The sequence below is a fragment of the Halogranum gelatinilyticum genome (genome assembly GCF_900103715.1).
In the GTDB taxonomy this organism is placed as follows: Archaea; Halobacteriota; Halobacteria; order Halobacteriales; family Haloferacaceae; genus Halogranum; species Halogranum gelatinilyticum.
This window is the reverse complement of record NZ_FNHL01000005.1, coordinates 114,188-169,513: the sequence shown is the minus strand read 5'-3', so window position 1 is coordinate 169,513 and position 55,326 is coordinate 114,188. Positions and strand designations below refer to the sequence as shown.

At 65.8% G+C, this 55,326-nt stretch carries 58 protein-coding genes and 2 pseudogenes (1 of these 60 running past the window's edge); 34 read left to right on the top strand and 26 right to left on the bottom strand.

The annotated features are described in order from the left end of the window. The 3 genes from BLR57_RS16475 to BLR57_RS16465 form a co-directional block, all read right to left on the bottom strand. Positions 1–859: the 5' portion of a proton-conducting transporter transmembrane domain-containing protein gene (locus tag BLR57_RS16475; protein WP_089699393.1), read on the bottom strand. It extends 629 nt beyond the left edge of the window; 859 of the gene's 1,488 nt are visible here — the first part of the coding sequence; it begins with the start codon at positions 857–859; its stop codon lies off the left edge, out of view. Positions 860–1,276: 417 nt separating this feature from the next. After that, on the bottom strand, positions 1,277–1,759 hold the full coding sequence (locus BLR57_RS16470; RefSeq protein ID WP_089699391.1) for an Lrp/AsnC family transcriptional regulator: 483 nt from the start codon (positions 1,757–1,759) through the stop codon (positions 1,277–1,279). 53 nt (positions 1,760–1,812) lie between these two features. After that, positions 1,813–2,376 carry a PAS domain-containing protein gene (locus BLR57_RS16465; protein WP_089699389.1) on the bottom strand — a complete coding sequence of 188 codons (564 nt, stop codon included), beginning with the start codon at positions 2,374–2,376 and terminating at the stop codon, positions 1,813–1,815. A 131-nt stretch (positions 2,377–2,507) separates the two neighbouring features. On the opposite strand from BLR57_RS16465, the gene BLR57_RS16460 reads away from it, so the two are divergent. From BLR57_RS16460 to BLR57_RS19065, 8 genes and pseudogenes are all read left to right on the top strand, one after another. Further along, a complete protein-coding gene (locus tag BLR57_RS16460; RefSeq protein WP_089699386.1) occupies positions 2,508–2,726 on the top strand; it encodes a hypothetical protein in 219 nt (72 codons plus the stop codon). 122 nt (positions 2,727–2,848) lie between these two features. Then, entirely contained in the window at positions 2,849–3,115 is a 267-nt protein-coding gene (locus BLR57_RS16455) for a DUF2249 domain-containing protein (protein ID WP_089699384.1), read from the top strand. A gap of 179 nt (positions 3,116–3,294) precedes the next feature. Continuing rightward, on the top strand, positions 3,295–3,951 hold the full coding sequence (locus BLR57_RS16450) for a helix-turn-helix domain-containing protein (protein ID WP_089699382.1): 657 nt from the start codon (positions 3,295–3,297) through the stop codon (positions 3,949–3,951). 131 nt (positions 3,952–4,082) lie between these two features. Continuing rightward, on the top strand, positions 4,083–4,457 hold the full coding sequence (locus BLR57_RS16445) for a winged helix-turn-helix domain-containing protein (protein ID WP_089699380.1): 375 nt from the start codon (positions 4,083–4,085) through the stop codon (positions 4,455–4,457). Continuing rightward, positions 4,454–4,732, top strand: coding sequence for a DUF7521 family protein (locus BLR57_RS16440; RefSeq protein ID WP_089699378.1), 279 nt, complete (start codon positions 4,454–4,456; stop codon positions 4,730–4,732). Before BLR57_RS16445 ends, BLR57_RS16440 begins: the two co-directional genes overlap by 4 nt. A gap of 63 nt (positions 4,733–4,795) precedes the next feature. Then, positions 4,796–5,101 (top strand): CGCGG family putative rSAM-modified RiPP protein, encoded by a 306-nt coding sequence (locus BLR57_RS16435; protein WP_089699376.1) that lies wholly within the window; start codon positions 4,796–4,798, stop codon positions 5,099–5,101. A gap of 63 nt (positions 5,102–5,164) precedes the next feature. Then, positions 5,165–6,271, top strand: coding sequence for a TIGR04053 family radical SAM/SPASM domain-containing protein (locus tag BLR57_RS16430; RefSeq protein ID WP_089699373.1), 1,107 nt, complete (start codon positions 5,165–5,167; stop codon positions 6,269–6,271). A gap of 120 nt (positions 6,272–6,391) precedes the next feature. Then, positions 6,392–6,526, top strand: a pseudogene (locus tag BLR57_RS19065) (N-methyl-L-tryptophan oxidase); the annotation flags it as partial. A gap of 12 nt (positions 6,527–6,538) precedes the next feature. Here the strand turns inward: BLR57_RS19065 and BLR57_RS16425 are convergent. The 8 genes from BLR57_RS16425 to BLR57_RS16390 form a co-directional block, all read right to left on the bottom strand. Further along, positions 6,539–7,753: a TIGR04347 family pseudo-SAM/SPASM protein gene (locus tag BLR57_RS16425; RefSeq protein ID WP_089699371.1), complete on the bottom strand. Its 1,215-nt coding sequence runs from the start codon at positions 7,751–7,753 to the stop codon at positions 6,539–6,541. Further along, the gene (locus tag BLR57_RS16420; protein WP_089699369.1) at positions 7,750–8,070 is read right to left on the bottom strand and encodes an Htur_1727 family rSAM-partnered candidate RiPP; all 321 of its coding nucleotides are present in this window, start codon (positions 8,068–8,070) and stop codon (positions 7,750–7,752) included. The genes BLR57_RS16425 and BLR57_RS16420 overlap by 4 nt, the downstream gene beginning before the upstream one ends. Positions 8,071–8,149: 79 nt before the next feature. Next, positions 8,150–9,088 (bottom strand): ABC transporter permease, encoded by a 939-nt coding sequence (locus BLR57_RS16415; protein ID WP_089699367.1) that lies wholly within the window; start codon positions 9,086–9,088, stop codon positions 8,150–8,152. After that, positions 9,085–10,023 carry an ABC transporter ATP-binding protein gene (locus BLR57_RS16410; RefSeq protein ID WP_089699365.1) on the bottom strand — a complete coding sequence of 313 codons (939 nt, stop codon included), beginning with the start codon at positions 10,021–10,023 and terminating at the stop codon, positions 9,085–9,087. The genes BLR57_RS16415 and BLR57_RS16410 overlap by 4 nt, the downstream gene beginning before the upstream one ends. Further along, the gene (gene nosD, locus BLR57_RS16405) at positions 10,010–11,458 is read right to left on the bottom strand and encodes a nitrous oxide reductase family maturation protein NosD (RefSeq protein ID WP_244510067.1); all 1,449 of its coding nucleotides are present in this window, start codon (positions 11,456–11,458) and stop codon (positions 10,010–10,012) included. Before nosD ends, BLR57_RS16410 begins: the two co-directional genes overlap by 14 nt. Positions 11,459–11,460: 2 nt before the next feature. Beyond that, on the bottom strand, positions 11,461–12,213 hold the full coding sequence (locus BLR57_RS16400) for a hypothetical protein (RefSeq protein WP_244510065.1): 753 nt from the start codon (positions 12,211–12,213) through the stop codon (positions 11,461–11,463). Between the two features lie 51 nt (positions 12,214–12,264). Continuing rightward, entirely contained in the window at positions 12,265–14,256 is a 1,992-nt protein-coding gene (gene nosZ, locus BLR57_RS16395; protein ID WP_089699362.1) for a TAT-dependent nitrous-oxide reductase, read from the bottom strand. A 49-nt stretch (positions 14,257–14,305) separates the two neighbouring features. Continuing rightward, a complete protein-coding gene (locus tag BLR57_RS16390; RefSeq protein ID WP_170830676.1) occupies positions 14,306–14,797 on the bottom strand; it encodes a plastocyanin/azurin family copper-binding protein in 492 nt (163 codons plus the stop codon). A 131-nt stretch (positions 14,798–14,928) separates the two neighbouring features. Between BLR57_RS16390 and BLR57_RS16385 the strand changes: the two genes are divergently transcribed. Continuing rightward, complete coding sequence (locus BLR57_RS16385) at positions 14,929–15,495, top strand: DUF7998 family protein (RefSeq protein WP_089699361.1); 567 nt, start codon at positions 14,929–14,931, stop codon at positions 15,493–15,495. 102 nt (positions 15,496–15,597) lie between these two features. Here BLR57_RS16385 and BLR57_RS16380 read toward each other — a convergent pair whose 3' ends face one another. The 4 genes from BLR57_RS16380 to BLR57_RS16365 all read right to left on the bottom strand — a co-directional run bounded on the left by BLR57_RS16380 (position 15,598) and on the right by BLR57_RS16365 (position 18,383). Next, on the bottom strand, positions 15,598–15,903 hold the full coding sequence (locus tag BLR57_RS16380; protein ID WP_089699360.1) for a cupin domain-containing protein: 306 nt from the start codon (positions 15,901–15,903) through the stop codon (positions 15,598–15,600). A 57-nt stretch (positions 15,904–15,960) separates the two neighbouring features. Next, positions 15,961–17,307 (bottom strand): heme-copper oxidase family protein, encoded by a 1,347-nt coding sequence (locus BLR57_RS16375; protein ID WP_089699357.1) that lies wholly within the window; start codon positions 17,305–17,307, stop codon positions 15,961–15,963. A gap of 158 nt (positions 17,308–17,465) precedes the next feature. Continuing rightward, positions 17,466–17,624 (bottom strand): DUF7560 family zinc ribbon protein, encoded by a 159-nt coding sequence (locus BLR57_RS16370; RefSeq protein ID WP_170830675.1) that lies wholly within the window; start codon positions 17,622–17,624, stop codon positions 17,466–17,468. 123 nt (positions 17,625–17,747) lie between these two features. Beyond that, entirely contained in the window at positions 17,748–18,383 is a 636-nt protein-coding gene (locus BLR57_RS16365) for a helix-turn-helix domain-containing protein (RefSeq protein WP_089699354.1), read from the bottom strand. A gap of 342 nt (positions 18,384–18,725) precedes the next feature. Here BLR57_RS16365 and BLR57_RS16360 point away from each other — a divergent pair, with 342 nt between their 5' ends. The 13 genes from BLR57_RS16360 to mobA are packed head-to-tail and all read left to right on the top strand — an operon-like array spanning position 18,726 to position 31,639. After that, positions 18,726–19,310: a hypothetical protein gene (locus tag BLR57_RS16360; RefSeq protein WP_089699352.1), complete on the top strand. Its 585-nt coding sequence runs from the start codon at positions 18,726–18,728 to the stop codon at positions 19,308–19,310. Further along, a complete protein-coding gene (locus BLR57_RS16355; protein WP_089699350.1) occupies positions 19,310–19,966 on the top strand; it encodes a QcrA and Rieske domain-containing protein in 657 nt (218 codons plus the stop codon). The genes BLR57_RS16360 and BLR57_RS16355 overlap by 1 nt, the downstream gene beginning before the upstream one ends. Then, positions 19,966–21,417, top strand: a complete 1,452-nt coding sequence (locus tag BLR57_RS16350) for a cytochrome b (RefSeq protein WP_089699348.1) — start codon at positions 19,966–19,968, stop codon at positions 21,415–21,417. The genes BLR57_RS16355 and BLR57_RS16350 overlap by 1 nt, the downstream gene beginning before the upstream one ends. Next, complete coding sequence (locus BLR57_RS16345; RefSeq protein WP_089699347.1) at positions 21,410–21,619, top strand: DUF8120 family protein; 210 nt, start codon at positions 21,410–21,412, stop codon at positions 21,617–21,619. The genes BLR57_RS16350 and BLR57_RS16345 overlap by 8 nt, the downstream gene beginning before the upstream one ends. Beyond that, the gene (locus BLR57_RS16340) at positions 21,616–24,588 is read left to right on the top strand and encodes a nitrate reductase subunit alpha (protein ID WP_089699345.1); all 2,973 of its coding nucleotides are present in this window, start codon (positions 21,616–21,618) and stop codon (positions 24,586–24,588) included. Before BLR57_RS16345 ends, BLR57_RS16340 begins: the two co-directional genes overlap by 4 nt. Next, positions 24,585–25,649, top strand: coding sequence for a nitrate reductase subunit beta (gene narH / locus BLR57_RS16335; protein WP_089699343.1), 1,065 nt, complete (start codon positions 24,585–24,587; stop codon positions 25,647–25,649). Before BLR57_RS16340 ends, narH begins: the two co-directional genes overlap by 4 nt. Further along, positions 25,642–26,469 (top strand): ethylbenzene dehydrogenase-related protein, encoded by an 828-nt coding sequence (locus tag BLR57_RS16330; RefSeq protein ID WP_089699341.1) that lies wholly within the window; start codon positions 25,642–25,644, stop codon positions 26,467–26,469. The genes narH and BLR57_RS16330 overlap by 8 nt, the downstream gene beginning before the upstream one ends. Positions 26,470–26,480: 11 nt before the next feature. Further along, a complete protein-coding gene (locus tag BLR57_RS16325; protein ID WP_089699339.1) occupies positions 26,481–27,287 on the top strand; it encodes a molecular chaperone TorD family protein in 807 nt (268 codons plus the stop codon). Continuing rightward, positions 27,284–28,189 carry a DUF8068 family protein gene (locus tag BLR57_RS16320; protein WP_089699337.1) on the top strand — a complete coding sequence of 302 codons (906 nt, stop codon included), beginning with the start codon at positions 27,284–27,286 and terminating at the stop codon, positions 28,187–28,189. Before BLR57_RS16325 ends, BLR57_RS16320 begins: the two co-directional genes overlap by 4 nt. Then, positions 28,186–29,034: a HEAT repeat domain-containing protein gene (locus BLR57_RS16315; protein ID WP_089699335.1), complete on the top strand. Its 849-nt coding sequence runs from the start codon at positions 28,186–28,188 to the stop codon at positions 29,032–29,034. The genes BLR57_RS16320 and BLR57_RS16315 overlap by 4 nt, the downstream gene beginning before the upstream one ends. 1 nt (position 29,035) lies before the next feature. Then, positions 29,036–30,418, top strand: a complete 1,383-nt coding sequence (locus BLR57_RS16310; protein ID WP_089699333.1) for a P-loop NTPase — start codon at positions 29,036–29,038, stop codon at positions 30,416–30,418. A gap of 10 nt (positions 30,419–30,428) precedes the next feature. After that, complete coding sequence (locus BLR57_RS16305; RefSeq protein ID WP_089699331.1) at positions 30,429–30,938, top strand: molybdopterin-dependent oxidoreductase; 510 nt, start codon at positions 30,429–30,431, stop codon at positions 30,936–30,938. Beyond that, a complete protein-coding gene (gene mobA / locus BLR57_RS16300; protein ID WP_089699329.1) occupies positions 30,935–31,639 on the top strand; it encodes a molybdenum cofactor guanylyltransferase in 705 nt (234 codons plus the stop codon). Before BLR57_RS16305 ends, mobA begins: the two co-directional genes overlap by 4 nt. On the opposite strand, the gene BLR57_RS16295 is transcribed toward mobA, so the two are convergent. After that, positions 31,621–32,088: a GNAT family N-acetyltransferase gene (locus BLR57_RS16295; protein ID WP_089699327.1), complete on the bottom strand. Its 468-nt coding sequence runs from the start codon at positions 32,086–32,088 to the stop codon at positions 31,621–31,623. The two genes, mobA and BLR57_RS16295, sit on opposite strands and share 19 nt — an antisense overlap. A 69-nt stretch (positions 32,089–32,157) precedes the next feature. Next, positions 32,158–33,357, bottom strand: coding sequence for an MFS transporter (locus BLR57_RS16290; RefSeq protein ID WP_170830674.1), 1,200 nt, complete (start codon positions 33,355–33,357; stop codon positions 32,158–32,160). 178 nt (positions 33,358–33,535) lie between these two features. Between BLR57_RS16290 and BLR57_RS16285 the strand changes: the two genes are divergently transcribed. From BLR57_RS16285 to BLR57_RS16265, 5 genes are all read left to right on the top strand, one after another. Further along, the gene (locus tag BLR57_RS16285; protein ID WP_089699323.1) at positions 33,536–34,741 is read left to right on the top strand and encodes a DUF6498-containing protein; all 1,206 of its coding nucleotides are present in this window, start codon (positions 33,536–33,538) and stop codon (positions 34,739–34,741) included. Positions 34,742–34,877: 136 nt separating this feature from the next. Continuing rightward, positions 34,878–35,858: an aldo/keto reductase gene (locus tag BLR57_RS16280; protein WP_089699321.1), complete on the top strand. Its 981-nt coding sequence runs from the start codon at positions 34,878–34,880 to the stop codon at positions 35,856–35,858. Positions 35,859–35,934: 76 nt separating this feature from the next. Then, the gene (locus BLR57_RS16275) at positions 35,935–37,689 is read left to right on the top strand and encodes an acyl-CoA dehydrogenase family protein (RefSeq protein ID WP_089699319.1); all 1,755 of its coding nucleotides are present in this window, start codon (positions 35,935–35,937) and stop codon (positions 37,687–37,689) included. Between the two features lie 259 nt (positions 37,690–37,948). Next, positions 37,949–39,667, top strand: coding sequence for a sensor histidine kinase (locus tag BLR57_RS16270; protein WP_089699317.1), 1,719 nt, complete (start codon positions 37,949–37,951; stop codon positions 39,665–39,667). Positions 39,668–39,728: 61 nt separating this feature from the next. Next, positions 39,729–40,502 (top strand): SDR family oxidoreductase, encoded by a 774-nt coding sequence (locus BLR57_RS16265; protein ID WP_089699315.1) that lies wholly within the window; start codon positions 39,729–39,731, stop codon positions 40,500–40,502. A 54-nt stretch (positions 40,503–40,556) separates the two neighbouring features. Here the strand turns inward: BLR57_RS16265 and BLR57_RS16260 are convergent, their stop codons facing one another. The 3 genes from BLR57_RS16260 to BLR57_RS16250 form a co-directional block, all read right to left on the bottom strand. Then, on the bottom strand, positions 40,557–41,792 hold the full coding sequence (locus BLR57_RS16260) for an MFS transporter (protein WP_089699313.1): 1,236 nt from the start codon (positions 41,790–41,792) through the stop codon (positions 40,557–40,559). A gap of 87 nt (positions 41,793–41,879) precedes the next feature. Next, complete coding sequence (locus BLR57_RS16255) at positions 41,880–43,085, bottom strand: cation:proton antiporter (protein ID WP_244510063.1); 1,206 nt, start codon at positions 43,083–43,085, stop codon at positions 41,880–41,882. Between the two features lie 63 nt (positions 43,086–43,148). Next, positions 43,149–43,625 (bottom strand): cation:proton antiporter regulatory subunit, encoded by a 477-nt coding sequence (locus tag BLR57_RS16250; RefSeq protein ID WP_089699312.1) that lies wholly within the window; start codon positions 43,623–43,625, stop codon positions 43,149–43,151. Between the two features lie 228 nt (positions 43,626–43,853). Between BLR57_RS16250 and BLR57_RS16245 the strand changes: the two genes are divergently transcribed. From BLR57_RS16245 to BLR57_RS16235, 3 genes are all read left to right on the top strand, one after another. Next, complete coding sequence (locus BLR57_RS16245) at positions 43,854–44,504, top strand: ribonuclease HI family protein (protein WP_089699310.1); 651 nt, start codon at positions 43,854–43,856, stop codon at positions 44,502–44,504. A 399-nt stretch (positions 44,505–44,903) separates the two neighbouring features. Further along, on the top strand, positions 44,904–45,173 hold the full coding sequence (locus BLR57_RS16240; protein ID WP_089699308.1) for a type II toxin-antitoxin system HicB family antitoxin: 270 nt from the start codon (positions 44,904–44,906) through the stop codon (positions 45,171–45,173). Between the two features lie 3 nt (positions 45,174–45,176). Further along, positions 45,177–45,428 (top strand): type II toxin-antitoxin system HicA family toxin, encoded by a 252-nt coding sequence (locus BLR57_RS16235; protein WP_089699306.1) that lies wholly within the window; start codon positions 45,177–45,179, stop codon positions 45,426–45,428. A 483-nt stretch (positions 45,429–45,911) separates the two neighbouring features. Here the strand turns inward: BLR57_RS16235 and BLR57_RS16230 are convergent, their stop codons facing one another. Beyond that, on the bottom strand, positions 45,912–46,715 hold the full coding sequence (locus BLR57_RS16230) for an aldo/keto reductase (protein ID WP_089699304.1): 804 nt from the start codon (positions 46,713–46,715) through the stop codon (positions 45,912–45,914). A gap of 102 nt (positions 46,716–46,817) precedes the next feature. Then, positions 46,818–48,038, bottom strand: coding sequence for a PQQ-dependent sugar dehydrogenase (locus BLR57_RS16225; RefSeq protein WP_089699302.1), 1,221 nt, complete (start codon positions 48,036–48,038; stop codon positions 46,818–46,820). A gap of 191 nt (positions 48,039–48,229) precedes the next feature. Here BLR57_RS16225 and BLR57_RS20050 point away from each other — a divergent pair, with 191 nt between their 5' ends. Then, positions 48,230–48,382: a DUF7563 family protein gene (locus tag BLR57_RS20050; RefSeq protein ID WP_449271669.1), complete on the top strand. Its 153-nt coding sequence runs from the start codon at positions 48,230–48,232 to the stop codon at positions 48,380–48,382. A 76-nt stretch (positions 48,383–48,458) separates the two neighbouring features. On the opposite strand, the gene BLR57_RS16220 is transcribed toward BLR57_RS20050, so the two are convergent. Together BLR57_RS16220 and BLR57_RS16215 are read right to left on the bottom strand one after the other, a co-directional pair. Then, a complete protein-coding gene (locus BLR57_RS16220) occupies positions 48,459–48,893 on the bottom strand; it encodes a hypothetical protein (RefSeq protein ID WP_139173383.1) in 435 nt (144 codons plus the stop codon). Between the two features lie 200 nt (positions 48,894–49,093). Then, entirely contained in the window at positions 49,094–50,134 is a 1,041-nt protein-coding gene (locus BLR57_RS16215; RefSeq protein WP_089699298.1) for a PAS domain-containing sensor histidine kinase, read from the bottom strand. 257 nt (positions 50,135–50,391) lie between these two features. On the opposite strand from BLR57_RS16215, the gene proC reads away from it, so the two are divergent. The 3 genes from proC to BLR57_RS16200 are packed head-to-tail and all read left to right on the top strand — an operon-like array spanning position 50,392 to position 53,336. Next, entirely contained in the window at positions 50,392–51,168 is a 777-nt protein-coding gene (gene proC / locus BLR57_RS16210; RefSeq protein ID WP_089699296.1) for a pyrroline-5-carboxylate reductase, read from the top strand. A gap of 10 nt (positions 51,169–51,178) precedes the next feature. Continuing rightward, entirely contained in the window at positions 51,179–52,012 is an 834-nt protein-coding gene (proB, locus tag BLR57_RS16205) for a glutamate 5-kinase (protein ID WP_394327577.1), read from the top strand. Then, positions 52,005–53,336, top strand: coding sequence for a glutamate-5-semialdehyde dehydrogenase (locus BLR57_RS16200; protein WP_089699292.1), 1,332 nt, complete (start codon positions 52,005–52,007; stop codon positions 53,334–53,336). Before proB ends, BLR57_RS16200 begins: the two co-directional genes overlap by 8 nt. Before the next feature lie 165 nt (positions 53,337–53,501). Here the strand turns inward: BLR57_RS16200 and BLR57_RS16195 are convergent. Then, a pseudogene (locus BLR57_RS16195) lies at positions 53,502–53,885 on the bottom strand (DUF955 domain-containing protein); the annotation flags it as partial. Between the two features lie 81 nt (positions 53,886–53,966). Continuing rightward, positions 53,967–55,247 carry an RNA-guided endonuclease InsQ/TnpB family protein gene (locus BLR57_RS16190; RefSeq protein WP_089699290.1) on the bottom strand — a complete coding sequence of 427 codons (1,281 nt, stop codon included), beginning with the start codon at positions 55,245–55,247 and terminating at the stop codon, positions 53,967–53,969. Positions 55,248–55,326 lie beyond the last annotated feature (79 nt).

The following is a 55,326-nucleotide window of genomic DNA, read 5'->3' as shown; positions in this document are numbered from 1 at the left end:
TCGAGCAGCCGAGTCGGCTCTTCACGTCGACCTGCACCGACTTCAGGAGCTTTCCGAGGAGGGCACTGAGCGCGCCAACGAGGACGATTGCGAGCATGACGGACGTCTCGACGCTGATGACGGGTCCGAAGCGGACGAGGAGAACCCCGCCAGCGTTGACGAACCCGGCGTGCATCAACGCCGAGGCGGGCGTCGGAGCGGTCATCGAGGAGAGCAGCCAGGTGTGGAACGGGACGAGAGCCGACTGGACCATCGCCGCGAGCACGAGCGCCCCAGCGGCGACGAGGACGGCCGTCGAGGCGGTCGGGCCGACGGTCTCGGCGACCCCGGAGACCGTCGTCGCGCCGGTCTGCCACCAGAGTGCCGCCAGCGCGACGCCGACGAGCGCGCTACTCGCGAGGAAGTACCGACGTGCGAGCGACGCCGCCGCACGAGCCTGTTTCCAGCCTTCGACGTGGCCGATGAGACCGGCCATCACGAGACCCATCGCGAGCCAGGCGAGCCCGAACAACAGAAGGCTGTCCGCCGCGACCAGCACCATCACGACCAGCGTGAACGCGAAGGTCCGCGCGAAGAAGCGGTCGATGGTCCGGTTTCCGGCCATATACCGCCGGGAGTAGCTGTGGACGATGCCGCTGAAGAACGTGACTGCGAGCCACATCACGACCGTCAGACCGTCGACAGCGACGAGTCCGGGCAGTTCCCAGCGGCCGCCGCCAGTGAGGTGGACAGCCAGTACCCCGAGGGTCGCGAGACAGAGGAGCCAGACGAGTCGTGTCAGCACCGCGGGCACACGGGAGTCCCGGTCCGTCGGGGTCGGAAGCTGTCCTATCGTCGTCGCCTGCTCTTGGCCTGTCATTGCTTGGTCCGTGTCGACCGGAGAGCACAGTTCGGTCACGCACCGCGGTGCCGAATTCCGCTTTCGGTCGTATCTACCCACATCTACGAACGTTATGCCTATTAAACTCTTCTACAGTCCCAATTTGTTCTGTCCTTCATGATTTTTAGAACAGTTCGTGCGCGGGTCGTGCGACGCTGTACCACACACTACAGAAGGCGGGAATCAGAGCACAGAACGCCCAACGAGGTGTTTCTCGTCCGTGTGCCCGCGAAGAGGTCGGACGGCAGCCGCAGTCACACCCATGGAAACGAAGGGGCGAACGTTCCGGTCGCTGTGCGGTGCGTCGCGAACGAATTGGTCGGGGGTGGGGAGCGCGGCGAGCCGACCACTCACGAACCGTGACCGGAAGAAACTGGGGTCGACCCGCGCCGACTACTACTCGTCGGCGGCGTGTTGTTCGGGGTGGAACCGGCCGAACGGCGTCGTCTCGTGGCTCCGGACGAGGACTTCGTCGGCGACGGTGATGCCCATGTCGACCAGTTCCTGCGCGACGGGCGTGATGTCGCTGTCGGACTCGCCGACGACGGTGACGAGGAGGTTCTGTTCGCCCGTGACGAGCTCTTGGACGGAGACCACGCCGTCGATGTCGAGGATGCCGGAGACGAGACTCCCCCGTTCGGCTATCGGCGCGGTGCAGAAGAGCAACATACGGAGCGGATAGCCGGACTTCGCGTAATCGACGAGCGCGTTGTACCCCTGGATGATGCCGGTAGATTCGAGTCGTCGGATCCGTTTGCGGATGGTGCTGCCGGACGTTCCGGCCCGTTCGGCGATGTCGCCCGAGGACATGTTTCGGGCGTCCTCCTGTAAGGCGTACAGAATCGCCCTGTCGGTGTCGTCGATCTCGAGGTCAGCCATGTGCGTATCTCCGTCGTACCGCTACTTTATCTTTGTACCCGAGAGGGGCGAACTCAGTCGCCGTCGCCGTCGACGGCTTTCTGGATGCCGAGCCAGTTCGTGATCGTCCCCGTCTCGTCGGCCAGCGGGACGAGCGAGACGCGGTTACGGAACGGCGTCCCGTCCTTCCGGTAGTTCGTCAGCTCGACGGTCACCGGCTCCCAGATGGCGAGTGCCTCGCGGAGGTCCTCGACGGCCGCGCGCTCCGTCTCCGGTCCCTGCAATAGCCGTGGGTTCTCCCCGACGAGGTCGGTGAGGGGGTAGCCCGTCATGTCGCGGAACGTCGCGTTGGCGTAGAGGATGGGGTTGTCCTGATACGCCGGTCCTGAGAGCGTCACCCCGAGCGGAGCCTCGTCGAGCGCGCGGACGCGCCAGACGAGCCGTCGGTCCCGCTCATCGAGGTCGACCGCGTCGGTGAGGCTGCCGCCGAACTCGTCGGCGACTCCGGCGAGCGCGTCGTCGACTGACCGGTCCAGCCCGTCGGTCGGCACGTCGTCCAGACGGTCGCGAGCACGGGACCGAAAGGCCGCATCGTCGGGCAACGAGAACAGCTCGGTGAGATCACGTCTGAGGGACATGGAGACTCGTCGGTCTCCGTTCGGGACTGTCGCGGAAACGTCTGTTGTCCGCGGCCGGACAGCCGTGTCAGATGTGTGACGCGTGTCGGACGTGCAAAGACACTATCCGTCCTCGCCGAGAGATTTGGACCATGCGGAACCCCGAGACTCCCCTCAGCGAACTCGAACGGGAGGCGTTCGACCACGTCGAGCGACTGGTGTCGAGCACGGCCGGTGACGTCACCTACGGTGAGGCCGTCTCGGCACTCGAAGCGCGCGAGTTTCGGCTAAACGAAGCGCGCGACGTGCTCGAACAGCTCGAGATGAAGGGCTACATCTACGTCGTCGACGGCGTCGTTCGGGTGACCTGAGTCACGGGAGGTCCCTCGCTATCCCGGACGCCCCTGTCGGACGTACACCGCCCAGCGAACGAGCGGGAAGGGCGAACATCTTCGGGACAAGAACCGCAGTCTCTCCGTCCCTGTTCATAGATATGTCCGAGGTGACAGGCATCGTCGCTGAGACCGCCGCACCGAGCGACAGACCACGCGAGACGTTGGACGTCCGGGAGCTTCCCCCGCCGAAGCCGCTGCAGAACACGTTAGAACGGCTCGCAGAGCTCGACGACGAGACGGTTTTCGTCCAACTGAGCGACCGGAAGCCGCAGCATCTCTATCCGAAACTGTCCGAGCGAGGCTACGAGTACGAGGCCGTCGAAGCGGACGACCTCGTCGTGACCGTCGTGTGGCGCGAGCTGTAGACCACGGCCGGCGTCGACGATGTTTTTTTTTATGGCGGCTGCAGCGAGCCCGCCGGGACCTGACACCCGACCCGTCCGGGAGCCCTCTGTCGCTTCCCGAGCGAGCGCGGGCGTGCCGAGTCCCGAACATGTTCGTCAACACTGGTATCCACGTGGGCCGAATATATTCGCACACACCGATGCCCCAAGCCAATCTCACTATCACGGTTCCGGAGGGAATCTGGATCGGTGACCTCTCGCGTGCACACCCCGACGCGAGCGTCCGTATTCTCGCTGCTCACACCGACGGCGACGGTGGTGTGGGCCTCGCCGAAATCACCGCCCCCGACCTCCCGGCCGTCGTCGCCGACATCGAAACCCACGACTCGGTGACCGAACTCGACCTTCTGGAGCGGTACGACCAGACGGTGCTCGTCCAGTTCGAGACGACGATGCCCTTACTGCTCTTCCCGATGCAGGACTCCGGCGTCCCGCTGACGATGCCGTTCACCATTGAGGAGGGGACTGCCGAGTGGGAGATTACCGCCCCACAACACCGATTGTCGGAACTCGGCGACCAGTTGGAGGAGTTCGGTATCCCCTTCACCGTCAACGAGGTCCACCAGTACGTCGAGCCCGAACAGCTCCTGACCGACCGACAGTTGACGCTCGTACGGACGGCCGTCGAGCAGGGCTATTACGACACCCCCCGGCAGTGTTCGCTCACCGACCTCGCGGACGAACTTGGCCTCGCGAAGTCGACGTGTAGCGAGACGCTCCACCGGGCGGAAGAGACCATCGTCAAGCGGTTCGTCGAGGACTTCGAACAGACACTCGTCGACCACCCCGAAAAATGAACACCTCGACCCGTATCGCGGCCCCCGAGTGCCGACAGCGAGTGGCGAGACGCCGTCACTCGGGACGGACAGGAATCGAGAGGACGCATCTGTGAGCGATGATAACCCACGCAACCACTCCGAGACCAGCCATGGTACGTGACCCGTTCGCTCGAGACGAGCCGGACCTCCAAGTCGTCCTGGACGCGCTCGACGACCCGGACTGTCGGGCCATCATCGAACAGCTCGACGACGCGTTGACGGCGAGCGAACTGGCCGAGCACTGTGACATCCCCAGCTCGACGCTATACAGAAAGCTCGACCTGCTCAGCGACGCCTCCCTGATCGACGAACAGACCGAAATCAGATCCAACGGTCGGCATCGGACCCGGTATGTCCGGAACTTCGATACCGTCAACATCACCTGTGGCGACGACCGCTCGCTCGATGTCACGGTCGAGCGAGCGACACAGTCACTGGACGAGCAGCTCTCGGACCTCTGGACGGAGGTGCGAAAAGAGACATGAATCTGAACGTCGTAACGGCGGTCGTCGTGCTCAAGACCGTCACGCTGGCACTCGGCGGGTCGATCACCTTCTATGCACTGCGGGCGGCACGGCGCACGTCGTCGACGGCGCTCCGAGCGCTCGCACTCGGTTTCGGGACGGTCACGCTGGGGGCGCTCCTGGCCGGAGTCGTCGACCAGTTCGTCGCGGTCGACCCGACGCTGGCCCTGGCCGTCGAGAGCCTGTTCACGACCGTCGGCTTCGCGGTCATCCTGTACTCGCTGTACGCCACGTGAGCGCGCCCGAAGCCGAACACGTTCGGGAGATGACTTTCGGCTATCCGGCGACAAGCACGGGATATGAGCCAGACGACTGACGGCGAGGCGACCCCGGAGACGGACCGGATGCACGACAACTCGTGGTCGGTGAACCTCGAGGAGCCACGGCACGCCGACGACAGGGAACTGGTCGTCGAGGAGGCGGTCGCAGCGGTCGAACACACCGCGGCCGGCCACCACGTCAACGTCGTGACCCACCAAGAACTCGGCCATCCGTCGACGTATCTATATCCTGTTATCCACGCCAACTTCGGCGAGGCAGTCTCGGTCGAGTACGTCGACCAGTGTGGCTGCGGTGGCCACGTCAGTAGAGTCCACGTGGAGTAGCGACGAGACGCGTCGCGAGACTGAGCGCACAGACCGACCACAGAAGACACCGACGAGACACTCATGAACCCACACGAGATCGACACGACCCAACGGCCGTTCGTTCTGGTCTGGGAAGTCACCCAGGCGTGTGAACTGGCGTGTGAACACTGCCGAGCCGACGCACAGCTGAACCGACATCCCGACGAACTCACGACCGAGGAGGGAAAGGCACTCTTGGACGACGCCCGCGAGTTCGGCCCGGGACAACTCGTCGTCCTCTCCGGCGGCGACCCGCTCGCCCGTGACGACGTGACCGAACTGGTCTCGTACGGCACCGACCGCGGGCTGAACATGACGCTCACCCCGAGCGGCGTCGCGTCGCTGACCGGAGAGCGCGTCGAAGCGCTGGCAGATGCGGGCCTCCGGCGGATGGCACTGAGTCTCGACGGAGGGAGTGCCGACGCGCACGACGCGTTCCGTGGCGAGCGTGGGAGTTTCAAACAGACGGTCGCAGCGGCTGGAGAAGCCCGTGCGGCCGGCCTCCCCGTCCAGATAAACACGACCGTCTGTGCGGAGACGGTCGACGAACTGCCGGCGATCCGCGCGCTCGTCGACGAGTTGGACGCCGTGTTGTGGTCGGTGTTCTTCCTCGTCCCGGTGGGCCGCGGGCGGGCACTCGACCCCGTCTCCCCGGAGCGTGCCGAGCGCGTGATGACGTGGCTCACGACGGTCGACGACGAGGCGGACTTCGGCGTCAAGACCACGGAGGCACCGCACTACCGTCGGGTCGCGTTGCAACGGGACGGTGACGGACGTACGGGCGAGAAGCCGCCGGACGGTATCGGTCGCCGACTGGGCATCACCGCCGGCGACGGCTTCGCCTTCGTCAGCCACGTCGGTGAGGTCTACCCCTCGGGCTTCCTCCCCGAACCGACAGGCAACGTCCACCGAGACAGCGTCGTCGACGTCTACCGGGACGCTGAGCTGTTCCAGCGGCTCCGCGACCCCGAGGAACTCTCCGGGAAGTGTGGGGCCTGTCCGTTCAACACCGTCTGTGGGGGAAGTCGGTCGCGGGCGTACGCCTGCACCGGCGACCCACTCGCGAGCGACCCACTCTGTCCGTACGTCCCGGAGGGCTACGACGGCCCGTTGCCGGAGCGGCTAGCTGCACAGGGTGAGACAGCGTAAGGCGAGACGACGGAGGACGGAGCTTCGGATTGGGAGACGTGGCTTGTGGCTTCGGCGTGCGATGACTTGACGTAGGTGGCAGTCCATCGCGCAGCCATGTCAACGACGGAGTGTGACGTCGTCGTCGTCGGGGCGGGCTTCTCCGGCCACGGGTTCAAGTTCGCCAGCGCGGTCGGGGAGGTGCTCGCCGACCTCGCGGTCGAGGGCGAGACGGTACACCCCATCGAGCCGTTCCGGCTCGCCCGGTTCGATTGAGTCGGCACCGGGTCAGTCGGCCGAAGCCGACGGCGTCGTGCCGGCGTCGCCGAGAATCTCGGATTCGTCGAGGTAACACTGCGGGTCGGGTGCGAAGAGGTCGTCCTGGGCCGTCAGTGCCCGGAGCCGTGAAGCCCCGCGACAGACCGACTGGTAGCGGCAGTCCGCACAGCGCCCGGTGAGGTGCTCCTCTCGGTTCCGCAGTGCCGACAACAGCGGGTTCGAGTCGTCCTCCCAGATGGCGCTGAAGGGCCGGTCGCGGACGTTGCCGAGACTGTAGCCCTGCCAGAACTGCGTCAGGTGGACGTTGCCCTGGTAATCGACGTCCGCGACCCGTTCGCCGCTCGGGTCGCCGCCGTTGCGGCGGAGATACTCGAAGATGCGCTCGGCGGCCACCTCGCCGAGGTGTTCGCGGGCGTACTCGACGACGAACGCCGCGTCGGCGTAGTTGCCGACCAGCAGCGTCTCGATCTCCTCGCCACGCTCGTGGTAGTCGCGCGTGAGGTCACAGAGCCGCTCGATGGCCTCCCGTTTCTCGGCCGGCGGGAGGTCCGCGTCGCGGATGCCGGCCCCCCGACCGCCGTAGTCCAGATGGTAGAAGCAGAAGCGGTCGACGCCGACGTCCGAGAGCAGGTCGACGACGCCTTCGAGGTCGGCCGCGTTTCGGTCGGTGATAGTGTAGCGGAGGCCCGTCTTCAGCCCCGCGTCGAGACAGGTCCGGATGCCGTCGAGAGCAGCGTCGAAGGCTCCCTCCTCGCCGCGGAAGGCGTCGTTGCGTTCGCGGAGGCCGTCGACGGAGACGCCCGCGTACTTGAGCCCCGCACGCTGGAGGCGCTCGACCCGCTCCTCGGTGAGCAGCGTCCCGTTCGTCGAGAGGACGGGGCGAATCCCACGGTCTGCGGCGTAGCCGACGAGCTCGGCGAGGTCGTCGCGGACCAGCGGTTCGCCACCGGAGAAGAGCACGACCGGGATTCCGTAGTCTGCGAGGTCGTTGAGCAGTCGCTTGCCCTCCTCGGTGGAGAGTTCGCCCGTCGCCGTCTCGGTGTCGGCGGCCGCATAGCAGTGGTCACAGTAGAGGTTACACTGTTTCGTGAGGTTCCAGACGACGACCGGTTTGCGCTGTTTCCGCTGGGTGATCTGTGGCTTCTTCGACTCGCCACCGGCGTCGTACCGGAGGCCGTCGCTCTCGGCGTCCAACCCACAGAGGAGTTTGCTGATAGAGATCATCGCCGACAGCCTCCGTCGGGTGCGGCGTCGGCGTTCGTCTCGGTGTCGGCACCGCGCTCTGAGCCCCCAGGCTCGCCACCGAGCGTCTCCGTGGAGAACCGACTGACCTCGGTCGCAGGACAGACCCAGATGTCCGTCGCGAACCGACCGAACAGCGTCGAGGCCTGTTCGTGAGCCACCTCGGCGGTCGGTGCGGTGACGCTGCCGACGTGGCGCAAGGGGTCGGACTCGCTCTCGCGGACGAACGTCTCCCACTCCCGTTCGGTCGCGCTACGCGGTCGCTCGTCGAGTTTCGACCGTTGTCCCTCCTCAGCCATATACGACGGTCGGGACGGGATATCCTAAGAACGTCCGGCGATTCCCAGCGAGTGAAAACGGCCCGAAGACGTTCGTCAGTCACCGCGCGCCGGCCCGACCGGCGAGTCGCATCGCCGCCGTCAGCGGAAGAAGGACCCACGCGAGGAGCGCCGTCGCCGCGAGCACCGGCGAGAGCGACGAGGTGGCCAGTGCCGCGCTCACCCCGCCACCGGTGGTCCCGACGCTCGCGAGGACGACGACACGGAAGAGGTCGACCGGGTTCGCGAGGACGAGCGCCGTCAGCACCGCGTCCGGGACGTCGAGGACCGCGACGAGCACCAGCGCCAGCAGGTCGTGGGCGAAGACCGCCCAGACCCACAGGAGGAGGACGCCCCCGAGCGCGTGAGTCTTCTCGCTGGCGAGCGTCGACACGAGGACGCTCACCGCGAGCGCCGCGAGACCGACTCCGAGCGCGGCGAACAGCAACGTCGCGTAGGGGACGAGTGCGGCCCCGCTGGCGAACCGGACGAGCAGCGCGCCGCCGACGCCGAAGCCGACCGCGATGGCCGCGCCGAGCGCGACCGCCCGCCCGAGGAAGACGCCCAAGACGACCCGCGACCGGGTGACCGGGAGCGCAAACAGCATGTCGAGCGTCCCGCGCTCGGCCGGGCCGACGACCGACGCGTAGCCGAACGTCAGCGCGGCCAGCGGGACGAGATACACCGAGAGCTCGCCCAGCGAGACGACAGCCGCACCCACTCGCTCGGCGGCGGTCCCCGTCCCCGCTGCCACGGCCACGACTGCCGAGACCACCGCGAAGAGCAGCGTCAGCCCCAGCGTCCACCGCGACCGCGCGGCGAGGCGGTACTCGCGGTGTGCCAGGGTCAGCGTCGACCCGAGGCTGCCCGAGCCGACGGGCAGCGCCGCGAGCAGTGCGCCCGGAAGGTCACGAAGGGTGCGGAGCACGCCGTCGTCGTCGGTTCCCTGTCCGACAGCCGGCGGGTGGTACGGTCCGTCGGCGTCGGTCTCGTCGGTCATGGAGTCTCACCCCCGGCGGCGGCGCGACGACCGTCGTCGACGCTCTCGCGGAACGCCGCCGTCAGTCCGGGCTGTCGGACCTCGAACCGGTCGACGGCCGTCGCCGCACGGACCGCGTCGAGCACGTCGCCCGCCTCTCCTTGTGGGCAGTCGACGACCAGCGGGTCACCGGCGCGCTCGACGCTCACCTCCGCGTGGTCGGCGAGTGCAGCCCGTGCGTGGTCGCTGTCAGCCACCCGTGCCGTGAGAGTCACACGGTCGCCGACGCGTGCTCGGAGCTCCGAGACCGGCCCTTCGGCGACGGCCCGACCGCCGTCGAGGACCGCCACTCGGTCACAGAGCGTCTCGACCTCTCGGAGGTCGTGGCTCGTCAGGACGACCGTGACGTCGGCCTCGCCGACCCGCCGGACGAGGTCGTGAAAGTCCGCGACGCCCTCCGGGTCGAGTCCGGCGGTCGGTTCGTCGAGGAGGAGGACGTCCGGCTGCGTCAGGAGCGTCGTCGCCAGCGCGAGCCGGCGGCTCATCCCGTTTGAGTAGCCGTCGACCGTCCGGTCTGCGGCGTCGGCCAGTCCGACCGTCGAGAGGACGCGCCGGATGCGGTGCTCGCGGTCGTCGGCCGGGACGTCGCGGAGGCGGGCGTAGTAGCCCAGCACTTCCCGGCCGGTCAACGCCGGTTCGAAACCGGCGTCCTCCGGGACGAAGCCCACGTGTTCTCGGACTGCCACACCGTCGCTCGGCGCGTGGCCCGCCACTTCGATGGCGCCCTCGTCGGGCGTCTCGTGGCCGACGAGCAGTCGGAAGAGCGTCGTCTTGCCGGCCCCGTTGGTGCCGACGAGCCCGAACGTCTCGCCGCGCTCGACCGACAGCGAGACCCCGTCGAGGGCGGTCACTGGACCATACGACTTGTGAACGTGTTCGACCTCAATCGTGTGCATAGTATCGCCTCCACTCGTCGTGCGGCGGGCGAGCCAGCGGGTGTTGGTCGACCACGCCTGGCCCCTCGACGATCGGGACGGTACGCTCGGCCCGTCGGACGAGCGCGAACGCGGGCGAGTCGACGAAGAGTCGCGCACTTGGAGTCGTCGAGACGAGCTGTTCGACGAGCCCCGTCGGCTGGTACCGCGTCTCGCTGACGCCGTCGTCGTCGGTATCGGCGACCGTCGCCCCCGACCAGTAGTTGCCTCGCGCCGTCCCGTTCCACGCGACCTGTTGGCTGATGTCCGCGACGACTGGCTCGTCGTTGTGGATGAAACTGTTCTCCGACACGCGCTCGCGGACGCTCCCTGCCGAGAGGTGGACCCCGACCGTGTTCTCCAAGACGAGGTTGTCGCTCAGAGTATTGTTCAGCGAGTTGTACACGAACAGTCCCTTCTCGTTGCCCACCAGGTCGTTGCCCCGAATCACGCTGTGGTCGATGCTCTTGACCATGACCCCGTGGCCGCTCTCGCCGTCGTTGTCGACGGCCGTGTTGTTCAGAATCGCGAGCCGTTCGGAGAGCATCAACGCGTAGCCGACGTCGTTGTCGACGGCCGTGTTGTTCCGTAACACGCAGTCGTCGGAGTACATGTAGTGGACGCCGTACCGGATGTCCCACATCTCGTTGTCCTCGGCGACGACGCCCGAAGCCCAGGAGTAGTAGACCCCGTCGCGCACGTCGGTGATGCGGTTGCCAGCGACGTAGGCGTCCGTGGCCCGCCACAGCTGGATGCCGTTGCCGCGCTTCGTGAGCGGCGTGACCGACTCGCGGCCGACGACGGTGTTGTTCACCAGCCGGACGTCCGTCGCACCGTCGACCCAGATGCCGAACGTCGTGTTCGACACCCGGCTGTCTTCGACACTGCTCCCGTGACCCGTGATCCAGACGGCGGCGTCGTTCTCGCTTGCCTCCCAGCCCGCGTTCCGGACCCACACCCCGTGGACGGTGACGTCGGCCGCCGCCAACGTGAGGACGGTCCCCTCACCGTCGCCGACGACTGCGGCCCGCGTCGGCGACGCACTCGTGAGGGTGACGTTGGGCGTCTCGACGGTCACCGGGCCGTCGAACCGCCCGTGAAGCCGGACGGTGTCACCAGGGTCGGCCGCGTCAAGCGCGGCCCTGAGGGTCTCGAAGCGGTCACCCCCGACCCGCGCGACGCCGTCGTCGGTGGGCGCCTCGAGGTCGGTGTCGATGCCCGTCTCGACGCCGGGGGCGACCAGCCGGCGGCCGTCTCCACCGGCGTCCGCATCGCCGGCTGTTGCGACACGTGTGACACCGTTCGCGTCCCTGCCCGTCGCTCCCAGTGCCACGCCCGCACTGGCGAGGACGACGAGGCACGCGAGCGCGACGACGGCGTACTCCCGATACTGGCGGACCACACCGAGGCCGCGCACGGTCACTCACCCCCCGAGTGGGCGGAGTCGGCGTCCCGTCGGTGGCCGCGAGCACTTCCGAGTCGCTGGCGGAGCGCTCCGGGAGCCCGTCGAAGTCGGGCGGCGAGGTCGGTGAACCGAAGCGACTCGTGGCGGTAGTAGAACGCCACGACGAGCAGGCCGACCGAGACCATCGCCAGATACGCCCCGAGCCCGAACCGCGAGTAGCTCGTGATGTTCGCGACTTCGTACTTCCCCCACAGCGGCGGGGTGAACCCCGAGACACCCATCACGGGCGCCTCCGGGTCGAGCGAGTGGCCGGCCTGGTAGAGCCGGTACTGGATGTCCGCGAGCAGCACGCCGAAGACGACGACGGTGCCGGCGAACTGCCAGCGGAGTCCCCGACGGAGCCGCGTCTCGTCCGGGGCGAACGCGACGACGAGACTCGACAGCGCGACCCCGAGGAAGGCCACCGGGCCGAGCGACCACTCGGGGACGTCGACCGCCGTCGGCTCGGGGGTGTAGTTCGGCCCCCAGAGCACCGGGTCCGGGTAGTAGAACCCGATGTACTTGTTGAGCCGTGCCATCTCGGCGTAGTCGCCCCCGATGTGTGGATACGCGTAGAGCTGGAGTCGCAACACTGTGTCGGGATACTGGACGGCGTGGACGCTGATGGTCCACATCGGAAACGCGAGTGCGACGAGTAGACACAGCGCCGCGAGTACTGGGAGCGTCCGCCGTGGGTCGCGGAAGTCGTCACGGGATGGTAGGGTCATGGTCTCGGTCTGGTCTCGGAACCGATAGGGTTCAGCCGGCTGGTTGGCGGGCTACTCGCGCGGTTCGACGAGCATCCGCGAACGCATCTCCAGGTGGAGCGCGCTGCAGAAGTACGTGCAGTAGATCCAGTACACGCCGGGCTCGTCGGCCGTGAACGTCACCTCACGGGTGTCCTGCGGGGCGATGGCGAGGTTGACGTCGTGTTCGGGGATGGCGACGCCGTGAATCACGTCGCGGACGTCCTCGATGTTGGTGACGGTGAGCGTCACCTCGTCGCCCTCCTTGACGGTGAACTCGGACATGCCGTACTCCGAGCGTTTGACCGAGGACTTGACGTGGACGCTCTGCTCGCCGGTCCGCTCGACACCGGAGTCTTTCTCGGTGACGAACGGCTTCTCGCCCGCGTAGTCCTCTTTGTCCCACGTCGTCGCGGGGGAGATGGTCTCGGCGTCCGCGAACACACAGTCGTGGGGTTCGGGATACGCCGGATGGTCGGCGACGAGTTCCATCTCCTTCTCGCCCTGGCCGATGTGGATGAGCTGGTCGTTGTCCGGGTGGATGGGGCCGACGGGGAGGAAGCGGTCCTTCGAGAGCTTGTTCAGACTGATGAGCCACTCGCCATCCGGGTCGGTCGTCATCGCCTTCACGGCCTGGATGTGGCCGGGGTTGTAGTGGACGTCGATCTTCTCGATGACGGGGTCGGTCGACCCCTCCTCGGCCTCGACGGCCTTCTCGATGTCCCACTTGACCGCCTGCGAGTCGATGAACAGACTGGTGTAGGCGTGGCCGTTGCCGTCGAACGTGGTGTGGAGCGGGCCGAGGCCAACCTTCGGCCGGCCGACGACGGCGTCCGCCGGGTCCGACACCTCGCCGAGCTTGTCGATGTCGAGGATGGTCACGGTCGGCGAGAGCTTGCCCGCGATCATCGCGTAGTCGCCGTTCGGTTCGACCTCGACACAGTGGGGGCTCTTCGGCGTCGGGACGTACCGTACAATCGGCCGGTCGCCCTTGTTGAGCGTGCTCGACTGCGTCCCGTCGACGATGGGGACGCCGTTGACCTCCTCGTACTTGCCGCGTTCGACCGCCTGCTCGATGGCCGGGATGTCGAACGCCTTCACGTAGTCGCGGTCGTCGTGGCTCATCCCCTCGATTTCGACCGCCTCCTCGGAGTTGTACGCCGAGGAGATGGCCCACCGTCCCTCCTTGCCGGAGTCGATGATGTCGAGGTTGCCGTCGACTTTCACCTGCCACTTCGTCTCCATCGACTCGGGGTCGACGGCGCTGAGCAGCGAGGTGTAGTTCTCCGGGTTGTCGAGGTCGCGGCCGTCGTTCGGTAGCGGCGTCCGGAACTCGCCGTTTCCGAGGATGTACTTCGTGTCGGGACTCAGGACACAGGTACCGTGGACCGCCTGCACGTTCGGCACGTCCGTGATGGCGTCAGTCTCGAAGTACTTGAGGTTCACTCGGGCGATGCGGCCGTTCGCCTTGTCGTTGACGTAGAGATACTCGCCGTCGTACTTGCCGTCCGTCTCCGAGAGGTTCGGGTGGTGGTTGTCACCCCACGTGTAGTCGCCCGCCTCTTCCAGCATCTCGTCGGTCTGGTCGTCGTAGCCGTACCCGCGTGCGCCTTCGGTGTTGAACACGGGGATGCGCGTCAGCTCCCGCATCGAGGGGATGCCGAGGACGCGAATCTCTCCGGAGTGGCCACCGGACCAGAAGCCGTAGTACTCGTCGTGCTCGCCGGGCGGAACACGGTGTTCGGGCACGTCGTCGCTGCCCGTGTTGGCTGCGTTGCTCCCGTCACCGCCCGTCGGCAGGCTGCCCGCACAGCCGGCCAGCCCCGTCATCGCACCGGCGACCGCACCGGCCTTGAGGAAGTCCCGACGGTCGAGTTGGAGGCCGGCGAGTTCGAGCGACAGGTCGTCGTCCGTCCGCGGCGTCGTCTCCTCGACGTCCGCGAGGACGTCCTCCAGTTGGTTCTCGTACTCTTCGACGACTCGTTCCGGGTCGGTACTGTCGGCACTCGACGTAGAGTCTGACATTGGTTGGGTCGAATCGACAGCTGGTTCGAAAGCGGTGCATCAGCGCCGCCTACTCGACGGTGATCGAGGCGGCCATCCCGACGCTCTCGTGGGGCGAGCAGTAGTACTCGTACGTGCCCGTCGTCTCGAACGTGTGGGTGTACGTGTAGCCCTCGTCGAACGTCTCCGAGGAGCCACCCTTCGTGCCGCTCCAGTCGGAGCCGCTCGGTTTCTTCTCGATGACGATGTTGTGCATGTCGGACTTCCAGACCCACTTGACCGTGGCACCTTTCGAGACCGTCGGGCTCTCCGGGGTGTACTTGAACTCGCCGCCCGGACCGACTTCGATGGTCAGGTCGGCGTCGCCGCCGGAGCCACTCGACCCGCCGGCGTCCGACCCGGAGTCGGACCCGCCCGCGGTCGTTCCGTCGTCGCCACCGGCGTCGGTGGTCCCACCGCCGGAACCGGAGCCGGAGCTTCCTGCACAGCCGGCGAGCGCGATCCCGACGCCGCCGACTGCGAGTCCTCGCAGCACGTCCCGTCTGGTCTGCGTGTCGGTCATCGTTCGTTGACCTCGTTTCGGTGTTGGCGAGGGACTCCCTTCAACCGGGACACCGATTCCGAGTCGCTGGGAAGGGGTTGAACATGTTCGGGAGGAAAGGTAGCACGCCTGAGCGTCTACATGCGAGTGTGATGTTCGGCCTCCGTTCATCGGACGCAGACGGTTCGAGTGCCGAGTTCGACGACATCGACGAGTTCGTCCCCGACAACCTCCCCGAACCCGGCGGGTTCCTCGAAGGACACGGCGTCCTTTGGGGAGAGGACCACGTCGCGTTCCACGAAGGCACCGAAGCTCTGTTCGAGGAGCGCGGCGTCTACGACGTGACCTTCGGCTACAACCTCGCCCGGCTGAACCTCGACCGGCGGCATCCCGACGCCGGCTACCGGTACGCCGTCGACGCCGAGGACCCGGCCGTGCTCCGCGCCGAGTTCACGCCGACGACGGAGTTCTGCCCCCAGAGTCTAGCCCTGGCGAAGGCGTCGTTCCGTGCCTGGAACGGACTGAGCGACCGGCACGAGTACGACTTCGTCCGAGTGCGTGTCGACTCGATGCACCAGCACAGTGCGGCCATAAACGAGGAGTTGGACGCACTCGAGAGCGAGTATCGGCGGACGGGCGAACTCCCGGACGAGGACGAGCGCGGAGTCGACGACGAGAGCGGTACCGAACGCGACGGCGGACGCGACGGACCGCTGTAGCGACCACGGAGACCCACCGGTGAGGGTGTCGAAGTCTGCCCACCTCGAACGCTTCTGCGGTGGTGGAAAAAGCGACACTCGGCGTTTCGTCAACTGTCCGGGTCAGTCGTCGTCCGAGTTTGGGACGAACACGACGACGGCGACGCTGTCGTCGACAGCCTCCGGAGAGACTTCGCGCTCGCCGTCGAACCGGACGATGTCGCCCGCGTCGAGGTCGTAGGTCTCGTCGTCGAGGGTGAGCGTGAGCGCCCCGGAGACCACGTGGAAGAGGACCGTCGTCCCCGGATGGCGGTGGGTTGCAACCCCTTCGCCAGCGGCGAGTTTCAGTCGGACGGTTCGCGGATCCCCGTCGAACACCTCCGCGTGCGGCGTCTCGGTGAGGTCGTCGAGTGCAACGAGTTCTGCCATGGTGCGGGCGGAGGTTCGTCGCCGTATTCCCTCCCTGTTGTGCCGAACCTGTTCGGCCTACCCGCCGGACGTCGTCCGCTCGTCGTCGGCACCACGGCCGGTGAGGAGCCCAGGGACGGTGGTGTCGCCGTGCTGTCGGACGACGGTGAGGAGGTTCGTCGCGAACAGCGAGACGCCGCCGAGCGCGAGGACGGCACCGACACGGCGGGCGACCGGCGGCAGCAGTCCGAGCTGTGTGCCGACGAGACAGCCCAGCCCCGTCGTCAACGCGAGGAAGTCGAGCGACGCGCGACGGTGGTCGTAGAGGTCGTCGATCATCGGAACCTCCTCGAAGCCGAGGCGGTCGCTGTACGCGTCCTCCCAGACGATGAAGGGGACGACGTGGTACAGGGTGCCGAGGACGACGAAGCCGACGACGCCGACCACGAGCAACGACGTCGCCGCGGCCCCCCCGAGCGTCGCGCCCGGGTCGAGCGGGTCCCGCAGCCACGACGGGGCCGTGAGGACTGCCCAGCCCGCCAGGGTGACGCTCACGACGCCGTAGCGGCGGAGCATCGGCGACGGGTCGACGCTGGTCTCGACCAGTCGGCGTGCGAGGAGGACGGCGACGAGCAAAAGAGAGACGAGAACCAGCGCCGCACCGAGACGGGCGAGTGGCCGGACCGCGAGCAGTCGTCCACCGGCGAGACAGAGGACACCGGCGGGGTAGCCCCACGCTTCGAACTGTCGGAGCCGGTGGTCGACGCCGTCCGGTTCGGTCTGGGTGAACATCGGCCCGAGCTGGTAGAGTGCCCCGACGACCGTCGTCAGGACGGCCCCGAAGATGGCCACCGTCGCGTGCGCCTGCACGACGTGTGTCCGCTGTAGCCCGACCGCCGCGAGGAACGGCGTCGTGAGGTCCACGGCGAGTGCGTAGCCGAGCGTCGAGAGCAGGGCGACGAAGCCGACGGCGACCGCGAAGTGTAGCTCGGTGATGTCACACTCGGAGAGAGGTGGGAGCGTCCGCACGAGGTTGTAGGCGAACAGCCACAGTCCAGCGAGCATGAGTCCCCCGAAGACCGAGAGTGCTGCGAACGTCCCGGTCGTCAGCGAGATGACGAATCCAGCGAGCCCGCCGGCGACGAGCCACAGTTGGAGTGCGGCGAGTCGCCGGGAGTGCAGTTGCGTCCCCGACCAGACCGGGACGAACTGCGTCATCGCCCCCATGATGGTGACGCCAACCCAGCCGACGAGCAGGAGGTGGAGGCCGGCGAGTGGGAGCAGCGCGCTGTCGACACCCAGTGCCACGGCGACACCGACGACCCCCGCCACGACGAGTGACACGAGGCCCACGACGAAGTGACGAAGCGGCAGCGCCATCGGTGGCTGGTAGTCGGTCTCGACACCGGTCGGTGCGAAGCTCATAGTGGTTTCTACGGGACGAATCCCCGTCGGCTTGGTTCCGAACGTGTTCGGCTCCGGGGGCGGCTGCCGGTGGCCCAGCAGTAGCTCTCCGACCGACATCGATCGGCGGGCGACACCCCTCGTCCGGATTCGACGGTGACTGCGTCAGGAACCTGTCCTCACCGCGTGCTGGTTCCGGTCAGTGGGGAGAAGGCGTCGGTGGTCACCGACGCATCACACAGCAGACAGCCGTCTTCGAGGAGTTCGGCGCGGATGTCGCCGTCGACGTCCGTCTCGAGTGCACACTCCGGGCAGGTGAATACGAACTGACGTGACACGCTGGCCTCCGTCACAAAAAATGACGTTAAATTATCAGATGGGTGTTGGCCCCGCATCGTGTGGGGGTTGAAAAGCCGAGGGGGTCCGTAGTCCGGTGATGCACGGGCGACGACGAGCCCGACTCACTCGTCGAGGATCACGTCGAGCAGTTTCGACTGCGCCGCCGAGAGATGTTCGGCGAACGTCGAGCGGTTGATGTCGAGTCGCTCGGCCACCTCCGTCGCGTTCGCCCGCTTCGGATGGTCGAAGTAGCCCATCTCGTGGGCCGTCTCCAAGACCTCACACTGCCGGTCGGTGAGTACCGTCCGGTCGACGAAGACGAGGTCGCCGGTGCCGTCGGGCTGTTCCGACCGTGTGAGTCGGCGCAGCGAGACGCCAGCGTAGTGCTCGCGGAGGTCGACGACGATCTCACGGAGCGACGCCAGGTCGCTGGCGACGAACGTGAACGTGATACCGCCGTCGTCCGCCTGGAGGTGACGAACCGGACAGCCGTGACACTCGACGACCTCACATGCACACTGTGGAGGCTCCCCCTCCCCACGGGCGACGCGGTAGACCGTCTTGTCGTCGTACTCGAACACCTCCCGAACCTCGCCGAGGTCGGCGGCCGTATCGGCCGTGAAGTCGACGGTGGCAACGTCCTCGCCCGAGGCTGCCGACCGGGAGACGCTTCGAACCGTCGTCAGCCTCGACGCATCTGCAACGTGGCAGATCGAGTCGCCGGTCACTTCCAGTTCCGCATAGACGCCGCGATCCATTCTATCTAGAAGTCGTCGATACTGCCGAAAAAACCGGGTGAGCGTTCCCAACAACTGGGAAAGACGGTGGGCATCCCGTGACTAGCCGTCGCGACACTGGCGTCGGAGCGACACCGGCAGCGTGGTGGGGTATTGTAGTTCGCGTGGTAGGGATTTCGTGGTCCGCGTGGTGGGGGCGTTTAAACACCCACTATGCTGTGGTCCGTCCGTTACCGGGGTCGCGGCGTTAGATGAGACCGAGAAACGTATGTCCACCACCAGTCCGTCGACCGACGAGTGGAGCATCCCCTCGGCTGCCCTCGAAGGAGTCGGTCGGCGACGAGTCGCAGGGGGTGAACGGTCGTGAAACGCGAGACGGCCGTCATCCTGCTGCTGCTCGTCGCCGTGCTCCTGCCGATGTGGTTCGTGGCACTCCACGGTGAACCGCCGAGCGAGGAGATCGAGATAGACCAGAGCGTCACGGAGATGCGGCCGCTCCAAGAGATCGTCGACACGCCCGAGAAGCTCGCACCGAGTCAGGTCGGCGTCATCGTCTGGGTCGCCCTGTTCGGTCTCGTCGCCGTGCTCACCGCAGTCCACCGGTTCATGGACTCGGCGGTGCGGCCGGACGACCCCAGCGAGGCGCGAGAGACGGCAGTCGCCGACGGCGGACGGGTCGGACTGCCGTGGTTCCGGACCGACGACCGCTGGGTCGTCGAGTACCACGACGCAAGCGACGCGATGGAAGGGATTCTGGCGATGGGTGGGCTGACCGTCCTCGCCATCGTCTTCGCGGCACTGTTCACCGGCGAATATCTCACGCTCGCGCGGACGCAGTACTTCGGCGTCTACGCGACGGGGATGTTCGTCTCGCTGGCACTGCTGACGGTCGCGTACTACGCGTGGTTCCTCCCACACGTCGAGGTCGCAGAACGGAGGGGACACTGATGCACCAGGAGACACCGAACACGGACGACGACTGTGACGGCTGTTGTTCGGACTGTCCGGACGACGGCGAGGGGTACCGACCGAGCATCTTCAGCGACACGCGGGCCGCGCTGCAACGGCGTGACTACGCGAAGCTGCTCGCAACCGTCGGGGGAATGACCGCCGTCGGCAGCCTCGCCGCGCCGCTCGCCGGTCTGACCCGCGTCTTCGAGCGGTCCTACACCGGCCCGGTCTACTCCGACGGCATCTACCTCGTCGACGGCGAGGGCAACCGCATCACGGAGTCGGCACTGTCGGAGGGTGAGAAGCTGACCGTCTTCCCCGAGCCGCGGCCGGGTATCGAGAAGGCACCGACGCTGCTCGTCCGTCACGCCGAGGACGCGTACGGCGGCGAGACGAAGACCGAGTACACCGTCGGCGGCTACGCCGCTTACTCGAAGGTCTGTACGCACGCGGGCTGTATGGTCTCGAACGAGGAGGGCGAGACGCTCGTCTGCCCGTGTCACTTCGGGAAGTTCGACCCGACCGCGGGCGCGAAGGTCGTCGGCGGACCGCCGCCGCGGGCACTGCCACAGCTCCCCATCACGCTCTCCAGTGACGGCTATCTCATCGCAACGGGCGACTTCAACGGCACGGTCGGCCCGGGGGGTGACTGATGTCGCGACTCGACCGTCTCGGCGACCGAGCCGACGGCGCGGGGAGCCGCGCCTACGAATGGCTGGACACCCGGTTCGACGTCGACAGCGGCCGGGAGTTCCTCGGCAAGGCGTTCCCCGCCGAGGACTCGTTCCTGCTCGGGGAGGTGGCACTGTTCTGCTTCCTGATGCTCATCCTGACGGGACTGTTCCTCGGGATGTTCTTCGAACCCTCCACGAGCGACGTGGAGTACGAGGGGAGCGTCGAGAAGTTCCAAGGTGAAGAGGTGCCGGAGGCGTTCGCGAGCGTCCTGCACATCACCTACGACATCCCGTTCGGGATGTTCATCCGGCGGATGCACCACTGGGCGGCCCATCTGTTCGTCGCCTCCATCGGGTTGCATATGCTCAGGGTGTTCTTCACCGGGGCGTACAGAAACCCGCGAGAGCCGAACTGGCTCGTCGGCACCGGTCTCGCGGGGCTGGCGATGGGGGCGGCGTACACGGGCTACGCGCTCCCCTTCGACGAGTTCGCCGCGACGGCGACGGGCATCGGCTACAACCTCGCCATCTCGGTGCCGCTCGTCGGCGACGTCCTGGGGAAGGCGTTCTTCGGCGGGGAGTTCCCGTCGAGCGCGACCATCCCGCGGCTGTACTTCCTCCACGTACTCGTCATCCCCATCGCCATCGGCGGGCTGTTGGCGGTCCACATGGCCATCCTGCTCCGGCAGAAGCACACCGAAGCTCCTCGTGACAGTGACGTCCAGGGGCCCGCGCCGTCGACGCGGGCGGAACGCTCCGACGACGCCGTGGCGAGCGACGGTGGGAGCGGGGCGACGGTGTCAAAGGACGACGACAGCGTCGTCGTCGGGCTCCCGGCGTTCCCGAACCAAGCGGCCGTGAGCGCGGTCGTCTTCTTCCTGACGGTGGCGACGCTGTCGACGCTGGCGGGCTTCCTGCCGGTCCACAACATCGCGGAGTACGGCCCGAACAACCCCGCGGGAACACCGGAGCTGATCATGCCCGACTGGTTCCTGATGTGGGTCTACGGCTTCCTGAAGCTCCTGCCCTCGTGGCTGTCGTTCACCGTCCCTGTGCTCGGCATCCACGTGTCGGCGGAGTTCGTCGGCGGCGTGTTGATGCCGACGCTGGTCTTCGGTCTCGTCGCCGTCTGGCCGTTCGTCGACTACGACGAGAAGCCGGTCCACTTCACAGCGAACCCGTTGGCCCGGCCGTGGCAGACGGCCGTCGGAGTCGCGGCGGTTCAGTTCATCATGATCGCCTCTATCGCAGGCATGAACAACCTGCTGGGACGGGCGGTCGGCGTCGGGACGGGCGTCATCAACCCGATTCTGACCGTCGCGCTCGTCGCCGTTCCGGCAGGTTCGGGCTATCTGACCTACCGGATGCTGCGTGACGACAGCGAGCGACAGCAGGCGAACAGCGGCCCGGAGGTGGCCGGCGATGACTGACGCCGGTACCGACCACTCGACCCGCGGAATCGAACTGTCCGCACGGACGTACCGACACCTCGACCGCGCCAGCAAGCTCCTCGGTCTCGGGCTGGTCGCCCTCGGCCTCGACGCGGGCGGCGACACGCTCGCGGGAGTGACGCTCGGCGTGGTCGGCGCGGCAGTAGCACTGACGACGGTCTTCGTTCGGAGGCAGGAATGAGTCGAAACGACACAGCACACGACGAGACGGCGGAGGAATCGGACGCATCGGACCGCGACGACCACCGAAATCCCGAGGTCGGCGACCCGGCAGGCGAACCGGCCCAACCGGTCGACGACGACGGGTCGGTGAGTAGCGGCTCCGTCTCCCGGCGGAGCTTCCTCGAAGGCCTCGGCGTCGCGTCGGTCCTCGGCATCGGTGGCGCGTCGGCGACGGACGACAGTCTGTTCGAGATGGACGGACTCCAGACCGTCGGCGACCCCATCGGGGACTACCCCTACCGCGACTGGGAGGACCTCTACCGCGAGGAGTGGGACTGGGACTCGGTGTCCCGGTCGACCCACAGCGTCAACTGCACCGGCAGCTGCTCGTGGAACGTCTACGTCAAGAACGGCCAGGTCTGGCGCGAGGAACAGGCCGGCGACTATCCACGGTTCGACGAGAGCCTCCCGGATCCGAACCCGCGCGGCTGTCAGAAGGGTGCGTGTTACACCGACTACGTCAACGCCGACCAGCGTATCAAACATCCGCTCAAGCGCGTCGGCGAGCGCGGCGAGGGCAAGTGGAAACGCATCTCGTGGGACGAGGCGTTGACCGAGATCGCCGAGCACGTCGTCGACGAGGTTCAAGACGGCCGCTACGATGCCATCAGCGGCTTCACGCCCATCCCGGCGATGTCACCCGTCAGCTTCGCCAGCGGCTCGCGGCTCATCAATCTGCTCGGCGGGGTCAGCCACTCCTTTTACGACTGGTACTCGGACTTGCCGCCAGGCCAGCCCATCACGTGGGGGACCCAGACTGACAACGCCGAGAGTGCCGACTGGTACAACGCCGACTACATCATCGCGTGGGGCTCGAACATCAACGTCACACGCATCCCCGACGCGAAGTACTTCCTCGATGCGGGCTACAACGGGACGAAGCGCGTCGGCGTCTTCACCGACTATTCGCAGACGGCCATCCACACCGACGAGTGGGTCAGCCCCGAACCCGGCACCGACACGGCACTCGCGCTCGGCATGGCCCAGACCATCGTCGACGAGGGACTCCACGACGAGGCACATCTCAAAGAGCAGACGGATATGCCGCTGCTCGTCCGGCAGGACACCGGCAAGTTCCTTCGGGCGAGCGAGGTGCCCGCGGTGAACACCGATGCCGACCGGCCGGAGTGGATGTTGCTCATGGCCGACTCGGACGGACAGCTGCGAGAGGCACCCGGCTCGCTCGGCGAGCGCGACGGGCAGAAGGACTACTCGAAGAGCATCGAACTCGACTTCGACCCGCAGCTGGACGCCGAACAGACGGTCCATACGACGGACGGGAGTGTCCGAGTCCGGACCGTGTGGAACGAACTTCGCGACGAACTCGCACAGTACGACCCGGAGACGGTCCACGAGGAGACGGGCGTCGGCACGGAGACCTACCAGCGGGTCGCCCGCGAGTTCGCCGAGGTCGACAAGGCGAAGATCATCCAGGGGAAGGGCGTCAACGACTGGTATCACAACGACCTCGGGAACCGTGCCATCCAACTGCTCGTCACGCTGACCGGGAACCTCGGCAGGCAGGGAACGGGCCTCGACCACTACGTCGGCCAGGAGAAGATCTGGACGTTCCACGGCTGGAAGACGCTCTCGTTCCCGACCGGGAAAGTCCGTGGCGTCCCGACGACGCTGTGGACGTACTACCACGCGGGTATCCTCGACAACACCGACGAGGACACCGCCGAGAAGATCCGCGAGTCCATCGACAAGGACTGGATGCCGGTCTACCCCGAGGAGCGCTCGGATGGCTCGCGGCCCGACCCCTCGACGATGTTCGTCTGGCGGGGTAACTACTTCAACCAGGCGAAGGGGAACGTCGCCGTCGAGGACGAACTGTGGCCGAAACTCGACCTCGTCGTCGACATCAACTTCCGGATGGACTCGACGGCGATGTACTCGGACATCGTGTTGCCGACGGCGAGCCACTACGAGAAACACGACCTGTCGATGACGGATATGCACACCTACGTGCATCCGTTCACGCCCGCGGTCGAGCCACTGGGCGAGTCGAAGACCGACTGGCAGATCTTCCGCGAACTCGCCGCGAAGATTCAGGAGGTCGCAACGGAGCGCGGTGTCGAGCCCATCGACGACCGGAAGTTCGACCGTGAGATCGACCTCACGACGATCTACGACGACTACGTCCGCGACTGGGCCTCGGGCGAGGAGGACGCGCTCGCGGAGGACCGCGCAGCCTGTGAGTACATCCTCGAGCACTCCGAGGAGTCGAACCCCGCCGACAGCGACGAGCAGATCACCTTCGCCGACACCGTCGAGGAGCCGAAGCGGCTGCTCGAATCGGGCGACCACTGGACCTCGGACATCGAGGAGGGTGAGGCCTACACGCCGTGGAAAGACTTCGTCCAGGACAAGAACCCGTGGCCGACGGCGACGGGCCGACAGCAGTACTACATCGACCACGACTGGTTCCTCGAACTCGGCGAACAGCTGCCGACTCACAAGGAGGGGCCGACGAACACGGGTGGCGACTACCCGATGGAGTACAACACCCCCCACGGCCGGTGGTCCATCCACTCGACGTGGCGGGACAGCGAGAAGCTCCTGCGGCTCCAGCGGGGTGAGCCAGTCGTCTATCTCCACCCCGAGGACGCCGCCGAGCGCGGCATCGAGGACGGCGATACGGTCGAGGTGTTCAACGACCTCGCCGAGGTCGAACTGCAGGCGAAGCTCTATCCGAGCAGCCAGCGCGGCACCGCGCGGATGTACTTCGCGTGGGAACGCTTCCAGTTCCCCGGCGACACCGACTTCAACTCGCTCGTGCCGATGTACATGAAGCCGACGCAGCTGGTACAGTACCCCGAAGACACGGGTGAACATCTGTACTTCTTCCCCAACTACTGGGGACCGACGGGCGTCAACAGCGACGTCCGTGTCGACGTGCGGAAGCAGGGAGGGACCAACGAATGAGCACAGAGAGCGACGGCAACGGAGAGTCGGTCGACCTCGCGGAGGGAGTCGACCATCAGGTCGCGATGGTGATGGACCTGAACAAATGTATCGGCTGCCAGACGTGTACGGTCGCGTGTAAGTCGCTGTGGACCGAGGGCGGCGGCCGCGACTATATGTACTGGAACAACGTCGAGACCAAGCCCGGCGAGGGCTATCCTCGCGACTGGGAGAACTCCGGCGGCGGCTGGAAGTCCGCCGACCACAGCGAGCGTCAACCCGGCGAGATTCCCGACCAGGAGGACTACGGGGAGGCCTGGGAGTTCAACCACAAGGAGATCATGTACGACGGGAGCGACCAGCCGCTGCGTCCCAACAGCGACCCCGAGTGGGGACCGAACTGGGACGAGGACCAGGGTGCTGGCGAGTATCCCAACTCCTATTACTTCTATCTCCCGCGCATCTGCAACCACTGTACGCACCCCTCGTGTGTCGAGGCCTGCCCGCGGAAGGCCATCTACAAGCGCGAAGAGGACGGCATCGTCCTCATCGACCAGGAGCGGTGTCGTGGCTACCGCTACTGCGTCGAGGGGTGTCCGTACAAGAAGGTCTACTACAACGCCACCCAGAAGACCTCCGAGAAGTGCATCTTCTGTTATCCCCGGCTGGAGGGTGAAGGACCGGAGGGCGAGACGTTCGCCCCCGCCTGTGCGGAGGAGTGTCCGCCGCAGCTGCGACTCGTCGGGTTCCTCGACGACGAACAGGGACCCATCCACAAACTCGTCGAAGAGTACGAGGTGGCCCTGCCGCTGCATCCGGAGTACCAGACGCAGCCGAACGTCTACTACATCCCGCCGTTCGCACCGCCGCAACACTCCGAGGACGGCGAGACGACCGGCATCGACCGCATCCCCCGGCAGTATCTCGAAGAGCTGTTCGGCGAGCGTGTCCACGACGCGCTGGACACCATCGAACGCGAGCGCGAGAAGGTCGACCGCGGCGGCGAGAGCGAACTGCTCGATATGCTGACCGACACCAACCCCGCCCGGAAGTACCGGATGGAGGTGTTCGACGATGGGTAACCGGAGCGAGTCGACGAGGCGAACGGGCGTCGTCGCCGCCGTCGTCGCCTGTCTGGTCGTGTTGACGACCGTGGTGGCCCCTGCGATGGTGTCGGCGCGGCCGGCGAACCAGATTCCGGTCGAGTCGGTCTCGGCCGGTGACCAGCCACAGCAGCCGACCGGTGAGGCGTGGGACACGGTGCCTGCCGTCGGCGTCCCGATGGCGAGCGCCCCGAGCGGCCTGCCGAACGCCAGCGACACGTCCGTCGAAACGTTGCGCGTCCAGTCCGCACGGACCGACGAGCGGCTGTATCTCCGGCTGTCGTGGGCCGACGGCACCGCCGACCGCAACGCCAGCGCGCCGAGAGAGTTCGCCGATGCGGCCGCGGTGCAGGTGCCTGTCAACACCAGTGCCCGCCCGCCCATCTCGATGGGGAGCACGCGGAACCTCGTGAACGTCTGGTACTGGCAGGCCGGCGGCGAGACCGAAGAACTGCTCGCCGGCGGGCCCGGGACGACGACGTCGTTCGAGGGGTCGGCGGTGGACACGTCGACGCACTACGACGACGGTCGGTGGACGGTCGTGATGTCGCGGGACATCGCGGCCAACGCGGAGAACCGGACGACGTTCGCCGTCGACAACGACGTCGACGTGGCCTTCGCGGTGTGGAACGGCTCGCACATGGAGCGGTCGGGGCGGAAGTCGGTCAGCGAATGGTACCACTTCCCGCTCGGACCGGGACCGCAGGGACCGCCGTACGAGTCCATCCTGTGGGCCGTCGCCGGTCTCGCAATCGTCGGCGTGACGCTGGTGACCGCCCAGGCGGTGCGGAAGAACTGAGGAGAGACGAGATGGAGACACCCACAACACACGACGGGACGACGGGAACCGACGAGGACACAGCCGACACGGCATCAGGCGACACCGCAGTCGACGCAGTGTCCGGCGACACCGCAGCCGACACCGCAGGTACGGCGTCCAGCGAACGCCTCGACGCAGAACAGGTCGGCCGCGAGGCGGCCGCCCGCAGCGGCATCTACAGCCTCCTGGCGACGCTGTTCGACGAACCGAGCGAGTCGCTCCACGAGCGGCTCGTCGCCGGCGAGGTCGACGAGGCCTGCCGCGAACTGCTCGACGCGAGCGGCCTTTCGGTCGAGCCGCCGGACCTGACTGTTGAGGACGACCACGAGACGCTCTGTGCGCGGTTCAACGACCTGTTCACGGTCGGCTACTCGGAGTATCAGGACCGCACCGACGGCACGCTCGACAGCGAGGGGCCACCGGTGTCGCTGTACGAGACGGCCTACCGGCCCGAGGCCTCGTGGAACGACGTCAACCTCGACCTCGCGCGGGCGTACGACTACTTCGGGCTCGAAGTCGACCAGTCGGCCCGCGACAACCACGACTACCTGCCGTACCAACTGGAGTTCGCCGGCTACCTCGCACGCCGCGAGGCCCAAGGAGCGAGCGACGCGGCACGGGCACGGCTCGACTTCCACGACCGCCATCTGCACGTACTCACCGGCGGGCTCGCCGGTCGGATGGCCGAGGAGGCCGGGACCGGTCTCTACGGTGAACTCGCCGCGTTCGTCGACCGGTTCGCCGCCGCCGACCAGATCGACCTCGGCGAGCGGTTCGAGGGAGGTGAAGAGCCGTGAGCGGCCGCCAGTTCGACGAGATTGCGAACGGTCGGCTACTGGCGGGCGTCGACCGGGTCGCCGCGGAATCACCGGTCTCGGCTCGGACGGCTGCGGGGCTGCTCGCGCTGCTGTCGGTCGCGGCGACGACGCTGTACCGCGTCGTCCACAACGCACCGGGGACGCTCCCCGGCGGCGTCACCGACCTCGCCGCGGTGGGGCTTCCGGTGGCCGTCGTCGGTCCCGCGTTCGGGGCACTGCTGCTCGCGACGGCCGCCGACCGGCCGGTCGAGCGGGTCGGTCTCGCCTTCGCGGGAAGCTTCGGGCTGGTCGCCCTCGCGTCGCCAGCGGCGTGGCTCCCGGCCGCAGTCGGGATGGTTGGTGGTGTCACCCTCGTCGCCTGGTCCGAGGTCCGTGAACTCGGTCGCAGTGCCAGCCGTACCGAGATCCGTCGTACGGGCGTCGTGGCCGTCCTCGCCGGCTCGGTCGTCGTCTCGCTGGCCGCGACCGGCGGTATCGCCGCCGGGACGTTCCGGCCGCTCGGGACCGTCCTGGCACTCGTCGGCGTCGGAGCGACGCCGCTGTTCGTTGGCTCCGACCGACCGAGTCTCATCGTCGGAGCACTGGCAGCAGTCCTGACGTTCGCGGTGGCGACGAGCGTCCCCTACGTCGCAGGGGCCGTTCTGCTGATCGGTGGCGGCGTCGTCGGCGCGCCCATCGGACTCGTCGTCCTCGCTGCCGGTGGGGGCGTCGCCGGACTCACACGGGCGTTCCGGACGCGAGACACCGACGCTGTGCTCGCCGTCGGGACACTCCTCGCCACGGGCGTCCCTGGAACGCTGCTGCGGGCATTGGGCGTCGTCGTCGCCGTCGCACTGCTCGTCGGTAGCGACGTCGAGACGACGGGAGGTGAACGGCGATGAGAGACGAAGAGGAAGCCACGGACGGCCCGCCGGACCCACAGCTCCATCCCGAACGGAGCCCCGGATTCGGCGAGGAGCCGGTCGGGCTGGACGACATCGAGGTCGACCGCGACGTCACTATCGGCGAGGCGTCGCTCGAAGATCTCGCTGCCAGCGACACCGAACCGGTCGAAGACGAGGGCGTCGCCGACCTGCTGACGACACTCGCTGGCGACGACGCCGTCGAACGCCGCCGTGCAGCACTCGCGCTCGCCGAACGGGAGTACGACGGAGACGAGAGTGAGCGGGTCGTCCGGGCGTTGAGCAGTGCCGCGACGACCGACGACGACGACGAAGTCCGGCAGTTCGCCGTCGAGGCGGTGGCGAAACTCGGCGGGGCGGTCGCGGCGAAGACGGCCGTCCACTGCACTGACGACGACGACCCGTGGGTCCGTGCGGAGGCAGTCGTCGCCCTGGACCGTCTCGACCGAGTCGCACACGAGGAGACAATCGTGGCCGCGCTCGACGACGAACACCACGCCGCCCGGCGGAACGCCCTCATCTCGCTGTTCAAACGACGCGGCGAGGACGCACTCGACGAACTAATCGAGGCGGCCGCGGACCCGAGCGAGCGGGTCCGGGAGTGGGCCGCCCATCTGCTCGGCGGCGTCGACGACGAGCGCGCCACGGAGACGCTGACCCGGCTCGCTGCCGACGACGACGAGAGCGACATCGTCCGCAAAACCGCCGCCCGCGCCCGTGAGGTCGACGCGGGAAGCTTCCGCCGACAGTTCAGCGGCGCGCTCGACGAGCGCGACCGGACGCTGCCGGGCGAAGACGACCTCAACCGTACGCCGAACCTCTGATATGACCGACGACACACCACCACCGAGAGACGGGAACAGGGCGGTAACCGACACGCGAGATGCGACTGCCGACAGGCGAGATGCGACCGGCAACACGCAGGATGCGACCGCTGCTGCCGGCGAACGGGCTGAACGGGACGGGACAACCGGACTGAAAGACCGCATCGAGAGCGCGCTTCGGTCGGTACGAGATCCCGACGCCGACGTCAACGTCTTCGAGGCGGGACTGGTCGAATCCATCGCCGTCGACGGCGGCGACGTGACCGTCGAGGCGGCCGTCGCGGAGTTCGGCGACGAAAACGCCGGGGGAATCATGCAGGCGATGCTACAGGCGGTGCGCGACGTCCCGGCCGTCGAGAGCGCGCACGTCGAACCGGTCGCCCCGTCGACGGAAGGAGAGGGGGGCGTCGCCGACTTCGGCACCGTCATCGCCGTCGCCAGCGCGAAGGGCGGCGTCGGCAAGTCGACCGTCTCGACGAACCTCGCCTGCGCGCTGGCGGGTGAGCGGGCGACGGGACTGTTTGACGCTGACATCCACGGCCCAAACGTCCCCTCCCTGCTCGACGTCTCGGGACCGGTCCACTCCGACGACGAGGGGAGCCCCCTTCCCATCCGTGCGTCCGGGAGCGACGCCGAACTGGACGTGATGAGCGTCGGCCTGATGGAGTCGGGCGCGCCGCTCGCGTGGCGCGGGGCGATGGCCCACGACGCCTTGACGGAACTGTTCACGAACACCGCCTGGCGGGCCGACGACACGCTCGTCGTCGACCTCCCGCCGGGGACCGGCGACGTCGTCCTGACGACGCTCCAGGAGGTCCCGGTCGACGGGGTCGTCGTCGTGACGACGCCCTTCGAGTCGAGTCTGGAGGACACCGCCCGGAGCATCGAACTGTTCCGCGACAACGACGTTCCGGTGCTCGGTGCGGTCGTCAATATGGGCGAGTTCACCTGTCCGTCCTGTGGCGACAGTCACGACCTGTTTCCGGGAAGCTCGGTCGAGGAGACCCTCGACGCAGCCGTCCTCGCCGAACTGCCGTTCTCGACGGAGTTCCAGGAGACGCCCGCACCCGGCGAGACGACGCCTGCGTTCGCACGGCTGGCCGAGGCGGTCTCCGAGGCGGCGGCGACGGCGTGGGACCTTGACCTCCCCACGGACGCGGTCGACATCCGGGGCGAACCGCCGGAGCACCGCCGTCAGCGCGTCGCCGAGGGGTTCACGTCACTGGACAGCGGGGCGACCTTCACGCTCGTCAGCGACCGAGACCCCACGCCCGTCAGGGAGTTCCTCGGCGGTCTCACGGACCGTTCGCCGAGCGACATCGAGGGCTTCGCGGTCGAACGACGGACGCCGGACGACTGGGTGCTCACGGCAACCCGCCCCTGACCCGAGAACGATGAGCTCCGAACAGCCACGTTCGACGCAGACGGAAGCGGACGGGACGGACGAGTTCGGCGGAGCCGACGCTGGCGTCGAGGTCGGCGGAGACAGCCCACTGTCGCTCTCGCTCGACGACCTGCGAGCGCGCGCCACCGTCGACCGCGAGTGTACCATCAGCTGTGCTTCGGGCGAGCGGACGACCGCGACGTGGACCGGCGTTCCGGTGGCCGAGCTACTCTCGGACGCCGGGGTCCCGGAGACGACGACCCATCTGCGGGTGACGAGCGACGACGGCTACCGTGCCTGTCTCGGGGTGACGGCCACACTCGACGCAGTGGTCGCCGTCGCCCGCGACGGTGAACCGCTGGCGGCCACCGAGACCTACCCGACCCGGTTCGTCGGGCCATACGTCGACGGCGAACGGGCGGTCAAAGGCGTCGTCGGACTCGAACCGCTGACGGTGGCACCACAGGACGACCCGACGGAGTTGGAGACGCTGTCGCTCGACGACTCGACGTACGGATGACTCCCGACGACGTGACTGCCGTCGTCCTCGCCGGCGGTGAGAGCAGCCGCTTCGGCGACGAGCCGAAGGCGACGGCGCGACTCGGCGGCCGACCGCTGGTCGAGCGGGTGGTCGACCGCGTCCGTACCGCCACCGGTCGGCCGCCCGTCGTCGCCGCGGGGTCCTCGGAGAAGCGTGCTGTCGTCGACGGCGCGCTGCCACACCGGGTTCGGTACGCCGAGGACGCAGACTGGTGTGGCGGCCCACTCGCTGGCATCTGTGGGGCACTGGCCCAGGTCTCCACGTCGGCCGTGTTCGTCTGTGGCTGCGACGTGCCACTCGTCTCGCCACGGGTGGTCTCGTGGCTCGCCGAACGCCACGCCGCGACGGCGGCCGACGCGACGGTTCCCGTCGACGCCGATGGCGAGCCGCAGCTGCTCCACGCCGTCTACCGAACGGCAGCGTTAGAGGGCTACTGTGAGCGGACGCCCGACGACCACCGGCTGCGAGCGGTCGTCGACGGCTGTACGACCGAGGCGGTATCGGCGTCGGACGCGCCGGACGGCTGTCCACTCGGCCGTTCGACAACGAACGTCAACACTCGTCGGGAACTCGTGGCCGCCGCCCGGGTAGAGGACGACACGTGCGACGGACAGCCGCGACCGTGGACAGACGAGCGCGGCCGGCAGGGTCGGGACGGGCCTCACTCCGCGAGTCGCTGAACGAATTGAACCTGTTTCTCCTCGAACCCGTGGTCCGTGTAGAAGCGTCTCGCGTCCTCGTTGTCCCACTCGCAGGAGACTTTGAGATGGTCACAGCCGCGCTCGCGGGCCATCTCTTGGACTCGGTTGAGGACCTCGCCGCCGAAGCCACGGTTTCGGTGCTCGGGAGTCACGAACAGGTCGACGACGTCGACGTATCTCGACCACTGCCGCGACGGATGCTCGCCGTCGCGGAGCGTGACGAAGCCGACCGGTTCGTCGTCGACGACGAGATAGTTCGTCACGTCGTCGCTGTATAGCTGTCGCCGAAAGCCGTCGGTAGGGACCTCGTCGGGACCGTCGTAGACCACCTCGTTGAGGTCCGAATACGGTTCCATCTCCGTCGCGAGCGCGTACCAGAACTCAGTGAGGACGTCGAGGTCGTCCTCGGTCGCTTCGCGGAGTTGCATGGGCCAACGTGGACTGGGGATGACAAATAGCCATCCGCGGTGTGCGACGCGGTCACAGGAGGCGTGCCCTCAGCTGCCGGGGCGAGCGGCCGTCCCGATACGGAGCCAGGCGACGGCAACGACGACCAGGAGACCGACGAGCGGGGCGAACAGCAGTCGCATCGCCGCGAGGACGCCGACGCCGTCGATGACGAAGCCCATCACGGCTGGCGCGCCCGCGATTCCGCAGGAGGAGACGACGAGCGCGAGCGCGTTCACCGGCGCGCTGTGCTCCGGGGTGCTCTCGGTCGCGTAGGCGAGCAACGTCGGGTAGAGTCCGGAGAGACCGAGACCGATGCCGAAGACGCCCACGAGGATGGAGAGTCCCGACGCCAGGACGAAGGTGTAGACGGCCGACAGCGTACAGAGCAGGCCGAGCGCGAACGCGAGTCGGACGTAGCCGAGGCGTTCGGAGAGCGACCCCGCGGCGAACCGGCCGGGGATGTACGCGACGAGCAGCACGCTCAACGAGACCGTGACGAAAGACTCCGGCAGTCGGCCTTCGGCGAAGGTCGTCAGCCACGTGAACAGCCCGCCCTCGACGGCAGTTGCACAGAAGATACCGGTGGCCATCACCAGTACGGCGGGGCTGCGGACGATGCGTCGCACGCCGTCGAGCGTCAGCGGGTCGTCGCCGCCGTCGACGTCCGGGGCCGGCAGATACCAGATCAGGGCGACGACGGGGATGAACGAGACGGCGAGCGCGTAGTACGCGAGCCGCCACTCGTCCAGCCAGAGCGCGGCGGTGACGACGAGCGGGCCGAGCGTCGCGCCGACGGCCCACATCATGTCGTAGTAGCCGAACAGCCGGCCGCGACGGCTCGGATAGAGATGGCTCAACAGCGGCCTGTCGTTGCCGCGGGCGATGCCGGCGAACGCCCCGCGGAAGACCAGGGCGGCGAGGAACACGCCGAAACTCGGAACCGACCCCAAGAGGGCGACGCCGATGCCGGTCCCGAAGATGCCGACGAGGAGCAGTTTTCGGGTGTCGAACCGTCCGGCGACCGCACCGGCGGCAGCGACGAAGAACAGAAAGCCGAGCGTCCCGGCGGGCGCGACCAGCCCCAACTGCCACTGTGGCGTCCCGAAGCTGTCTCGGAGAACTGGGATGATAGCACCGTGCATCTGGAGGGTGGCCCCTTCGAGCGCGACGAAGGCGAAGACCGCCAGCGTCCACCATCGACGGCTGTCGAACTCCTCGCTGGGTTCGCCCTCCGAGACTGTTTCCATATCCCGACCACTGCGTGCCGGGGGAAAAGTCGTGTGAAGGCGGTCGGGCCGTCGGTGACCGGGTGCGCCGTGGGTCACCCGCCGGGCGACAGCCGGGACGGCAGTCGCGACGGCATCCCGAGAGGGGAACGTATCAGACGGTTTAACAGCGGCGGGGCGGAAGGCGGCACCGTCCGCCATGCAGGTGACAGACGGTGAGAAACGACGGGCGAAGCTGCTCGCGCTGGTCGCGCTCAACGCCGTTCCGTTGGTCGGCGTCGTCGGCTTCGGCTGGTCGCTGGTCGCACTCTTGCTGATATACTGGGTCGAACTCGGGGTCCGGCTGGCGTTCGCCGCGCTCGAAGGCTTGTTCGCGGAGCGAAAACCCGACTACGACGCCGCGGGCTTCTCGTGGCTGGTGGTCGGTGCCTTCTCGGAGAAACGCGGCGGCGTCTCCCTGCCCGTGCTCCCGCTGTCGGTCCAACTCGCGAACCTCCCGACGGTCGCAGTGACGCTCGTCATCGGCGGGCTCGCGTGGCTCCTGTTCGGGGGCATCGGCGTCGGCGGGGTCGATGCCGCCACGGACGCGCCGATGGGTGACACCGCGACGACCACGGCCGGGTTCGGCATCCTCGCCGTGACGCTCGGCCGTGCCGTCGAGGCGGGCGGCTACTTCCTCGACCGGGAGTACGAGTCGGTGTCGGCACAGGAGCCGCTCCGGGATGCGTTGCTGTCCGTGGCCGGAATCGGCTCGGCACTGTTCGTCGGCGGTCTGTTCGTCGCTTCGGGCGCGCCCGGTCCGTTCGTGCTGGTCGCCGTCTTCTGTGTGAAACTGCTCGCGGACGTCGTCGACGTCTACCGTGACCGACTGGAAGCGTACGACGAACGGACCTCGCCCGACCTCGGTCTCGCTTACGAGCCGTTGGAGTGGGAGCCGGTCGACACCACGTTCGACGGGGAAGCCGAGACCGTCCGGCCGAACCGGCTGGCCGTCCTCGTCGACGGCATCGTCCGCGGCGCGCGCTCGCCAGCCGCGTTGCTGCTTGCGACACCGCTCACGCTATTCGGTCTCCTCACGCTCGCGACCGACGGCGGGGCGTCCATCGCCACCGTCGGCGTCGCGGCCGCGGTGCTGTTCGGGACGTTCGCGGCGTTCGGAACCGTCGACCGGCTGGTACGGTATCTCTGCATGGAGTACCGCGTCGACGACGACGTCGTCGGCTACGACCGGCTGTTCGGTCCGCAGTGGCGGCTCCCCGGAGAGGAGTTCGCGGACGTCGAGCGCGCGCGGACGCTGACCGACCGACTGTTCGGCACGGAGACGGTGGTCGTCGAGCGCGACGAGGGGCGCGTCAGACTGCCACATCTCCCCTCGCACGCTGTGGCCGCTGTGTTCGACACGTAGCCGGGAGTCACTCCGGAGACGTTCGCCGTGTGCGGGCTTACCGATACTGGTCGGTCGCCCGTACGCCGAAGAGTCGGCGTTCCCGTCTGTCGCCGGTGCTGTCGGTATATCACCCCCCGCCACGTACCGGAGAACCATGGAGTACACACGACTCGGCCGAACCGGTCTCGAAGTCTCGCGGCTCTGCCTCGGCTGTCTGAACTTCGGCTCCGGACAGGACTGGATGATGAACGACCCCGACGCGAGTATCGAGGTCGTCGAACGCGCGCTCGACCTCGGCATCAACTTCTTCGACACCGCGAACGCCTACTCGCGCGGCGAGAGCGAGATGATTCTCGGCGAGGCCATCGAGGGTCACGACCGCGAGGAGCTGGTACTCGCGACGAAGGTCTACTTCGACATGGGCGACGGGCCGAACAAGCGCGGCCTGTCGCGAAAGCACATCCTCGACCAGGTGGAAGGGAGTCTCGATAGACTCGGGACGGACTACATCGACCTCTATCAGATCCACCGCTGGGATGACCACACGCCCATCGAGGAGACCCTGGAGGCGTTGGACTATCTGGTCACGTCCGGAAAGGTCCGCTATCTCGGCGCGAGCACGATGGCGGGCTGGCAGTTCTCGAAGGCACTCTACGAAGCCGACCTGGAGGGACTCGAACGGTTCGCCTGTATGCAGCCGGAGTACAACCTCGTCGACCGTCACGAGGAGGCGAATCTCCTCCCCATCTGTGCCGACCAGGGCGTCGGCGTCATCCCGTGGTCGCCGCTGGCCGGTGGCTTTCTCGCCGGGAAGTACGACCGCGACGACGACTCGGTGCCGGAGGGCACGCGCGCGGAGACCGACGACTACACGAAAAACCGCTTCACCGAGGAGAACTGGCAGGTCATCGACGAGGTCCGTCGTCTCGCCGCCGAGAAGGACGCGACGCCAGCACAGGTCAGTCTCGCGTGGCTGCTCCACAAGGAGGTCGTCGACGCCCCCATCATCGGCCCCCGCCGTCTCGACCATCTGGAGGAGAACGTCGAGGCCCTCTCGGTCGGGTTGACCGACGACGAGATAGAGCGACTGGAGGAACCGATCTTCCCGCAGTGGCCCGTACAGGGCAAAGACTAACAGCCGCTCCACCCCCACCATCCACACCACCCGCTGCGACGGCACCTATTTACTACCGGCAGCCGACGACAGGTCAATGAGTCGACGAGAGACCCCGAGCGATTACGGCTCCCTCGACGAAGGTCGCCACTGCAACTACTACACGCACGACCGAGCCCTCCAGTTCGAACTCCGACGCCACTGCGACGCCGCCGAACTCGACTGGGGCGAGTCACGACTGCGCGAGTTCGGCGAGCTCATCGGCCACACCGTTGCCGACAACGCCGACGTCGCCGACGACAACCCGCCCACCCTCCGCACCTACGACAAGAACGGCGAGGTCGTCAACGACATCCAACACCATCCGGCCCACGTCGAGAACGAGCGACTGGTCTACGAGGCCGGTCTCGTCAGCGACGTCTTCGAGGCCCCGCCCGGCCGCGACGAGCCGGTCTCGTTTCCCTACCATTTCGGGCAGTTCTACCTGATGGAGTACGCCGCGAGCATGGGCCTCGGCTGTCCGGGCGCGATGACCGCCGGGGCCGCGCTCGTGCTCGACCGGTTCGACGACGGGTCGTTGCAGGAGTTCTACGACGCTCTGACCGCCCGCGACTACGACGACCTCACCACGGGGGCGATGTTCCTCACCGAGCGGCAGGGCGGCACCGACGTCGGTGCCAACGAGGTCGTCGCCGAACCGCAGGACGACGGCAGCTACCGGCTGTACGGCGAGAAGTGGTTCTGCTCGAACGCCGACTCGGCGGCCGCCCTCGCGCTCGCTCGTCGCCCGGACGCACCCGACGGGACCCAGGGACTGTCGCTGTTTCTCGTCTCGACGCACGACAGCGCGGGGGAGCCGACGAACTACCGGATTCGCCGGCTGAAGGACAAACTCGGGACGCGCACCGTGCCGACGGGCGAGATCGAGTTCGAGGGAGCCGAGGCGTCTCTGGTGGGTGAACCCGAGGACGGCTTCCGACAGATGTCGGCGATGCTGAACGCCGAACGGCTCTACAACTCGATGAGTTCCTGCGGCGTTATGGGGCGCGCGCTGTTGGAGTCGAAGGTCCACGCGGCGAACCGCGAGGTGTTCGGCCGACGGCTCGACGAACACCCCCTGCTGCGGCGAGACCTCGTGGTGATGGCCGTCGACCACGAGGCCGCACTGGCGTTCACCTTCGAGGCCGTCGCCGCGTTCCACCGTCGCCAGCGCGGGGACGACGACGAGGCCCACCGGCTCATGCGGCTGCTCGTCCCGGTCGCGAAATACCGGACGGCGCGGATGGCGGTCGACACGGCCTCCTACGCGATGGAGATCAAGGGCGGCAACGGCTACGTCGAGGAGTTCGTCCATCCGCGACTGCTGCGGAACGCACAGGTCCTCCCTATCTGGGAGGGTGCCTCGAACGTGATGGCACTCGACGTCCTGCGGGCGATGGACCGCGAGGCCGCCCACGAACCGGTGCTCGCTCTAACCGAGGAGCGACTGAACGCGGTCTCGCATCCGGTGCTGGAGGATCTCGTCGCGACGGTCCGTTCGGAGCACGACGGGCTGGCGAGTGCGATGGCCGCCGTCGGCGCGGGGAGTTCCGGATACGCCCAGCAGCAGGCGAAGGAACTCACAGACTATATCTTCGACGTGACGACCGCGGCCGTCCTCCTCGAAGACGCACAGTGGCAACTCGACCACGAGGACGACGCCCGGCGGGCACTCGTCGCCCGCGAGTTCGTCGAGTCGTCGCTCCGGTCGGAAGATGCCCGCGGCATCACCGGCGGTGACGAGGTCTCGCCGTCGACCTTCGACGCCATCGTCCGGTACGCAGCAGCCGACCCGGCAGAGAGAGACTGGTAGTCCGTGGTTCGTCGCGTCCGGTGGTTCATCGCGTCCGGTGGTTCGTCGCGTCCGTAGGTTCGACGCCGACGCGCATCGATGACAGCGAGACGACAGCCCCGTCGGAGTGACTGACCGAATCCGTCGAAAGGACGCTGCTTCGTGCGGTGTACCGCGTGTATTACGACAGGCTTTTTTGATGCTTTAGTGAACTGTCCAGCGTAACTCTATGAACGAAGCGTGGATCTCTCTCTGCTATCGGTCAGTCTTGCCGCCGTAGATGAGCTGGCAGTTCACACCACTGGCGTTGCCGACGGTGATGGCGACGCTCGTGTCCGTCCTCCTCGGTGGCTACAGCGTGCAGTATATGCGGTCGAACGGGACGACGCCGCTGCTCACGTCGTTCTGTGCGGTGAATCTGGGACTCGTCGTCTGGACGCTCTTTTCGACGCTCAAACTGCTCCACACCGACCCGGCGACGAAGCTTCTCTTCTACCGGCTGCTCTACTTCGGAATCGCGCCGCTGGGCGCGTTCGCGCTCCTGTTCGTCCTCATCCACACGAACCGGATACGCGAACTTCGGGCACGCAACGTACTCCCGTTGCTGGCCGTCCCGGCCGTCTACCTAGTCTTGCTGTTCGTCAACCCAAACGGGGTTATCATCGAGTCGACGCGAATCGTCGACTCGGGTGGCTTGGTCGTCCTTCGCGTCGAGACGAGCATCGCGCATCTCGTCTTAGAGCTGCTGTACAACGCCCTCATGTCGGTGATCGCCGTCGGGTTGATCCTCACGAGGGCGGTTCGGATCGGCCGGGAATATCTCCCACAGGCGTTGTTGGTCACCGCAGGCGTGGCCGCGCCGTTTGCCTTCGTGCTCCTCAGCCTCGCGCAGGTTCCGCCGTTCGTCTCCGACAGCGTCAACTTCATTCCGGCGTCGGCGGGCATCACCTCGCTCGCCCTCGGACTGGCCATCCATCGCTACCAGTTCCTCGACCTCTCGCCGATCGCGTACACGGCTGCGATGGAGGCATCGCCCGACAGCGTGCTCGTCCTCGACGCCGAGAAACGGGTCATCCACGCCAACGAACGGGGGAGCGAACTGCTCGAACAGCTCGGTGGCTCCTTCGGGATGGCCGCGACGGACGTCCATCCGTCGTTCGACGTCGAAGCACCGCCGACCGAGGTGATTACCGTCGACGCCGCGACCCCACGCTCACTGAGCGTTCGGAGCCAGCAGCTCGAACGACAGGGTCAGACGGTCGGCTGGGTGGTCGTTCTCCGTGACGTGACGGAGTTGCACGAACAGCAGCAGACGATTCGCGACCGAAACGAGAAGCTGACGCTGCTGAACGAGATCCTCCGCCACGACATCCGCAACGACATGATGGTCGTGCTCGGAAACGCGCGCCTCGTGCAGGACGTCACCGACGACGAGACCGTAACCCGGCGACTGGAGACGATTGTCAACAGCGGCGAGCACGCGACCGAACTCACCGAGTCGGTTCGGGCACTCATGACCACGATGGTCGACAGCGAGGAGACGACCGAGGCCGTCTCCCTCCGGGACGTCCTCATGACGGAGGTGAGTTCGATCCGGTCGGGATACCACGAGGTGGCCGTCGACGTCCCGCACGAGATTCCCGACGTGGAGATCGTCGCCGACGACCTCCTCGGGACAGTCTTCCGAAACCTGCTCACGAACGCGGTTCGGCACAACCGCCGCGCGGATCCCGTGGTGACGGTTTCCGCAGAGACGCGGACGGACGACGTCCTCGTCCGCGTCTCGGACAACGGGCCGGGCATCGCCGACGAGCAGAAAGAGGAGGTGTTCGGCCGCGGCGAGAAGGGACTCGAGAGTCAGGGCACCGGACTCGGCCTGTATCTCGTCGACACGGTGGTACAGAGCTACGGCGGTGACGTCTGGGTCGAGGACAACGACCCGACGGGCGCGACGTTCGTCGTCCGGTTACCGCTCGCGAGAGACGTTCTGCGTAGCTGAGCGGTGAGACGAGAATGTCCTTCACGATCATTTATTATTAACGTGAACTAATTGTAGTCGTATGTCACTTCTCGAAGGCAAGACAGCTGTCGTAACGGGTGCAGCGAGTGGGAACGGGCGGGCCATCGCAGAACTGTTCGCCGAACACGGAGCGGCGGTCGTCGTCGCCGACGTCCGAGACGACCCGCGAGAGGGCGGCGAGCCGACACACGAACTCGTCGAATCACGGGGTGGTGACGCGGTATTCGTCGAATGCGACGTCACGAACTACGACGACTGCGTCGACGCCGTCGAGGCGGCCGACCCGTTCGGCGGGGTCGACATCATGGTCAACAACGCGGGAATCGTCGGGCCGCAGGTCCCGCTTGTCGAGTTGGATATGGACGACTACCGGACGCTGATGGCGGTGAACCTCGACGGCGTCTTCCACGGCTCGAAGGCTGCCGCTCTCGCGATGGTCGAGCACGGTAACGGCGGGAGTATCGTCAATATGTCCAGCGTCGCCGGGATGGTGGGCTACGGCGGCATCACGCCGTATTCCGCCGCGAAGGGAGGAGTCCGGCTGTTCTCGTACGCGTTGGCGAACGAACTCGGTCCCGACGGGGTTCGCGTCAACGTCGTCCACCCTGGCGTCATCGAGACTGCGATGACGACCGACGACTCCCCCATCGTCGGCACCGAAGCGGGTGAACAGTTGAAGGCAGTACTGCCGCTCCGGCGTTTCGGAACGCCAGAAGACGTCGCCGGCGTCTGTCTGTTCCTCGCGAGCGACCTGTCGTCGTACGTGACTGCCGAATCCATCGTCGTCGACGGCGGGAACCTCAACAGTGCCTGAGTCATCGGAAGGCCATCTTGAACCGCGTCTCAGGACGACACAGCGGACGGCACGTCAGGATCCAACACGCGGGAGAAAGTGGCCGGTCTCCCGTCTGACCCCGCTCAGGAGAATCACAACAGCGACGAGCGGCATGGCCGCACAGCAGAGGTAGACGGGCCAAAAGCCAACCGTATCGACGATTGGGAGCGTGATAATCGGACCAAACCCGCCGCCGATGTCCCCGAACACGTTGTTCGTTCCCACAGCGCGACCCATTTCGCCGTCGGCGACGAGGTCACCCAACAGTGCCATCAGTGGGCCGCTCGTACCGCCTTGGCCGAGTCCGATGCAGAGACACGCGACCGCCAGCACCGAGACCGAGTTCGCGAGCGCGAGCAGCAGGAAACCGACCGACGTGACGCCCAGAAAGACGAGCAGAATCGGAACTCGTGACTGAGTTCGGTCGCTGATAGCCCCACCGAGATACATCGAGAGGCCCGCAGCAACGACGGTGATGCCCATGTACAGACCCGAGGTCCCCTGAGCATCGAGTCCAAAGAGGCTGAGTTGGTTCTGGCTGAGAAACACGACGAGCGTTGCGAACAACGCCCCGATGTAGACGAACAGGACGGCGAAGTTCACTAAACCGACCGTAATCGCAGGGAGACTCGTGTTGATGTCCCACGGCTTGACCGACTGGTTCACTCCTGCCTCGACGTGTGTTTCCGGTACCGTCGAGTAGGCGACGATGCTGGCGAGGAACGCGAAGGCGGTCGCGACGGCGAACGCGACGAGGTTCCCGGAGAGTGCACTGACCAGACCACCGAGTACCACACCCGTCGGAAAGCCGAAGAGCACTCCACCTCTGATGAGCCCCATATTCGACCCTCGTGACCCACCGTCACTGATGTCGTCAGCGATGGTGTACGCGGTCGCGAAGACGAGCGCGCTCCCGATGCCCCAGAGGACGCGAGCGGCCATGAACCAGGCCTCGGGAAGCGGTGCGAGCACCGCGATAACGTACCCGGACGTGGAGATTCCCTGGATGAACATCCCGATGACGAACGGCTTTCTCGTCCCGAATCGGTCGACGAGGCTTCCAGCAGGGGCGTTCGCGAACAGCCGTGAAAACCGGTTTGCGCTCAAGATGAGACCGACGAGAAACGGGGATATTCCGAGAACGGCACCGAGGTTCGGCAAGATAGGGAAGATGACGCCACCGCCAAAGCCGATGAAGAACGTACTGAGGATGACCGACCCGAGGACGAGTCGTCGGTCGTCTTTTCCCCCCGGTAGTCCGCGTTCCATTTTGTAGACGACTGTTCCTGTACTCCTTGAGCATGGCCATTCCAGACTCGACGGACCGGGTGGTTTTGTGAAACCAGTGGTGATCGCTCACTGAGACTGACCAGCGACGCGCTGGAGGCCGCCCGAGAGACGGTCCGCGTTACGCATCAACACCGTCCCGAGAATACTCGTGACGAGCACGTAGCCAACAGTGAAGGCCGGAATCGTCTCCCGTAGTACCGGCGTCGTACCGGCGGTCACCAGAAACGCCGCGATGACGAGGGAGAACTCCCCACGGGGGGTCAAGGCGCAGCCGACGCGGACGGCACGCTGTCTGTCCAGTCCGTACGCCCGTCCAGCGAGGAAGCCACTGACGAGTTGTCCCACCGTCGTGACGGCGGCGACCACGAGGACGAAACCGAAGGTGGCGGTGAGCAGGGCTGGGTCCGTCTGGAGTCCGACGACGAGAAAGAACAGCGCGGCGAAGAGGTCACGGCTGGGTGTGATCAGCCGTTCGATGCGAGCAGCGTGGCCGGTCCGGCCGAAGGCGGTTCCGACGAGGAACGCCGCAACGGCCTCACTGACGCCGGTCAGCAGCCCAGCTCCGGCGACGAACGCACCAACCCCCAGCACCCCGAGGACGAATATCTCGGACGACCGCGTCTCGAACACACGGTCGAGCACTGTCGCTCCGTAGTACGCCACACCGAGCAAGAGGACGAGAAAGAGCAGCGACTGGCCGATAGAGAGTGCGATAGCCGATGCGTCCGTCCCGCCGAGCAGGAACACGGAGAGCAGGGCGAATCCGAGGGCCGTCAGCACGTCCTCGATGACGACCACTCCGAGGATCGCCTGGCCCTCCGGGTCGGCGATCCAGCCGAGGTCGATGAGTGACTTCGCGATGATGACCGTCGAGGAGTTGAACACGATGAGGGCGATGAATCCGGCTTCGAGCCACGTGAACCCGAACGCCAGCCCCAACACGACCCCGAGTGGCAAGCTGATGCCGACGTCGGCAACACCCGCCCAAAGGAACTTGGTGCGGTTTGCGAAGACTTGGTCCAGACTGAGTTCGAGGCCGACGAAGAACAAAAGCAAGACAACACCCAGTTCGGCAAAGAGTCGAACGATTGCGGGGCTGTCGACGAGTGTCAGTGAGAGACCGCCGAGAGACGGTGCGTAGGGACCGACGAGGATTCCGACGATGATGTACGCGGGGATGACCGACTGCTTGAGACGGAGCGCGAGCGCACCGGCTCCGGCGAGCAACAAGAAGAGCACGCCAGCGGTAAACAGGAGGTTAAATTCGCTCACACTGAACCGTCTGTTCTCGTGGGAGGTGAAAGGCGTTAGGGGTCCCGGAGTTTCACTCGAAGGTCAGCCGGTGAGGACCGCGTCGAGTGCCTCGTACGCCTCGTCGGTCCCGACGACGACGAGGATGTCTCCGGGAAGCACCTCGGTGTCGGCGTTCGGGTTCGAGAGGGTCCGGTCACCCCGCTGAATCGCGAGAATCGAAACACCCGTCCGGCTTCGGAGTGATGTCTCACGAATCCGTTGGTTCGCAATCGGTGAGGTGTTGCCGATCTCGATCCATTTGATGCGGGCATCCTCGAACGCGTCGTCGAGTCCCTCTTCGACTGGGTTGAAGTACGTGCCGTCGAAGATCTCCGCGATCTTTCGTGCCTGCGATTCCGTGACCTCGAAGAGTTCTTCCCCGTCCGTCGCAGCGTCGTCTCGCCAGTACGTCCGCCGACGGCCGTCGTTGTGCAACACGACGACGAACTGGCCGCCGGACGGGAACGTCAGTGTGTACCGTTGCCCGACACCCGGAAGCTGCGTTTCGAAGACTTTCATTGGCCGACTATTCGCAAACGGTGTATATCGGTGTTCGGGTCACTGAGGTGAGAGTTCGAGGAAACCGGAGGAACGGAACCGACCCACGAGGCTACCGCGGCGTCGTCCGTGGGATATCTGAAGGGATTATGTCGCTCGGCCACGGAACGCCTCTATGCAGTGGCGCGCTCGGGTGACCAGATCCGTGACAGGCGAGAGCATCGCCGGGAGAGACCCAGGGAGGGGCATGTGACCGCCGAACCGCTCCCAGCCGAACAGCTCTCGCCGCTCGCGACGCTCGTCGACGAGGTGCTCGCAGGGGTGGGCTACGAGATGGAGACCGCAATAGCCGTCATCGACGACGCCGTCCCCGGCTATGGCGGACTGTTCGACCCGGCGACCTCGCGGGCGGAACTGCGTCGGGCACTCGAAGAGCTGTTGTCGTCGGACATCGCTCGACCGACTCCCCCCGAGTCGTCGGGTGATTCGTTCGTCCTCTACGTCGACGGAAGCTCACGCGGCAACCCCGGTCCTGCGGGTGCGGGGGCGGTCATCATGGACGCCGAGGAGACCGAACTCGCCCGTCTCGGCCGTCCCGCTGGTTCCCACACCGGGAACAACACCGCCGAGTACGTCGCCCTCCAGCTCGGACTCTCCGAGCTGTTGACACGCTACGACCCACAACAGCTCGAAGTCCGGATCGACTCGATGACCGTCATTCGGGACGTCTGGGGCGGCGACGACCCAACGGAACCGGGTGTCGAAACGTATAGCGAGGCCGTCGCAGCGGCATTGGCGACCATCCCGAAGCACCGCTACACCCATCTGGCCGACAGCGACCCGAACCCCGCCGACGCGCTGGCGACGGTCGGTGCCGACATCGCGGCGTTCGGGCCTTGATAGCCCGGTTTGCGAGCCCACTCGCACCGACCAGTCGTCGAAACGGGGCGCGAAGAGTCCACATTCGACTGTGCTCGTCTCGTTGAACGGACTCCGTTTGTTGAGCTATCGCTGACGACAGTCGTACTGTGGTCGGGGTCGGTTCGCCCGTGTCCGTCTCCGAGTCAGGAGCTCATCTCAAGGGCACCAAAGACAGCATGCACTACGAAAGAAGACGGGTGTCTCACAACTTCTGACAGCGTTCGGAGAGGTTTCAGTGGGTGTGCTGAATACAGCGCGCGAGTCGGTCATCATGCTGACCCGATCCTGAACACCTTACTGGAGAAACCACGTTTGTGTCTTCGTAGCGAGAGCGGTATGCCGAATGCTTATACGCCTCATCCGGCAACTAGAGGTAAGATGGCCAGTTCGACTCGGAACGGCGACGCCAACGATGGCGAGATTCGTCTCTGGCAAGAGGACGGCTGGTGGATCGCGAAGGACGTCGATACGGGCGTGACCACGCAGGGAGAGTCCAGAGAGGAGGCACTGGACAATCTCGACGACGCTGTCGCAGTCCATATTGGGAAACGTGGCCGCGAACCGACGGACGAAGAACTTCGTGCGCTGGGAATCAACCCCGCGAACAATACCACTGGCGATCAGGAACCGCCGGACGTCCTCGACTAATCGATGGGTCGGCGAACGTTCTCTGGAACGGAGGTAGTGAAGGTGCTGGTCAACGTCGGTGGGTTCGAGTGGCGACGTACGACCGGCGACCACGCCCAACTGTACTACGAACACCCGACGAACGAAGCGGACCGCCGACAAGTGACTGTCCCACTGCATAGCGAACTCCGTACCGGGACGCTCCGAAGCATCGCCGAAAGTGCCGGAGCAAACAATTTCGAGGCCTTCTGCGAGTGGATAGACGAAAATGCCTAATCTTCGACGAAGAGATGAACACTCTCACGATTGTCGCATCTCGAGTAGGCTTTCCTGCTTGTGCTGAATAGAGGGCACATATTCATCAAGAGGTGCCGAGCCCAAAGGACTTCATCAATTGGTGTACAAACTCATCTAAACAGATGATTTTGCTTCTTCAATCCGGGCTGGATGGACCTGGAAGCATTGAAGAATTCCTTTTAGCCGCTTTTCTTTGGGTTGGAATCATTGTGGTTGTTCTCCTTCTTGGCAAACTCTATGATAAGTTTGTCACCGACATCTGAATTTAGAGACCGTGCTGCATACTGCCTCTGTATGTTGCACGCGACTTCTGACAGAGATTGGGTAGCTTTCAGCGGGTGTGCTGAATACAGCGCGCATATCGGGCAGGGGTTCTGGATACGACGCTGACGAGGTTCAGAACCGGTCACCGTTTTTTGCCCGCGAGCCTCGTCCTAGCTTTCAATGGAACGAGCGCTAGCGTCAGCTCTGGTTCCACGGGCCGATGTCGGGGTCGATGACGCGCCGTCGCTCGTCGATGCTGTCGATTGCCGTGAGGTCCTCGTCGTCCAGCTGTAACTCCGAAGCACGAAGGTTGTCCGTGATGTGGTCACCGGTCGCTTTCGGGATGGGGACGACGTCGTGTTCGATGGCCCACGCGAGACAGACTTGTGCGGTCGAGACGTCGTGTTTCGAAGCGATGTCGGAGAGAACCGGGTGGTCGAGAATCTCGCCACGGCCCAACGGCGAGTAGCCGACGAGGTGGTGGCCGTGTTGCTTCGCGTACGCTCTGAGTTCGTCCTGCGGGAGCAGCGGGTGACACTCGACCTGATGGGCGGCGATGGGGGCGTCCAAGATGGAGCGCGCTTCGTCCAACAACTCGGGTGTGAAGTTGCTCAGACAGACGTAGTCCATCACGCCCTCGTCGTGGAGTTCGTCGAAGGCGGACAGCGTCTCCGCGGCGTCGTACGCCTTGGCAGGCCAGTGGACGTAGAGCATCTCGACCTTCTCGACGCCGAGGCGGTCCAGGCTCTCGTTGGCCGTGCGCACCGCATCGTCGGCTGCGAGGTTGTCCGGGTGGACCTTCGTCGCCAGTATCACGTCCTCGCGGTCCACGGAACTCTGGCGGATGCCAGCACCGACTTCGGCCTCGTTCTCGTACATCTGTGCAGTGTCGACGTGGCGGTAGCCAGCGTCCAACGCCGCCGCGACGCTGTCGGTCCACACGTCCCCTTCTTCTTTGCCGGACGTCCCGTAGCCGATGGCCGGGAGTTCGAGAGTCGTCATAGGCAGAGAGACGCGCAGGAACTCCAAAGGAGTGTGGTAGCCGGAAAGTCGCACGGGGCGTGTAACGGAGTCGTGATTCCGACGAGCCGAGTTGTGACGACGCTAGCCGTCGACGCTGAGTCTGACGAGCGGGGCGTCGCCCGCGTCGACGATTGCGTACAGGTCGCCCGTCTCGGGGACTGCCAGCACGTCGCGGACACGCCAGCCGCGGTCGGCAAGCAGAGGGTCGACTTCCGTCACGGTCCGGCCATCGACGGTGAAATGCGCGAGATACTGCGAGGCGAGACCGCCGACGAAGAGGTCACCCTGCCAGTCGGAGAAGGTCTCGCCGGTGTAGAAGGCCATCCCGCTCGGGGGGAAGCCGCCACTGCCGCACGGCCACGAGAAGACGGGTGCGACGACGTCGTCGCGCTCGTCGTGGGAGACACCAATGGGCTCGCCACTGCCGTAGGTACAGCCCTCGTCGGCGACGGGCCAGCCATAGTTCGCCCCGGCTTCGAGGACGTTGAGCTCGTCACCGTCCTGTTCGCCGAACTCCGACTCCCAGATTTCGCCCGTCTCGGGGTGGGTGGTCAGCCCCTGCGGGTTCCGGTGGCCGTAGCTGAAGATCGTGTCTCTGGCGTCAGAGTCGTCGACGAACGGGTTGTCTGCGGGGACCGAGCCGTCGGCCTCGAACCGGAGCACACAGCCGAGTTCGTTGGTCAGATCCTGCGAGACGTGGTCCGGCCCGAAGTTCTTGAACTGCCGGTCGCCGACGGTCATGTACAGCCGTTCCTCGGCGTCGAACGTCAGCCGGGAGCCGAAATGCCCCGTCGATTCGACGAACGGTTCGGCCGCGTGCAACTGCTCGAACTCGGTGAGACGAGCCGCATCGGTGTCGAGTCGTCCCCGTCCGAGATGAGTCGTCGAGGTTCCGTCGTTCCGTGCGGCCGAGTAGGTGAGATACAGCCACGGCTCGGACGGGAACCGTGGATGGAGCGCGACGTCGAGGAGACCTCCCTGTCCGCGGGCGTACACCTCGGGCGTCCCGCCGACCCGCTCTGTAGACCCCGATTCGGGGTCGGCGAGCAACAGTCGTCCTCGTTGTTCGGTCACGAGGAGCCGCGGGTCGTCGGGGAGGGATTCGAGCGACCACGGACGTGTCAAGCCCGTCACGGCGCGTTCGACCGTGATATCGTCCGACTCGCCCGAGTCCGTCGTCGACGCGTCGTCTGAGCGTGATGTCGACTCCGAGTCCGCGTCGCCACTGGGGCTGCCGACGCAGCCCGCCAGCGCGGCACCGGCCGTGAGTCCGCTGATCGTGAGATACGTCCGTCGGTCCATCTGGATACGGTTCGAAGGGACTCGACAGGTATCAATCTTCGTCGGCCACCGGCCCGGACGAAGGAGTCGCAGCGGGTCAGGCCGGACGTCGTCGGCGACGACGAGAGCCGAGGGGGCGAGTGATGCGTGTTGCGTGGCTGCCACGATGGCCCCACAAAGACTACAACGGGGCGGTCGGCTCGTTTCAGTGTATGCCCTCCTGTCAGAACTGCGGGTCCGCGGTCACGAAACAGTACGTTCGTGTGTTCACACCGACCAACGTCGACGAGCCTCGCGTCTGTCCTCGGTGCGACGACATGGTCCGGAGCGGTGCCGAGATACGACCGGCACGGAGCACGCGCTGACGACCGTCCGACCGCCGCGCCACAGAGCTGACCCGAGCGTGCGGGTCGCTAATCCGAACGCTGCGTAGCCACGAGACTATCGGTCTCGACTTCCCTTACCCTTCGGAACCACTAGCTCCGAGCCGGTTCTCTCGCGAACCGCGTCACGGACGACGTCGGGAACGAGGTCGTCCGACCAGCACTCCGCTCGCGGGAGCACTCGCCGGTCTCCGATGCGGACGTGGCGGAGCGTCGGCTGTTGGCAGGTACCGACGAGGTCGACGTGCCAGCTCAACGGTCGGTCGGTGGCGTCTCGGCCCCAGACGTGGACGACGTTGACGAGTCCGAGATCCGCGACCTCGTCACGCTCGTCGCCGTCGACGTCCTCCGGGTCGACGAGTTCGACCTGCCCCGAGAAGGACACCGCGCGGGAGCCACAGGCTGGACAGATTCCCGGATGTGGCTCGGCACCGAGAAAGCCGTAGGTGTGAGCACACTCGTAACAGGTGCAGTGTTGGGGTTGGTCGGACATCTCGATACGCCGTTGACAAGAGTGTGGTGGATGGTAGCTCTTGTGGTGGTTACGGGCCCGCAGGTCGACCGACGGGCGGAACCACGGGCCGCCGTCCCGCGGAAACGTCGTCTCCCGAGAGACGCGGAAACGCGGAGACGCAGAGACGCGGAGATACAGTCCCGAAGCAGACGAGAGAGTTGCAGTCGCCCGTGCCTGGCTCACTGGGCGAACTCGGCGTCGGTGATCTCGAAGCGCGCACCGCCGCTCGAACTCTCGGTGATCCGTATGTTCCACTGGTGGCTGTCGACGACCTGCTGGACGATAGAGAGACCAAGACCGGTTCCGCTCACGGAACTCGTGTATCCGGGTTCGAAGATGCGGTCGCGCTCGGCCTTCGGGATGCCGGAGCCGTCGTCTTCGACGTAGAAGCCGTCGTCGAGCGCGCCGAGGGCGATGGCGACGTCGTCGCATCCGTGTTCGATGGCGTTCCTGAACAGGTTTTCGAGGAGTTGCGTGAGATGCAACGGATCGGCGTGGAGCGGGCGGTCGAAGTCGGTGTGCAGCGTCGCGTCCTTGCTCACGACGTTCTGCCAGCAGGTTTCGGCGAGACGCGAGACGTCGACCGGTTCGATCTCGACGCCCCGCGTCTCGCCGCGCGCGTTCATCAGTAGGCTGTCGATGAGCGTCGCCATGCGGTCGAGTGCATTGGAGATCTTCGTGTGATGTTCGGTCGGCGCGTCACCTTCGGCGAGTTCGAGGTAGCCCTGCGCGACGGCGAGGGGGTTTCGGAGGTCGTGCGAGACGATGCTGGCGAACTCCTGGAGCCGTTCGTTCGCACGTTCCAGTTCCTTCTGGTGGTGCTTTCGCTCGGAGATGTCACGCGTGTTGATCACGTAGTAGCCGTTCGACGTCGGATTCGAGGACGCGACGGATTCGACCCAGAGATACGTCCCGTCTGCCTTCAGATGGCGGTATTCGACCGCCTCGACGACGAACTCGTCACTCGAGACGACGTTCTCGAACGCACTGAACACCGCGTCACGGTCGTCGGGATGGAAGCACTCGGTGCACGGGACGTCCACCAGATCTTCCTGCTCGAAGCCGCACAGTCGCGCGATCGAGGGGCTCTGATACCGGATGACACCGTCTTCGTCGAGTAACGAGAGGAGGTTCGTCGAGTGAAGTGGTATGTCCCCGAGTGAGACCACTCTGTCGGAACCGTCGGACTGGTGTGATTCGTTCGCCCCGGTATCACGCATAGCAGACACATCACCCGGAGGGTGATATCTCTTTGTGAGCCTGAGCGGCTCGCGTCAGGCAGATTGCGACGACACCTGCTGTGAGGGATCCGGAAGACCGTGCAGCGAACAGCTGGCGTTCGTACGTGGAAAGCCAGGCCATCAACCTACCGGCGGCGGACCCGAAGCGGTGCGGCCGTCGCTCGGTCAGCGAAGAGATGGTGATTTTCAGCGAAAACATAGTGGCTTTGTGTCTCAGACACCCAAGGGGCAGTAGAATGGTACACGTCAGCGTCATCGGATGTGGAAATATGGGGAGTGCCCTCGTGAAGGGGCTTTCACGGACCGGGAGACACACGATAACGGCTTGTGACGTCGACAGCGAGGCCCTCGCGGCGGTCGAGCCGTACTGCGAAACGGCCACGACGGAGCTCGCGGTCGCTGCGGAGTCTCCAGTCGTGTTCGTCGTCGTCAAGCCCGACCTCACCGCTACGATCGTAGAGGAGCTTGATCTCTCGGACGACCAGACGCTCGTCTCCATCGCTGCGGGGGTTTCGACGACGACGCTCGAAGCGCGGACGGACGCCAGCGTCGTTCGGGTCATGCCGAACCTCGCGGCCGCGACTGGCGACATGGCGGCCGCCGTCGCCGGCGCGGAACTCACCGACAACGTCGTCGAACTGCTCAGCGACGCCGGTGTCTTCGTCGAGGTAGACGAGGCACAGATGCACATCTCGACTGCGGTCAACGGGAGCGGGCCCGCGTTCGTCTTCTATCTCCTGAACGCGATGACACAGGCGGGTGTCGCCGGTGGGTTGGATCCCGACGACGCTGAAATCCTCGCAGCACAGACGTTCAAGGGTGCGGCCGAAACCGTCCTCACCTCCGAGAAGTCGATTGACGAACTCATCGACGACGTCTGTTCGCCGAAAGGAACGACCATCGAAGGGATGGAAGTGCTGCGGGAGAGCACCGCCGACGAGGCGGTCTCGGACGCGGTCGCCGCCGCAGAACGGCGGTCGGAGGAACTGGCACGGGGGACCGGCGATGAGTGAGACGGTTGAGATGAGCGGGACCGCCGAGGCGGACACGGTACACGAAACTCGACGGCTCGCGGCCGAGGCCGACCTGGTCGTCGTCAAAGCGGGGACGAACTCGCTGACCGACGAGCAGTCCAACCTCGACGATTCGAAGGTCAACAAACTCGTCGACGACGTGATGGACCTCAGGCAACAGGGCAAACGGGTGTTGCTCGTCTCCTCGGGTGCGGTCGGTGCCGGGAAGGGCCTCATCGGTCTCACCGACGAGACGGTCGAGCAGTCTCAGGCGCTCTCGACGGTGGGACAGTCGCAGCTCATGCGGCGGTACACCGAGCGCTTCGAGCAGTTCGACCAAACCGTCGCTCAGATCCTCCTGACGGAGAACGACCTCGAAGACCCCGACCGATTCACCAACTTCACCAACACCGTCGAGACGCTTCTCGAGTGGGACATCGTCCCGATAATCAACGAGAACGACGCCGTCGCGACCGAGGAGCTTCGGATCGGAGACAACGATATGCTGTCGTCGTCGGTGGCGATCGGCATCGGTGCAGACCTGTTGGTCACGCTCACCGACGTCGGCGGTGTCTATACCGGGAACCCGAAGAAGGATCCGTCGGCAGAGCGTATCGAAACCATCAGCAGCAACTACGCCGCAGTACAGGAACTGGTCGACGAGAGTTCGAAAGACGCGTTCGGCGGCATCCGAACGAAGGTGGCTGGCGCGCGTGCCGCGAGCGAACACGGCATTCCGGCAATCATCGCGAAGTCGACCGAAAGTGACGTGTTAGACAAGATCAGTGCAGCCGAACAGGTCGGGACGCTGTTCATCCCGACGAACGGAGACGACGATGACTGAGAAAACGACCGAAACGAAAGTCGAAGAGGCACAGACGGCCGCGCTCCGAATCGCGAGCCTGTCGGACGATGAACGCTCCGAGGCACTCCACGCGATCGCGGAGACGATTGACGCGAGACACGAAGAGATACTCGAAGCGAACGAGAGAGACGTCCGCGAGGCGGAGGAACTCCTCGAAGCGGGAGAGTACAGTCAGGCACTCGTCGACCGGCTGAAACTCTCGTCGTCGAAACTGGACAGCATCACGGACATGGTTCGGAGCGTGGCCGCCCAGGAGGACCCGCTCGGAAAGACGCAAGAGGCCCGAAAGCTCGATGAAAGGTTGGAACTGTACAAGCGTTCCGTTCCCATCGGTGTCGTCGGGACGATCTTCGAATCCAGACCCGACGCACTCGTACAGATCGCGTCGCTCTGCCTGCGCTCGGGTAACGCAGTGATACTGAAAGGCGGGAGCGAGGCGAGTCACTCGAACCGGATCCTCTTCGAGCTGATCCAGGAGGCGACGGCCGACGTCCCCAGCGGATGGGCACAGCTCATCGAAGCGCGAGCGGACGTGGACACCGTCCTCGGGATGGACGACTCCATCGACCTCGTCATGCCACGAGGCAGTTCGGAGTTCGTGAGCTACATCCAGGATAACACGAGCATCCCGGTGCTCGGTCACACTGAGGGCGTCTGCCACGTCTACGTCGACAGCGAGGCGGACATCCCGATGGCGACCGACATCGCGTACGACGCGAAGGTGCAGTATCCCGCCGTGTGTAACGCGGTCGAGACGCTCCTGGTCCACGAAAGCGTCGCCGAGGAGTTCCTCCCGGAAATCGCCGCACAGTACGAGGACGCCGACGTCGAGATGCGAGGCGACGACGCGTCGCGAGCGATCGTACCGATGGAGACGGCCAGCGAGACCGACTGGGAGACCGAGTACGGTGATCTCGTCATCGCCGTCAAGATCGTCGGATCGCTCGAAGAGGCGACCGACCACATCACGACGTACGGCTCCAAGCATACGGATTCGATCGTCACCGACGACTCCACCCGCGCCGGATTGTTCATGCGGAGTCTCGACTCGGCGAGCGTGTTCCACAACGCCTCGACACGGTTCGCCGACGGCTTCCGCTACGGGCTCGGGGCCGAAGTGGGGATCAGCACCGGGAAGATTCACGCGCGCGGTCCCGTCGGCCTCGAGGGACTCACAACCTACCAATACTTCCTCGAAGGCGACGGACAGGTCGTCGGAACGTACGCGGGTGCCGACGCGAAACCGTTCCTGCACGAGGACTTCGACGCCTCCTGGAACCAGGGGTCGCTGTCGAACCAGTAGCTCAGGCCCGGCGAGCGAACCGCTGCTTCCGGCCCGCTGAGTACGTCGGTCGTACCGTCGTATCAGCTTACGTTAGGTTGTGACCCCCGCGCACCTTCTGGGGGTGACAAACCTAACCAACGAACCGCGACCTAACTCACAAACGTTGGTTAACTCGCCGAGAACTCACTCCCTAAGCGACCGGATAATCTCCTGAGCATTCGAACTGATCCGCCCGAGACGCTCCTGCAACGTCTCTGCATCCTCGTCACCCCACGCGGCGAGGTAGAACGCCGAGCCGCTCGTATCCAACCCGAAGTGCCGACCGACAACGTACGCAACTGCTTCCGCCTCAACCTCACGCTTCGCACGCTCATCCTCTTCACGAACCCCGTTGTGTAGCCGAGCGTGGGCCAACTCGTGAACCAACGTCGTCGCGAGGTCGGCGTCATTCGGTCGGTCTTTCACCTCGACCCGTGGACGAGCACCGGAGTAGATACACACACCGCGCGCCTCACCGTGCGACCATTCGTCCTCAGCCACTACTGCCGTCTCGATCTCCCACTCGTCTCCGAGTGCCATTGACATCCTCCCGCGCCTGAAGACGCGGGAATCCCACGGCACCGCGCCGCTGGGTTGGGATATTGTGGTTTACGATGTTACGTGTTCTTGAGGTGCGAACGCACCAGTTTCCTTGTCAAACAAGAACCTCGATGGCTGTGCCAACCAGCCGTTACTCCTATCACCGCCATCCGTGGCGAGACTCGGAGATACTTTCTGCCGAATGTTCTCGGCGCCATTCACGTCCGCGTTCGCCACCGTCTCACACGAATCGCAGACGTACAGTCCGCGTTCAACACGGTTCACCTCACGCTTCTGACCACAGCATGAACACGACTTCGACGTATCGCGCTCCGATACCTGCGCGACCGTGATGCCTTCCATATCGGCCTTGTATTCAAGCATCGAGGTGAAGCGGTCGAACGCCCACGAGTGCAAGTCAAGGTTGCCGTGCTTGCCCCAGTTTTTCGACTCGCCGTTCTCCTCATCCTCACGGGTGCCCGAGAGGTCACCCACCACAATCGTCCCAACACCTTCGTCAACACACCGTTCAACGATGTGCTTGGACAGGGTGTGGAGGTAGTGGGTACGGCGAGCCGACTTCTTCTGGTTCAACCGTGTCGCTTGGTTGGAGTCCGAATCGTCACACTGAGCGATGCGCTTGCTGAAGTAGTAGTCATCCTGCTTCAAGCAGTTCAGCGGGTATAGTTCGCTGTGACCGGTTTCGTAGGCGAGTGCGGCGAAGTTGTTGATGCCGAGATCAACACCCACGGTCTTCTCACCGGGTGCGTCAGCGACCTCTATTTCGACCTTGCAGACGAAGTGCAGTTCCCACTCGTCACCAGTCCAGACAGCCCGAACTTGTTGGACGTTCTCGACAGTGGAGAGATTAACGTCAGGGCGCGTCTGGTACTTGCAGAGGATGAAGTCCGACCAGTATTCTTTCAGGTTGGAGCCTTTGCTGAGTCGGACTCTCTCGTGGTTGGTGTCGAGTTTGAAGCCTGCGGCTTTGAACGTCACCGTACTCCGTGGATGGTCGTCACCGTGTTTGCGGTACTTCGGTGGGTTCGCTCCCGTGTCTCCGTTGCGTCGTTTGCCGTACCAGCCGTTGAACGCTTCAGCGAGTTCTTGAAGGACTCGCTGACTTGACTGAGAATGCAGGTCATCGTAGCGTTCGTGTGACTTCAAATACGAGGTGAGTTCGTTGTGACCGGGGATGTAGCCGATCTCGGACCACACACGGTCACACGTCCATCGTCCGACGTTCCAGAGTTTTGAGGCTGAAAACCCGAGCGAATCGAGGTCGTCGGACACCCGTTGCTGATTCCGTATGGAAGCAGTGTAGGTGCGGGTGACGACCTGTTTCGCCATACGTAACCTATGTCGTGATAGTTACTTGAGTGTGTGGATTATGCAGCGTGGAATATCCTGCCGTGTAGTCGAACGGTGG

What these genes read in the sequence shown, in the direction of transcription:
- BLR57_RS16470 (WP_089699391.1), bottom strand. Translation starts at nt 1,759, where the DNA reads ATGGCTGACCTCGAGATCGACGACACCGACAGGGCGATTCTGTACGCC.
- BLR57_RS16465 (WP_089699389.1), bottom strand. Translation starts at nt 2,376, where the DNA reads ATGTCCCTCAGACGTGATCTCACCGAGCTGTTCTCGTTGCCCGACGAT.
- BLR57_RS16460 (WP_089699386.1), top strand. Translation starts at nt 2,508, where the DNA reads ATGCGGAACCCCGAGACTCCCCTCAGCGAACTCGAACGGGAGGCGTTC.
- BLR57_RS16455 (WP_089699384.1), top strand. Translation starts at nt 2,849, where the DNA reads ATGTCCGAGGTGACAGGCATCGTCGCTGAGACCGCCGCACCGAGCGAC.
- BLR57_RS16450 (WP_089699382.1), top strand. Translation starts at nt 3,295, where the DNA reads ATGCCCCAAGCCAATCTCACTATCACGGTTCCGGAGGGAATCTGGATC.
- BLR57_RS16445 (WP_089699380.1), top strand. Translation starts at nt 4,083, where the DNA reads ATGGTACGTGACCCGTTCGCTCGAGACGAGCCGGACCTCCAAGTCGTC.
- BLR57_RS16440 (WP_089699378.1), top strand. Translation starts at nt 4,454, where the DNA reads ATGAATCTGAACGTCGTAACGGCGGTCGTCGTGCTCAAGACCGTCACG.
- BLR57_RS16435 (WP_089699376.1), top strand. Translation starts at nt 4,796, where the DNA reads ATGAGCCAGACGACTGACGGCGAGGCGACCCCGGAGACGGACCGGATG.
- BLR57_RS16430 (WP_089699373.1), top strand. Translation starts at nt 5,165, where the DNA reads ATGAACCCACACGAGATCGACACGACCCAACGGCCGTTCGTTCTGGTC.
- BLR57_RS16425 (WP_089699371.1), bottom strand. Translation starts at nt 7,753, where the DNA reads ATGATCTCTATCAGCAAACTCCTCTGTGGGTTGGACGCCGAGAGCGAC.
- BLR57_RS16420 (WP_089699369.1), bottom strand. Translation starts at nt 8,070, where the DNA reads ATGGCTGAGGAGGGACAACGGTCGAAACTCGACGAGCGACCGCGTAGC.
- BLR57_RS16415 (WP_089699367.1), bottom strand. Translation starts at nt 9,088, where the DNA reads ATGACCGACGAGACCGACGCCGACGGACCGTACCACCCGCCGGCTGTC.
- BLR57_RS16410 (WP_089699365.1), bottom strand. Translation starts at nt 10,023, where the DNA reads ATGCACACGATTGAGGTCGAACACGTTCACAAGTCGTATGGTCCAGTG.
- BLR57_RS16400 (WP_244510065.1), bottom strand. Translation starts at nt 12,213, where the DNA reads ATGACCCTACCATCCCGTGACGACTTCCGCGACCCACGGCGGACGCTC.
- nosZ (WP_089699362.1), bottom strand. Translation starts at nt 14,256, where the DNA reads ATGTCAGACTCTACGTCGAGTGCCGACAGTACCGACCCGGAACGAGTC.
- BLR57_RS16390 (WP_170830676.1), bottom strand. Translation starts at nt 14,797, where the DNA reads ATGACCGACACGCAGACCAGACGGGACGTGCTGCGAGGACTCGCAGTC.
- BLR57_RS16385 (WP_089699361.1), top strand. Translation starts at nt 14,929, where the DNA reads ATGTTCGGCCTCCGTTCATCGGACGCAGACGGTTCGAGTGCCGAGTTC.
- BLR57_RS16380 (WP_089699360.1), bottom strand. Translation starts at nt 15,903, where the DNA reads ATGGCAGAACTCGTTGCACTCGACGACCTCACCGAGACGCCGCACGCG.
- BLR57_RS16375 (WP_089699357.1), bottom strand. Translation starts at nt 17,307, where the DNA reads ATGAGCTTCGCACCGACCGGTGTCGAGACCGACTACCAGCCACCGATG.
- BLR57_RS16365 (WP_089699354.1), bottom strand. Translation starts at nt 18,383, where the DNA reads ATGGATCGCGGCGTCTATGCGGAACTGGAAGTGACCGGCGACTCGATC.
- BLR57_RS16355 (WP_089699350.1), top strand. Translation starts at nt 19,310, where the DNA reads ATGCACCAGGAGACACCGAACACGGACGACGACTGTGACGGCTGTTGT.
- BLR57_RS16350 (WP_089699348.1), top strand. Translation starts at nt 19,966, where the DNA reads ATGTCGCGACTCGACCGTCTCGGCGACCGAGCCGACGGCGCGGGGAGC.
- BLR57_RS16345 (WP_089699347.1), top strand. Translation starts at nt 21,410, where the DNA reads ATGACTGACGCCGGTACCGACCACTCGACCCGCGGAATCGAACTGTCC.
- BLR57_RS16340 (WP_089699345.1), top strand. Translation starts at nt 21,616, where the DNA reads ATGAGTCGAAACGACACAGCACACGACGAGACGGCGGAGGAATCGGAC.
- narH (WP_089699343.1), top strand. Translation starts at nt 24,585, where the DNA reads ATGAGCACAGAGAGCGACGGCAACGGAGAGTCGGTCGACCTCGCGGAG.
- BLR57_RS16330 (WP_089699341.1), top strand. Translation starts at nt 25,642, where the DNA reads ATGGGTAACCGGAGCGAGTCGACGAGGCGAACGGGCGTCGTCGCCGCC.
- BLR57_RS16325 (WP_089699339.1), top strand. Translation starts at nt 26,481, where the DNA reads ATGGAGACACCCACAACACACGACGGGACGACGGGAACCGACGAGGAC.
- BLR57_RS16315 (WP_089699335.1), top strand. Translation starts at nt 28,186, where the DNA reads ATGAGAGACGAAGAGGAAGCCACGGACGGCCCGCCGGACCCACAGCTC.
- BLR57_RS16310 (WP_089699333.1), top strand. Translation starts at nt 29,036, where the DNA reads ATGACCGACGACACACCACCACCGAGAGACGGGAACAGGGCGGTAACC.
- BLR57_RS16305 (WP_089699331.1), top strand. Translation starts at nt 30,429, where the DNA reads ATGAGCTCCGAACAGCCACGTTCGACGCAGACGGAAGCGGACGGGACG.
- mobA (WP_089699329.1), top strand. Translation starts at nt 30,935, where the DNA reads ATGACTCCCGACGACGTGACTGCCGTCGTCCTCGCCGGCGGTGAGAGC.
- BLR57_RS16295 (WP_089699327.1), bottom strand. Translation starts at nt 32,088, where the DNA reads ATGCAACTCCGCGAAGCGACCGAGGACGACCTCGACGTCCTCACTGAG.
- BLR57_RS16290 (WP_170830674.1), bottom strand. Translation starts at nt 33,357, where the DNA reads ATGGAAACAGTCTCGGAGGGCGAACCCAGCGAGGAGTTCGACAGCCGT.
- BLR57_RS16285 (WP_089699323.1), top strand. Translation starts at nt 33,536, where the DNA reads ATGCAGGTGACAGACGGTGAGAAACGACGGGCGAAGCTGCTCGCGCTG.
- BLR57_RS16280 (WP_089699321.1), top strand. Translation starts at nt 34,878, where the DNA reads ATGGAGTACACACGACTCGGCCGAACCGGTCTCGAAGTCTCGCGGCTC.
- BLR57_RS16275 (WP_089699319.1), top strand. Translation starts at nt 35,935, where the DNA reads ATGAGTCGACGAGAGACCCCGAGCGATTACGGCTCCCTCGACGAAGGT.
- BLR57_RS16270 (WP_089699317.1), top strand. Translation starts at nt 37,949, where the DNA reads ATGAGCTGGCAGTTCACACCACTGGCGTTGCCGACGGTGATGGCGACG.
- BLR57_RS16265 (WP_089699315.1), top strand. Translation starts at nt 39,729, where the DNA reads ATGTCACTTCTCGAAGGCAAGACAGCTGTCGTAACGGGTGCAGCGAGT.
- BLR57_RS16260 (WP_089699313.1), bottom strand. Translation starts at nt 41,792, where the DNA reads ATGGAACGCGGACTACCGGGGGGAAAAGACGACCGACGACTCGTCCTC.
- BLR57_RS16250 (WP_089699312.1), bottom strand. Translation starts at nt 43,625, where the DNA reads ATGAAAGTCTTCGAAACGCAGCTTCCGGGTGTCGGGCAACGGTACACA.
- BLR57_RS16240 (WP_089699308.1), top strand. Translation starts at nt 44,904, where the DNA reads ATGGCCAGTTCGACTCGGAACGGCGACGCCAACGATGGCGAGATTCGT.
- BLR57_RS16235 (WP_089699306.1), top strand. Translation starts at nt 45,177, where the DNA reads ATGGGTCGGCGAACGTTCTCTGGAACGGAGGTAGTGAAGGTGCTGGTC.
- BLR57_RS16230 (WP_089699304.1), bottom strand. Translation starts at nt 46,715, where the DNA reads ATGACGACTCTCGAACTCCCGGCCATCGGCTACGGGACGTCCGGCAAA.
- BLR57_RS16225 (WP_089699302.1), bottom strand. Translation starts at nt 48,038, where the DNA reads ATGGACCGACGGACGTATCTCACGATCAGCGGACTCACGGCCGGTGCC.
- BLR57_RS20050 (WP_449271669.1), top strand. Translation starts at nt 48,230, where the DNA reads ATGCCCTCCTGTCAGAACTGCGGGTCCGCGGTCACGAAACAGTACGTT.
- BLR57_RS16220 (WP_139173383.1), bottom strand. Translation starts at nt 48,893, where the DNA reads ATGTCCGACCAACCCCAACACTGCACCTGTTACGAGTGTGCTCACACC.
- BLR57_RS16215 (WP_089699298.1), bottom strand. Translation starts at nt 50,134, where the DNA reads ATGCGTGATACCGGGGCGAACGAATCACACCAGTCCGACGGTTCCGAC.
- proC (WP_089699296.1), top strand. Translation starts at nt 50,392, where the DNA reads ATGGTACACGTCAGCGTCATCGGATGTGGAAATATGGGGAGTGCCCTC.
- proB (WP_394327577.1), top strand. Translation starts at nt 51,179, where the DNA reads ATGAGCGGGACCGCCGAGGCGGACACGGTACACGAAACTCGACGGCTC.
- BLR57_RS16200 (WP_089699292.1), top strand. Translation starts at nt 52,005, where the DNA reads ATGACTGAGAAAACGACCGAAACGAAAGTCGAAGAGGCACAGACGGCC.
- BLR57_RS16190 (WP_089699290.1), bottom strand. Translation starts at nt 55,247, where the DNA reads ATGGCGAAACAGGTCGTCACCCGCACCTACACTGCTTCCATACGGAAT.